We start from the raw sequence: 54,972 nt of genomic DNA, 5'->3' as shown, positions 1-54,972 counted from the left end.
GGCAACCCGTCCATTTGAGCCGCCGCCGCTGCCCCCCCCGCCCAGTTGGCGGGGGTTGAGCCGCCGCTACACCGGCCCCCCTACCCCAAATTCCCCGGGGGGCCCGGGTGCACCCGGGGGGCCCCCTTCGTGTATCGGAACGCCCAGTGTTTCGGGGCGCACCGAAACGCGTCACACGCACGATGACGAGGACCAGATGACGGTGAAGCCCCTCTACCGACGTGTCTTGCTGAAAGCATCGGGCGAAGCGTTGATGGGCGAGCAGCATTTCGGCATCGACGTATCGGTGGTCGACCGCATCGCCGCCGACATCGCCGAGGCCCGCGCACTGGGCATCGAAGTCGGTGTCGTCATCGGCGGCGGCAACATCTTCCGTGGCGTCGCGGTTGCCTCGAAGGGCGGCGACCGTGTTACCGGCGACCATATGGGCATGCTCGCCACCGTCATAAACTCGCTGGCGCTGCGCACCTCGCTCAACAAGATCGGCGTCGACGCCGTGGTGCTGTCGGCGATCGCTATGCCCGAGCTTTGCGAAAGTTTTTCGCAGCGTCAGGCGACCGCCTACATGAACCAGGGCAAGGTCGTTATCTTCGCCGGCGGCACCGGCAATCCGTTCTTCACCACCGATTCGGCTGCAGCCCTTCGCGCCGCCGAGATCGGCGCCGATGCTCTGTTCAAGGGCACCCAGGTCGACGGAGTCTATTCGGCTGATCCCAAGAAGGACCCGCACGCGACACGTTTCGAGCGGATCAGCCATGACGAAGTCATCAAACGCGGGCTTTCGATCATGGATACGGCGGCGATTGCACTTGCGCGCGAAAACAACATTCCGATAATCGTCTATTCGATCCACGAGAAGGGTGGTTTCGGCGATATCCTGAGGGGCGGCGGCCGTTGCACGGTTGTAGCAGACGATTGACCGGACCCATGAACCCGAAAGGGACCGGTTGCGGATGAGGCTCGAACAGGGCTTACCCTAAGCAGTGAACCCGGGTTAACGGGTCGAGGAGACGATGATGAGTGGCGAATACGACGATCTCAAACGGCGCATGGACGGGGCGATCGCCGCGTTCAAGCATGATCTGGCTTCGCTGCGCACGGGCCGCGCGTCGAGCAACCTGCTCGATGCCGTCCAGGTGCAGGCCTATGGCACCACCATGCCGATCAACCAGGTGGCAACAGTGTCGGTGCCGGAACCGCGCATGATTTCGGTTTCGATCTGGGACAAGTTTATGGTCAGCGCCGTCGACCGCGCCATCCGTGAAGCCAATCTCGGCTTCAATCCTATCGTCGACGGTACCAATCTCAGGATTCCGCTGCCCGAGCTCAACGAACAGCGCCGCAAGGAGCTGGTCAAGATCTCGCACGGTTATGCCGAGAATGCCCGCGTCGCCGTGCGTCACGTTCGCCGGGACGGGATGGACTTTCTGAAAAAGGCAGAAAAGGACGGCGACATCAGTGAGGACGACCATCGCAAACGGGCCGACCAGGTTCAGAAACTGACCGACGAGACAATCAGCACCATCGACCACCTGCTTTCCGATAAGGAAGCGGAAATCATGCAGGTCTAGGGTCTGGCCACGGCTGGCCCGGAAGCGAGAATATGGCAACGCCCGCGCATGTCGCGATCATCATGGACGGAAACGGACGCTGGGCCAAGGCGCGCGGCTTGCCGCGGCTGGCCGGTCACCGCGCCGGCGTCGAGGCGCTGCGCAAGACAGTGCGCGCCGCCCCCGGCCTCGGCATCTCCTTCCTGACGGTCTATGCTTTTTCATCGGAAAACTGGTCACGGCCGAAATCCGAAGTCAGCGACCTCATGGGCCTGCTGAAGCTTTTCATCCGACGTGACCTCGCCGAGCTGCACCAGAGTGGGGTGCGGATCAGGGTCATCGGTGACAGGGCAGGGCTGCAGCCCGACATAAGGGGCCTGCTCGAGGAAGCCGAAACGCTCACTCTCAGCAACGAGGCGCTGACACTGGTCATTGCCTTCAATTACGGCGGGCGCGACGAGATCGTGCGCACTGCGCGCAAGCTCGCAGCGGCGGTGGCGCGCGGTGAGATCGAGAGCGAGGCGATCACGGCCGATTCCTTTGCCAGCTCGCTCGATACAGAGGGCATTCCGGATCCGGAACTGGTCATCCGCACCAGCGGCGAGCTTCGGCTGTCCAATTTCCTGTTGTGGCAGGCAGCCTATAGCGAGCTCGTTTTCCTGCCTTGCTACTGGCCCGACTTCAGTCGCGAGCACCTGTCCGATGCACTGCGCGATTTCGCCGGCCGCGAGCGCCGCTTCGGTGGACTTGCCGCCCAAGATGTCGCCTCAGGCTGAGGAATGAGCAACCTTCAGCTCCGGGTCATTTCGGCCGTCGTGCTTGCCATCGTCACGCTTGGCCTGACCTGGCTCGGCGGACTGCCCTTCCGGTTGCTTTGCGCTGCCATGGCGGCGGGGATCTTCTACGAGTGGACGCGGATGAGCCGCCCCGTTGCCCCGGCAGGTGCTAATGCTACGGCAGGTCTCGGCTTTCTGCCCGAGGCGCTGATCGTGGTCTTTATTGGTGCCCTCGTCGCCAGCCTGCCTGCGTCTTTGCTGCTGCCGCTCGTCGCGGCTCTGGTTGCTGTCGCTGCCGTCGCGGCTTTCATGCGCAGGGCAGGACCGTGGGAAGCATCCGGCCTGGCCTATGCGGCCGCGTCCGGCCTGTCGCTGGCTTTGCTGCGCGACGGCGACCTTTCCGGGCTGCTAGCCATTCTGTTCCTATTCGCCGTGGTTTGGGCGACCGATATTTTTGCCTATTTCGTCGGCCGCTCCGTCGGCGGCCCAAGGCTGGCGCCGTCGATCTCGCCGGGCAAGACGCGGAGCGGGGCGCTCGGTGGGGTGGTCGGCGGCGTAGTGGCCGGGCTGCTTCTGGCCGCCGTAGCCGGAACGGGCAACCTCGTCGTGCTTGGCGTGGTCGCACTGGTACTTTCGATCGTCGCGCAGGCCGGCGATCTGTTCGAATCATGGGTCAAGCGACGCCACGGCCGTAAAGATTCCGGCACGCTGATACCCGGCCACGGCGGCATCATGGACCGGGTCGATGGGCTTGTCGCGGCGGCTTTCGCCCTATACGTCATCGGCTGGATTGCCGCGACCGCCGATCATCCGGCACAGGGGCTGTTTCCGGTTTGAGCGGCATCGTCGGTGGGCCGGGCGCGGGGCTGCGTCATGGATTCGCCTGGATTGATGTCACAGTCGCGGCGTGATCTGTGCCGTGGATGAATTTGAGGGCATGAATTGAACGAGATTCTTCACGCGGTTTTCAGCACAGAGGGCTTTGTCCTCGGCACGCTGGTGCCTTTCCTGTTCGTGCTGACCGTGGTCGTTTTTGTCCACGAAATGGGCCATTACCTCGTCGGGCGTTGGTGCGGTATCGGCGCAAAAGCTTTCTCGATCGGTTTCGGCCCTGAGATCATAGGCTTCAACGATAGCCGCGGCACGCGCTGGAAGCTTTGCGCCATACCGCTCGGCGGCTACGTCAAGTTCGTCGGCGACATGAACGCGACATCGAGCCAGCCCAGCTCGGAGGAGATCGAGGCGCTGAGCGATGAAGAACGCAAGGTTGCCTTCCACACGCAGCCGATCTGGAAGCGGGCGGCGACCGTCGTGGCGGGGCCGCTGTTCAACTTCCTGCTGACGATCGCCGTCTTTGCCGTGCTATTTTCCGTCCATGGCCGGCCCGTGCTGGAGCCGATGGTGGCTGAGGTCACCGTCGGCAGTCCGGCCGCCGCGGCCGGCATCATGCCCGGCGACCGATTCGTCAGCGTCGACGGCAGCAAGGTCGAGACCTTTGCCGACGTCCAGCGTCTGGTTTCCGGCCGCGCCGGCGACAGCATCACCTTCGTCATGCTACGCGGCGGCAAGGAAATCACCGTCACGGCGACGCCGCGCTTGATGGAACAACAAGACGCACTGGGCAACAAGGTCCAGGTGGCCGTGATCGGCGTCGTCAACAACAAGGAACTCGGCCAGCCACGGCTGATCACCTATAGTCCGGCCGGGGCGGTCGGGGCAGCGGTCCAGGAAACCGGACACGTCATCCAGCGTACCGGCCAGTTCCTGCAACGTTTCGTTGTCGGTCGCGAGGACAAGTGCCAGCTGGGCGGCCCCATCAAGATCGCCAAGATGTCGGGTCAGGCGGCAAAGCTTGGCTTTGAATGGCTCGTGCAGCTTGTTGCATTCCTGTCAGTCGGGATAGGGATTCTCAACCTTTTGCCGATTCCCCCCCTCGACGGAGGGCATCTTCTGTTCTACGGCGTGGAGGCTGTCATCCGGCGGCCGGTGTCCGAACGCATGATGGAAATGGCTTACCGAAGCGGCCTCATATTGGTGCTCGGGTTCATGGGCTTTGTTTTCTGGAACGATCTGTTTGGGTGCTGAAATCATGAAGGAATTTGGCTTCGGCACGAGCAATGTTGAGACGCCGTTTACCATGCGTGGGGATATGCGTGACGCGAAAGCCACGCCGCAGGGTTAAGTAAATACAAATTAACCAGAAGCCTTGCGTGTAGGGAAAATCCGGTTAATACGGTAGGGGAAATTACCGCACGTCCGGTTTTCTCGCCGTGGGGACTTCGAGAAAAGGTACAAAAGCCCGATGAAGGCAGCATCCAAGTTTCTGAGCGCCGCGTCCGCGGTGGCTATGTCCGCCGCTCTGGTTGTACCAGGCGCGCTCGCAGTGCAGTTCGTTGCCACATCGGCCGCCGAGGCGGCTGTCGTCTCCAGAGTCGAAGTCACCGGCAATCAGCGTGTCGACGCGGACACCATCCGCAATTACGTGACGATCAAGCCCGGCAAGGCGTTTTCCAGTTCGGACATTGACGATGCGGTCAAGGCGCTGTTCGGCACCGGGCTGTTTTCGGACGTGCAGATCAACCAGGTTGGATCGACGCTGGTCATCAAGGTGTCCGAATACCAGGTCGTCAACCAGGTGCTGTTCCAGGGCAACAAGAAGCTCAAGGACAACGCGCTTGAAGCCGCGGTGCAGTTGAAGCCGCGCGGCACCTTCTCGCAACAGCAGCTCGACGCCGATGTCGAGGCGGTCAAGGCCGCATACCGGCGTATCGGCCGCGACGACGCCGCCGTGACCACCCAGATCATGGATCTCGGCGACAACCGCGTAAACGTGGTCTTCAACATCAACGAAGGCGGCCGCACCCAGATCGCAGCGATCAATTTCGTCGGCAACAGCGCCTATTCGAGCCGCCGGCTGTCGGACATTATCTCCACCAAGCGCTCGTCCTTCCTTTCGTTCGTGCTGCGCGACGACGTTTATGACGAGGACAAGCTGCGCGCCGACCAGGAGCTGCTGCGCCGCTTCTATTACAATCACGGCTATGCGGACTTCCAGGTCGTCTCGGCCGTCGGCGAACTCGACGACACCACCAACAAATACACCGTCACCATCACGGTGCAGGAGGGCGAGCGTTATACGTTCGGGGATGTCAGCGTCGAAAGCACGATCCCCGAGGTCGACAGCAAGTCGCTTGAATCAGTAGTCGAGACCCACAAGGGCGATGTCTACAACGCCAAGAACGTCGAGGACACGATCATCGCGCTGACCGAGAAGGTGGCTGGGTCCGGCTATGCCTTCGCCCAGGTGACGCCGCGCGGCGACCGCAACTTCGAGAACCACACGATCTCGGTCGTCTATACGGTCGACCAGGGTACCAAGGCCTATATCGAGCGCATCGAGATTCGCGGCAACGATCGGACTCGCGACTACGTCATTCGCCGCGAGTTCGATGTCAGCGAAGGTGACGCTTTCAATCAGGTCCTCATCCAGCGCGCGAAGAGGCGGCTGGAAGCGCTCGATTATTTTGAGAAAGTCGAAATCTCTACCGTTCCGGGTTCTGAGCCGGACCAGGTTGTGCTGGTGGTCGACGTGGTCGAGAAATCGACCGGTGAGTTCACCGTCGGCGCCGGTTATTCGAGCGGCGGTGAAACGTCAGGTCCGTCCGTCGAAGGCTCCATCAGTGAGCGCAACTTCCTCGGTCGCGGCCAATTCATCAAGGTGGCGGCGGGCGGTGGCAAGAACTCGCGCGACTACAGCTTCTCTTTCACCGAACCCTATTTCCTCGGACGCCGCATCGCGGCCGGCTTCGACATCTACAAGCAAAGCCGAAACTACGACCATTACGACAGCGACACGACAGGCGCGACCGTTCGCTTCGGCCTGCCGATCACCGACAATATCTCGACGCAGCTGGCGTATAACATCGCGCAAGAGAAGTACGAGTTCGACAAGGGCTGCGACCCATCGGCCGGTTGCGACGTGTCCCAGGCGATCCAAAACGGCGTCAACGAGAGCCCATGGCTCAAGTCTTCGGTCAGTCTCGGCCTGATCTACAATACGATCGATGACATGAAGAACCCGCATGACGGTATCTATGCCAATGTCGGCACGGAAGTGGCAGGCCTCGGCGGCGACGCCAAGTTCATCAAGGTTACGGCGCGCGGCAGCATCTATCAGACGCTGTCCGAACAATTGGATCTGGTGGGCCTCATTTCGGGCGGCGCCGGTCATGTCCAAGGGTATGGCAACGGCGATCTGCGCGTCTTCGACCATTTCCAGAGCAGCGACCGTATGATCCGCGGCTTCGAATACGGCGGCATCGGCCCGGTTGCTTCGGACAACAGCAATGACCATCTCGGCGGCACCACCTACTTCAATGCCTCGGCGGAAGCGCAGTTCCCGCTGCCGGTCATCCCCGAAAGCTTCGGTTTGCGTGGCGCTGTGTTCGCCGATGCGGCAACGCTCTACGGCAGCAAAATCGCAAGTGGCCTTGTCAATTCTTCGACAACCGGCATGGAATGGCGCGCTTCCGTCGGTGTCGGTTTGATGTGGGCATCGCCTTTCGGCCCGATCCGCATCGACTATGCGATCCCGGTCAAGAAGGAAAAGACCGACGACGTGCAGGAATTCAACTTCGGCATATCGACCCGCTTCTGATGCGTGGGTAACGATGCTTCCGGCTCGTTTGGATCCGGATGGCAGTGATCCGAAAGCACTTTGATTTGCGCATGATCCTTTCCGAGGATCGATTTCCGATTTCGGGGTCATGCGCTAGCTGGATATTGCTTCTGGAATGACCGATCCGGTGTTCTTCGCGCCATCACGCCGGTATACGGCCGGCGAAGTCGCGAATCTGACCGGCTCGATACTTGTCGATTCCGGTCTCTCCGATGTATCGATCGAGGCTCTGGCGCCCGCCAACGAAGGCGGCGAGAACGCGCTTGTCTTCGTCGATGGCAGGCGCAATTTCGCGCTGATGCAGTCACTGCGGGCGGCAGCGGTTCTCTGCCCTGCGGAATTTGCCGGCAAGGCGCCGGTGGGCATCGCGGTTCTGGTGCATCCGCGCCCGCAGCAGGCTTTCGCAATGGTAGGGCGCCTGCTTTTCCCCGCGGCTGCGACGCCTGGACCGATGACCGGCGAAACCGGTATCTCGCCGCACGCCCATATCGATGCGACCGCCCATGTCGAGGCCGGCGCGATCATCGAAGCGGGTGCGGTCATCGGACCGCGCGCTGCCATCGGCAGCGGAACCGTCATTGCTCCGCATGCGGTCATCGGTCCGTCCTCTCAGATCGGCCGCGACGGCTATGTCGGTCCAGGTGCCAGCGTGCAATATGCGTTGATCGGCAATCGCGTCATCATCCATGGCGGTGCCAGGATCGGCCAGGATGGCTTCGGTTTCGTAGCCGGCGCCAAGGGTCCGGAGCGGGTTCCGCAGATCGGCCGCGTCATCATCCAGGACGATGTCGAGATCGGCTCGAATACCACCGTCGATCGCGGCGCCATGTCCGACACGATCATCGGCCAGGGCACCAAGATCGACAATCTGGTGCAGATCGCGCACAACGTTCGCATCGGCCGCAATTGCATAATAGCCGGGCTTTCGGGTATTTCCGGTTCCGTGACGGTAGGCGACAACGTCACCATGGGTGGCGGCGTCGGCCTTGCGGATCATTTGACCATCGGGTCCGGGGCCAAGCTTGCGGCAAGAAGCGGGTTTATGAGCAATGTGCCTGCCGGTGAGATTTGGGGAGGATATCCGGCGCAGCCGATGGCGGAAGCCATGCGCGAGATAGCGGCCTTGCGCAGACTTGCACGGACGCGCAAACAGGGTGAGGGGGGAAATGGCTGACATCGCAGCGGCGACGCTCGAAGCGGTTGACATAATGCGGCTGATGAAGCTCCTGCCGCACCGCTATCCGTTCCTGATGATCGACCGTATTGTCGACATAGATGGCGACGAATCCGCCATCGGCATCAAGAACGTCACCATAAACGAGCCGCATTTCCAAGGTCATTTCCCCGACCAGCCGGTCATGCCCGGCGTGCTGATCATCGAGGCGATGGCGCAGACGGCCGGCGCCATCTGCATCCGCAGCCTCGGTACGGAAAAGCCGTCGCTGGTTTATTTCCTGACCATCGACAATGCCAAGTTCCGCAAGCCGGTCGTTCCAGGCGACCAGTTGAAAATTCATGTGAAGAAAATCAAGAAACGCGGCAATCTTCTCAAATTCGCTTGCGAGGCCCTCGTCGATGGCGCCAAGGCGGCGGAAGCCGAGATCTCGGCGATGATGGTCGCAAGCGGCTGACAAACGAATGCTAATGAAAATCCAGACAGTCATCCATCCATCGTCGGTCATCGAGGCAGGCGCCCAAATCGGCGAAGGCGCCCGCATCGGACCCTTCTGCCACGTCGGCCCCGACGCCGTGATCGGCGACCGTGTCGAACTGGTCAGCCATGTCTCGGTGATGGGCGCGACCACCATCGGTGCATCGACCAAGGTCTATCCGATGGCGATACTGGGCGGGCCGCCGCAGAACACCAAGCACAAGGGCGGCCGTACCATGCTGGTGATCGGCGAGAACTGCACGATCCGCGAAGGCGTCACCATGCATGTCGGCACCGATTCCAGCCGGGGCGAAACGACGATCGGCAACAACGGCAATTTCCTTGCCTATGCCCACATTGCCCATGACTGCGTGGTCGGCAAGAACGCCACCTTCGCCAATCAAGCGACGTTAGGCGGGCATTGCGAAGTCGGTGACAATGTCTACATCGGGGGCCTTACCGCGGTTCATCAGTTTGTACGCATCGGCGATAACGCCTTTCTCGGCGGCTGCTCGGCGATCGTCGGCGACGTCATTCCCTACGCCATCGCCGTTGGCAACCGTGCCAGCCTTCGCGGCCTCAATATCATTGGCCTGAAGCGCGCCGGCTTGCCGCGTTCGGAGATCCACTTGCTGCGCAAAGCCTATAAGACGATCTTCGATCGTTCTCGGACCGTCGGCGAAAACATCGAATTCGCCAAGGCGGAGTTCGCCTCGTCGCCGACTGCCATGAAGATCGTCGATTTCATCGCCGGTCGCGGCAAGCGGCACTATGCCGTGCCGTCGCTCAAGGGTGGCGACGGCGACGATACCGATGATGAAGACTGAGAGCAGATGACGAAGATTGAGGCTGCCGGAAAGGGCCTTGATCTCGCGCCAGATGCCAAGGTCGGCATCATCGCCGGCGGCGGCAGTCTCCCGGTCGAAATTGCCCGAGCGCTCGCCCGGCAAGGCAAATTGCCATTCGTCGTGATGGCGGCGGGCGAGGTCGACCGCATAGCCGATTTCGAGCCCTATGAGCAGGCAACCTTGAGGCTGGAAGACGTCGGCTCGCTGTTGCCGATGCTCAAGCGGCATCACGTTACGCATCTGGTGACCGCGGGTCATATCACGCGCCGCCCCAGGCTGAGCGCCATGCGCCTCAATTTGGGCCTGCTCGCCTGGCTGCCCAGCCTCTTCGTCGGTGTAACCCGGGGGGACGATACGGTGCTGAAACTGTTCGTGCGCAGGATCGAGCGCAGCGGCATCAAGGTCGTCGGCGCTCACGAGATCGTGCCGGAGCTGGTCGCCGCCGAAGGCCTGCTGACCAAGGCGGCGCCACGCAAATCCGACTGGCGCGACATCGAGGCGGCGCACGCTGCAGCAAAAGCAATTGGCGCGCTGGATATCGGCCAGGCGGCTGTTGCGGTCGGTGGCCGCGCCATTGCGTTGGAAGGCGTCGAAGGCACCGACGGGCTGCTCGAGCGGACAAAACAGTTACGCGGGCACGGCAGGCTGGCTGGCAGGAGCCGTGGTGTTTTGGTCAAATGCGCCAAGCCTGGTCAGGAACTGCGCGCCGATCTGCCCTCTATCGGTCCGCTGACCGTCGATGCGGCGCATGCCGCCGGACTGGCCGGCATTGCCGTCGAAGCCGGTCGCTCGCTGGTGCTCGAAGGTCCCGCCACCATCGGACGTGCCAACGCGCTCGGCCTTTTCGTGGTCGGCCTGCCTGCTGCGGAGCCGGCGCATGGCGAATGACCGGCCGTTGAAGATAGCCGTCGTCGCCGGCGAAGAGTCCGGCGACCTGCTTGGCGCCGACCTTGTGCAGGCGTTAAAGCGCATGACCGGGCGCGAAGTTCGGCTTGTCGGCATCGGCGGCCGCCATTTGCAGGCGCTCGGCCTGGCGCCATTGTTCGACGGCAGCGAGATCGCACTGATGGGGCTTAGCGCCATCCTGCGCGACTTGCCGCGCCTGATGCGGCGGATCGGCCAGACGGCAAACTCGATTGCCTGTGAAAAGCCCGATTGCCTTATCACCATCGACAGTCCGGATTTCTCGCTGCGCGTCGCCAAGAAGGTGCGTGCTGCCGACCCGACGATCCCGATCGTCCATTATGTCTGCCCGAGCGTTTGGGCTTGGCGGCCGGGCAGGGCGCCGGCGATGAGGCCATATGTAGATCACATCCTTTGCATCCTGCCGTTCGAGGTGAAGGAACTCGCCCGCCTGGGCGGGCCGCCCGGCACTTATGTCGGGCATCGCCTTGCACACGATCCGGGCATAATCAGTGCCGCCAGGGCGCAGGCGCAGCCGCGTGACCTGTCCGCAGATCACGTCAAAACGTTGCTTGTATTGCCCGGTTCGCGTCGTGGTGAGGTGCGGCGCCTGGTTGGGCCGTTCGGCGAAACGGTGTCGATCCTGCGGGCGCGCGGGCACCGCTTGCGCCTGCTGTTGCCGACGGTGCCGCACGTCGCCGACCTGGTCAGGTCCTCGGTCGCGAGCTGGGACGAGAAGCCGGAGATCATCCTTGATGCCGAACGCAAATGGCAGGCCTTCGGCAAGGCCGATGCGGCGCTGATCGCGTCGGGGACGGTATCGCTGGAACTGGCACTGGCGGGTGTGCCGATGATCTCCTGCTACCGGCTCGATCCGGTCATGCGCATGGTGCAGCCGCTGATCAAAGTATGGAGCGCAGCCTTGCCCAATCTCATCGCCGACCGGCCGGTTGTGCCGGAACACTACAATCAATATGTGCGGCCGCATTATCTGGCGCGGCAACTGGAGGCGCTGTTCTTCGACACCGCCTACCGCGCCTGGCAGCAGGACGGTTTTGCCGACATTGCCGGGCGTATGGCAACCGACAAGCCGTCAGGCGAGATGGCGGCGGGGGTGGTGATGGGGATGGTGAGGAAGTGAGTGAATAGTGAATAGTGAATAGTGAATAGTAGTTCTATAGACAGGGAGCGACGCTTTGCTACTCCCATTCACCATTCACCATTCACCATTCACCATTCACCATTCACCGCTTCGCGATCGGCACATAATCCCGTTCCGGCGCGCCGGTATAAAGCTGGCGCGGGCGACCGATCTTCTGGTGCGGGTCCTCGATCATCTCCTTCCACTGCGCGATCCAGCCGACGGTGCGGGCGACCGCGAACAGCACGGTGAACATGGTGGTGGGGAAGCCCAGCGCCTTCAGCGTGATGCCGGAATAGAAATCGACGTTGGGATAGAGCTTCTTCTCGATGAAATAGGAATCGGTCAGCGCAATCTTTTCCAGCTCCATGGCGATGTCGAGCAGCGGATCGTCCTTGATGCCGAGCTCGCCCAGGACTTCGTGCGCGGTCTTTTGCATGATCTTGGCGCGCGGATCGTAGTTCTTGTAAACGCGGTGGCCAAAGCCCATCAATCGGAACGGATCGTTCTTATCCTTGGCGCGCGCAATGAATTCCGGGATGTGATCGACATGGCCGATCTCGCCCAGCATGTTCAGGGCTGCCTCGTTGGCGCCGCCATGTGCGGGACCCCACAGGCAGGCGATACCGGCAGCGATACAGGCAAAGGGATTGGCGCCCGATGAGCCGGCCAGGCGGACGGTCGAAGTCGAGGCGTTCTGTTCGTGATCGGCGTGCAGGATGAAGATGCGCTCCATCGCGCGCGCCAGCACCGGATTGATCTTGTATTCCTCGCAAGGCACGGCGAAGCACATATGCAGGAAGTTGGCTGCGAAATTCAGCTCGTTCTTCGGATAAATGAACGGCTGGCCGATGTGGTATTTATAGGCCATCGCCGCGATCGTCGGCATCTTGGCGATCAGCCGCATTGAGGCGACCATGCGTTGATAAGGGTCCGAGATGTCGGTGGAATCGTGATAGAAGGCCGACAGCGCGCCGACCACGCCGCACATCACCGCCATCGGATGCGCATCACGGCGGAAGCCGGTGAAAAAGCGCGACATCTGCTCATGCACCATGGTGTGGCGCGTCACCCGGTAGTCGAAATCGTCCTTCTGCGCCTTGGTCGGTAGTTCACCATAGAGCAAGAGATAGCAGACTTCGAGGAAGTCGCCGTGCTCGGCCAATTGGTCGATCGGGTAGCCGCGGTGCAAGAGAATGCCGGCATCGCCATCGATGAAGGTGATTTCCGACTCGCAGCTCGCCGTCGACGTAAAGCCGGGATCGTAGGTAAAGACGCCGGTGGTGTTGTAGAGCGAACCGATGTCGATGACGTCAGGTCCTACCGAACCACTTCGTATCTTGAATTCATGGGTTTTGCCGCCGAGTTCCAGCTTTGCCGTCGATGCCTGGGTTTTGCCGCCAAATTCCATTTTTGTCGCAGGTTCGGTCATAGCAAACTCCTTTTTGTTTCCTCAGGCCGGCAAAGGCAAAATATCTGAACCCAACACGTCAAAAGCATCGGAACACGCACATTTGCGCCCGCAATTGAATCTGCGCGCCAGATTAGGCCAAGACCCAATGTTGCACTGCGAAACGCACCTTTCAATGCCAATCTTCTTGGGCCAGTTTGCTAATCGATTTGATCAGCGATCCGCCCCAGGCTTTCCTCGCGGCCCAGCACGGCAAGCACATCAAAGACACCTGGCGAGGTACTTTTGCCAGTGAGCGCGGCGCGCAAAGGTTGGGCCACGGAGCCGAGTTTATGGCCGCCGGCCTGCGCATAGTCGCGGATCGCGGCTTCCGCTGAGGCGGCAGACCAGTCCGAAACCGTCGCTAGTGCCGCATGAGCGCCCCGCAGGATCGCGCGCGCCTCACCGCTGAGCAGCGCCGCCGCCTTCTCGTCGACCGGAAGCGGCCGCTCGACGAACAGGAATGCAGCCCCTTCAACAAGTTCGACCAGCGTCTTGGCGCGCTCCTTCAGGCCCGGCAAAGCGGCAAGCAGTTGCGCCTTGCGTCTGTCGTCGAGGCGCGCGGCGATTGCCGGGCCGCCTTCTAGATAGGGCAGAGTGGCGATGAAGACGTCGAGCAGCGCTGCCTCGTTCATGCGGCGCATGTGCACGCCGTTGAGCGCTTCGAGCTTGGCGAAGTCGAAACGGGCGGCGCCCTTGTTGACGTCGCCAATGTCGAACCATGAGATCATGTCGGCGATCGACATGATCTCATCGTCGCCGTGGCTCCAGCCAAGCCTCGCCAGATAGTTGAGCAGCGCCTCCGGCAGGTAGCCCATGGCGCGATAGGCCTCGACGCCAAGCGCACCGTGCCGCTTCGACAGCTTGGCGCCGTCGGCACCGTGGATCAACGGGATATGCGACATCGACGGCACCTCCCAGCCCATGGCCTGGTAGATTACGGTCTGGCGTGCGGCGTTGGTCAAATGATCGTCGCCGCGGATGATGTGGGTGATGCCCATGTCGTGATCGTCGACGACGACGGCATGCATGTAGGTTGGATTGCCGTCCGAGCGCAGAATAATGAAATCGTCGAGATCCTTGTTGGGAAAGCGCACGTCGCCCTGGACGCGGTCATGCACCACCGTCTCGCCGCCTGTCGGCGCCTTGATGCGGATCGCCCCCTTGGCGCCGGCCGGCGCCTCCGACGGGTCGCGGTCGCGCCAGCGTCCATCATAGCGGGGAGGCAGCCCCTTGGCCCGTGCGCTCTCGCGCATTGCTTCCAGCTCGGCAGGCGTCGCATAACAATAATAGGCCTTGCCTATGCGAACGAGCTCCTCGGCCACCTCGCGATGGCGCGGCGCACGCTCGAACTGCGACACCGGCTCGCCGTCCCATGTCAGGCCAAGCCAGGAAAGCCCGTCGAGAATGGCCGCGGTTGCCGCATCGGTGGAGCGCTCGCGGTCGGTGTCCTCGATGCGCAGCAGCATCGTGCCGCCTGTGTGCTTGGCATACAGCCAGTTGAACAGCGCCGTGCGCGCGCCGCCAATGTGCAGATAGCCGGTGGGCGAGGGGGCAAAACGGGTGACGACCTTATCGGGCATGGTACTCTCAGGCGGGCGAAGGAAGTGGGTTTGCGGACTTTCGCGCATTGCGCGTTCATGTAGCATAGGAGGTCGAGGGCGCAAGGGGCAGACCCGATGGCTGTGCGAGGCCGTGGTGCGGGCGAGGGCGAGGACGCTGGTAGCGGCGTCAGCGAACGCTTGCTGTTTGCCGCTCCCCTGCCTGTCCTGCCGACACCGGCATTGCTGCCCGCTCCGCGCTTCGATGCTCCGTCGCTGCCGGCCAGCGACCCTGCAACGGTTCCCGTGCCCGCGGTCGAGTCCATCGTGCGCCTACGCCGGCGTTTCCGCCTTCCGTCACCGTCCCGTATCCGCAACAGCGTAACCTCGGCGGCCGGCCTGGAACTCGACCGCGGCGTCGCCTTCCTGCTGGTGCCGGTGTTCCTCGCATGCGGGGTGGTCGTGTATTTCGCGATGGCGGCCGAGCTGGCCTTCCCACAGCCGATAGCTATCGTCGCCTTGGCAGCCCTTTGTGCGGTCGTCTCGCGGTCATGGCCCAGGACGCGCCTGTGCTTCATGGTGGCGTTGCTCTGCGCGCTTGGCGTGCTTGCCGCCAAGTTCGAGACCTGGCGTGTCGGGACGCATATGCTCGGTTCCGAAATCTCGACGCGGCTGACCGGTCGCGTCGTATCGTACGAGCCCATGGCGAGCGGCCGCATCAGGCTGACGATCGATGTGATCTCAACCGCCAGGCCGACACTGCGCTACATGCCGGAACGGGTCCGCGTTTCGGCGATGAAGATACCGGCTGAGCTGACCGCCGGTTCCGAGATCGCCGGCTATGTGCGGCTGCTGCCGCCGACCGGGCCGGTGCGGCCCGACAGCTATGATTTCTCCTTCGACAGCTATTTCGCCGGTATCGGCGGCAGCGGCTTTTTTCTCGGCAATCCGAAAGTCGTGTCGTCGGGCAGCATGCCGCTTGCCGCGCGGCTTTCTTCCGCGATCGAAGACGCGCGCGAATCCATCGCCGACCATATCCGCAGCCGCATCGGCGGCGCCGAGGGCGAGATTGCTGCTGCGCTAATCGTCGGCGTGCGCGCCGGCATTCCCGAGGAGATCAACGAAGCGATGCGGCGCACAGGCATCTACCACATCATCTCCATCTCGGGGCTGCATATGGCGTTGGTCGCCGGCACCATCATGGCGCTGCTACGCGGCGCCTTTGCGCTGTTTCCCGATTTCTCATCGCGACGGCCGGTCAAGAAATATGCCGCGGCCGCCGCGCTTTTTTCGATTGCGGCCTACCTCGTCTTTTCCGGCATTGTGGTAGCGGCCGAACGCAGCTTCATCATGCTGGCGGTGATGCTTATCGCCGTGCTGTTCGACCGGACCGCGCTCACCATGCGCAACCTGGCGATCTCGGCCATCGCCGTCATTCTGGTGTCGCCGCACGAGGTGGTCGGTCCGAGCTTCCAGATGTCCTTCGCCGCGACGGCGGCCCTTGTCGGCGCCTATGCAGGCTGGTCTGATTACCGCGCCGGCAGGGCCACCACGCCGCCGCCCCGGCGGTCGCCGCTACGCTTTGCCACTCGAAAGGTCCTGCTGGGCATGGGCGGCCTGGCGATGACCTCGATCATTGCAGGGAGCGCCACGGCGCTTTTCGCCATATGGCATTTCCAGCGCGTGGCGCCGCTCAGCCTGTTCGCCAATCTGGCCATCATGCCTATCGTCTCACTGGTCGTCATGCCCTTCGCCGTCCTCAGTGCGCTGGCGATGCCGTTCGGCGCGGATGGGCCTTTCCTCTACGTGATGGGCAAGGGGCTGACGGCGATGATCGCCCTGTCCGGGTGGATCTCCGAGCGCTCGCCGATCGATGCGGTCGGGCTGATTTCGCTGAGATCCGTCCTTTTGGTGACGATCGCCCTCGTCATTGCCAGCATGGCGACGACCTGGTTGCGGCTCGCGGCACTTCCTTTTGCGCTCGCCGGCTTGCTAACGACAACGCAGACGCGCGTACCCGATGTATTGATCTCGGAGGACGCACGGCTGGTCGCGCTGCCGATCGGCAGCGGTGAACTCGCGGTCAACCGGGCACGCCCGAATGAGTTCACCATCGACAACTGGAAACGCGCGCTCACATCAGAGGCTATCGTCGCGCCGGAAACACCTGGAAAGAACGATCCGCAATTCGACATTGCCGATCCGGCCGACCTACCGCCGGGCATACCGTTCATTTGCACGGACGGCCTCTGCCTTGCCAGGCATCCATCCGGCGCGATCATCGCGCAAGCCAAGGACCGCGATACTGCACGGCCAGCCTGCGCCTTTGCCAGCTTGATCGTCATCGACGACGCCACCGCCCATAATCCCTGCTACTACGACCGGCTGGTCCTCGTCGTCACCAAACGGCAACTGGCGCGCGCGGGAAGTGCGGCCGTCTATTTCGATCCACAAGCGGCAACACGCGCCGAAATCCGCTTTGCCGTCGAAAAATCATACCGGCCCTGGCACGTGCAGCGGAAATTTTCACGCGCGGCGCGGGGCCTGCCGCCATACCGCAGGGCCGACAAACCCAAAGCCGGCGCCAAGGGCGGAGCTCAGTAGCGGCGGATCAGTCCGACGAGCTTGCCTTGCACCTTGACCCTGTCTGGTCCGAAGATGCGCGTCTCGTAGGCCGGATTGGCGGCTTCCAGGGCGATCGAGGCGCCCTTGCGGCGGAACCGCTTCAGCGTCGCTTCCTCCTCGTCGACCAGTGCCACCACGATCTCACCGGGGCTCGCCGTATCGGCATTGCGGATGATCACCGTGTCGCCGTCGAAAATGCCAGCCTCGATCATCGAATCGCCTTTGACCTCGAGCGCATAATGCTCGCCGCCCATGATCATATCCGGCGGCACCGAAATCGAATGCGTCTGGTGCTGGATGGCGTCGATCGGCACACCGGCGGCGATGCGGCCCATCACCGGGATCGAAACGGCGGCGACGACATCGTCGTCATTGCCGGCTGCAGGGACGCGCGACGATGTCGGCTTGCCCTGCCGAGGGGCACCTTGCCCAAGACTGCCCTGGATGACACTCGGCGAGAACTTGCGTGCCGCATTGAGGCCGGGGGCGATCGAGTCAGGCAGGCGCAGCACCTCCAGCGCACGGGCCCGGTTGGGCAAACGGCGAATGAAGCCGCGCTCCTCCAGCGCCGTTATCAGCCGATGGATTCCCGATTTGGAAGCCAGGTCGAGCGCTTCCTTCATCTCGTCGAAGGAGGGCGGAATACCGCTTTCCTTCAACCTTTCGTGGATGAACATAAGCAGTTCGTGTTGTTTGCGTGTCAGCATAGCGACCCCCAACAGAATCAGAAAAACAAACCCAGAACAAACACTATCTGTTCCAGTTGTGTTCCGCAACTGTTTAAAGTTTAATGAATGCGTTAAGGCTCGGGAAACAAACCACGCCCCTACCGGAATGCCGCATTTTCACCCGCCGCGAGCCTCATCGCCTTGATTCTGCTGTCGTTTGCGCCCTTCTGGCTTCCTAGAAGGCGCCACTGGCATCGGCCGTCGGTCGGCAAAAGGGCACGGAATTGAACCCGTATCGACTGTGCGGTTTGGTCAATGCACCGTGAACGAAACGAACTCAAAACGCCAACCTCGGGTTAACTCCGGGTTTCCACCGCCTGGTCAGGCTGCTTCTCGCTGGTGGAGCCTTGCTGCGCGCTACCCGGTAATGGAAGAACAGTCGATGCGTGTCCGGCGTTGCGTTGAATCTTTGGGGGAGCAGGCAAATCATGACAGGAATTCCCGATCTCGCGGCCATAAAGGCGATGGATGCCGCAGATCCGCTGCGCGCGATGCGCGACCGTTTTGTGTTGCCGCAAGGAGTGATCTATCTCGACGGCAATTCGCTAGGAGCTGCTTCACGTGCCGCTTTCGATGAACTGTACAAGGCCGCGACCGAGGAATGGTCGCATGATCTCATCCGCGCATGGAACACGGCCGGCTGGTTCAACATGCCGCTTGAACTTGGCGACCAGCTCGGGCGCCTGATCGGTGCCGCGACCGGCCAGACGGTGGTCTGCGACACGACGTCGGTCAACATCTACAAGCTGCTGCACGCCGCCATGGCCATGCGTCCGCAGCGGCGGGTCATCGTCGCCGAGGGCGATAGCTTTCCGACAGACCTTTACATGGCTGAAGGTGTGGTTTCGACGCGAAAAGATACGCTGCTGCGCCTCTCGGGGGTCGACGCGCCGACCATCGAAGAGCTGATCGACGAACGCACTGCCGTGGTGCTGGTCAACCACGTCAACTACAAGTCGGGCGAACTGCGCGACATGCCGGGGCTGACGCGCAGGGCCCAGGAGGCCGGGGCGATGATCGTCTGGGATCTCTGCCACACCGCCGGCGCGATGCCAGTCGAGCTCGACAAGGCAAACGCCGATTTTGCCGTTGGCTGCACCTACAAATATCTGAATGGCGGACCGGGCGCGCCTGCCTTCATCTATGCGGCTGAGCGGCATCTTGCCGACATCCAGCAGCCGCTCACCGGCTGGTGGGGCCATGCACGGCCCTTCGCCTTCGAGCCAGGCTATGCGGCCGGCACCGGCATCCGCCGGTTTCTGTGCGGCACGCAGCCGGTCCTGTCGATGCGCACGCTGAAGGGCGCGCTCGACATCTGGAACGATGTCGACATGACGGCGGTGCGCAAGAAGAGCATCGCGCTGGCCGATCTGTTCATCGAGCTTGTCGAGGCAAGGTGCGGCGCTTACGGGCTAACGCTCGAAAGCACGCGCGACGGGGAAAAACGCGGCAGCCAGATTTCATTCATGCACGAGCATGGCTACCAGATCATGCGCGCGCTGATTGAACGTGGCGTGATCGGCGATTTTCGCGCGCCATCCACCATGCGGTTCGGCTTCACCCCGCTCTATGTCGGCTATGCCGATGTCTGACAGGCCGTCGAAGTGCTTGAGGACATTCTGCGCACCGGTGCGTGGAAGGATGCGCGCTTCGCCATCAAGGCGGCTGTCACTTGAGATTGATGCGAGAGCTGGAATCGTGAGGCTGGCGACGACGCGCCGAGCGATGCTTACGGCTACGTTGCAAGGCCATATTGCCAGGGGAGGGCGCAGGGTGTTCGAACGTCACATTGCCGATTGGGACAACGCCTATACCAACGGCGCCAACATAGCCGGCAGCGATCGCTGGCCGGCGGCCTGGATCGAGCCCGCGCGGGTTTTCCGCAACGTGCTTTCGACCGAGGGCAGGGCGCGGCTCGACATGGCCTATGGCGATAACCCACGCAACCGGCTCGATCTTTTCCTGCCGGCCATCAAGCCCAAGGGACTCGTGGTGTTCGTTCATGGCGGCTATTGGATGGCATTCGACAAGAGTTTCTGGTCGCATCTTGCCACTGGCCCTGTTGATCGCGGCTATGCGGTGGCGATGCCGTCCTACACTCTCTGTCCGCAGATACGCATTGGCGGCATCGTCAAAGAAGTCGGCGCGGCGATCGGCAAGGCGGCGGCGATGGTCGCAGGGCCGCTGATGCTGACCGGACACTCGGCCGGCGGCCATCTTGTTAGCCGGATGGTTACGGCGACGACGCCGCTGGCGCCCGAAGTGGTCCGGCGCGTTCGTCATGTGCTGTCGATCTCGGGGGTGCATGATTTGCGCCCGATCATGCGCACCGGCATGAACGAGACGCTGGCGATCGATGAGGCCGAGGCGCAGGCCGAAAGTCCGGTGCTGCTGCGCCCGATGGACAAGGCCCGCCTGACCTGCTGGGCCGGCGGCGGCGAGCGCGCCGAATTCCTGCGCCAGAGCGCGTTGCTGGCCAACATCTGGATCGGCCTGGGTGCCGCGACCAGCTCGGTGGTCGAGCCTGACCGGCATCATTTCAACATCATCGACGGTTTGGCCGATCCAGACCATCCGCTGACCCGGACCTTGATCTCGGAGTGAGGCAGGTTCAGCGTAGCATCAGCACGTCGCAGAGGGAGCCCGCCGCCGCGGCGGGCGCGAACGGCGCGCGGACGATCAGCCCGTTGGCATCGGCCAGCATTTTCAGCATCGAGGAGTCCTGGATGCCGAATGGCGTCGCCACGAGCGTACCGGCGTCGTCTGTGACAACAGCCCGCACATAATCTTGCCTGAGATCGTTGGCCGGCATGGCAGCACCGAGCCGTGCCCGACGTATATCCTGCTGAAAGGCGCGGCCGCCGAGCCGCGCCAGCAGCGGCTTCAGGAAGAGCTGAGTGCAGACCAGACTCGCCACCGGATTGCCGGGCAGGCCGATGCAGCGAATGTCGCCCAGCCGCCCGAACATCAGCGGCTTGCCCGGCCGCATGGCGATCTTCCAGAAATCGAGCGTCATGCCTTGCCCGGTCAGCACGTCATGGACGAAGTCGTGGTCACCGACCGAGGCACCGCCCAGCGTGACGATGACATTCGCGCCAACCTTCACGGCCTTTTCCACCAGCGCAGCGATCGCCTCCCTGCGGTCCGGCGCGATGCCAAGGTCGAGCGCGCGCGCACCGACCGACTGTGCGGCAGCGGCGACACCATAGGCGTTGGAGGAGATGATCTGGTCGGGGCCAAGCTCGCTGCCCGGCGGCAGCAATTCGTCGCCGGTGGCGATAATGGCGACCACCGGCCGCTTGACCACGCCGACCTCGGGGTGGTTGGCCGATGCCGCCAGCGACAAGGCCGCCGGATCGAGCAGGCGGCCGTTGGGCAGTAGGACATCGCCCTTGGCGAAATCGAGCCCGAGGCGGCGGATGTTTCGCCCCTGCACCGTCGGCTCCGTCACTTCGACGCTGCCGCCGCCGAGATCGCGGACGTTCTCCTGGATGACGACGGTGTCGGCGCCTTCGGGAAGCGGCGCGCCGGTAAAGATGCGCACGGCCTGCCGCTGCTGCACCGATCCGGTAAAGCCGCGTCCGGCCGGCGCCACGCCGACCACCGAAAGCCTTGCTGGTACGGACGCGATATCGGCCGCCCGCACGGCATAGCCGTCCATGGCGGAGGCGTTGAACGGCGGCTGGGTGCGGAGCGCCACAACAGGCTCCGCCAGCACGCGGTCGGCGGCATCCAGCAGCGCGACGCGTTCGCCCGGCAGCGCTGCTGCGCCGTCCAGCAGGCGCTCGAGCGCCTCGGCAACTGGGACCAGCGCCATTAGCGGCCTGCCTCGGTGGCCCCATCTCCGGTGATCTTGTAGTCGCCGGATTTGCCGCCGGTCTTTTCAACCAGCCTGATGCCGGAGATGACCATGGCGCGGTCGACCGCCTTGGCCATGTCGTAGATGGTCAGGCAAGCGACCGAGACGGCGCTCAGGGCCTCCATTTCAACGCCGGTCTTGCCGGTGACGCGGGTCAATGCTGTCACCTTCAGGCCGGGCAAAGCTGCGTCCGGCTCGATATCGACAGATATCCTGGTCAGCAGCAGCGGATGGCAAAGCGGGATCAGTTCATGCGTTTTCTTGGCCGCCATGATGCCGGCAATGCGCGCGGTGCCGAGCACGTCGCCCTTCTTGGCATCGCCGGCGAGGATCATGTCCAGCGTCTCGGACCGCATCGACACGAAGCCCTCGGCGACTGCCGTGCGCACCGTCTCAGCCTTGTCGCCGACATCGACCATGTTGGCTTCGCCCTGCGCGCCAAGATGGGTGAGGGCGGCCGCCATCGTCAGATCGCCTCTGCCGGGGCCTTGCCCGTCAAAAGCAGGCGCGTTGCAGCGGCCACGTCCTGCTGACGCATCAGGCTCTCACCAACCAGGAAAGTAGCGATGCCGCTCCGCTCCAGCCGGCGGCAATCGTCATGCGAAAAGATCCCGCTCTCACTGACCAGAAGGCGGCCGGCCGGCACCATCGCTACCAGCCGTTCCGAGGTCTCGAGGCTGGTTTCGAAGGTCCGGAGATTGCGGTTGTTGATGCCGATCAGCCGCGATGACAGCCGCAGCGCACGTTCCATTTCCGCCTCGTCATGCACTTCGACCAGCGCGTCCATGCCCAGCTCGAAAGCTGTCGCTTCGAGTTCTCTTGCCAGCGCGTCGTCGACGCTGGCCATGATGATCAGGATGGCATCGGCGCCCCAGGCCCTGGCCTCGTGGACCTGATAGGGGTCGAACAGGAAATCCTTGCGCAAGGCAGGCAGCTCGACGGCAGCGCGCGCAGTGGTGAGGAATTCGGGCGCCCCCTGGAAGGAGGGTGCGTCGGTCAGCACCGAAAGACAGGCGGCACCGCCTTCCGCATAGGCCCTGGCCAGCGCCGGCGGATCGAAATCGGCGCGGATCAGGCCTTTGGACGGGCTAGCCTTCTTGATTTCGGCAATCAGCGCGAACCTGCCGGATTTGCGCTTTGCCTCAAGGGCGGAAAGAAAGCCGCGCGGCGCGTCGGCATTCATCGCCCGTGCCTTGATCTCGGCAAACGGCACTTGCGCTTTGGCCGCCGCGATCTCGTCGCGCTTGTAAGCCTCGATCTTGCGCAGGATGTCGGACATAGTTTTAACCGTTCGAAAACTCGACCAGCCTGTCGAGCACTTTTAGCGCGCGGCCGCTGTCGATGGCCTGCGTTGCCGTCACCATGCCGTCGGCAAGTGTCGTCGCCTTGCCGGCCACCACCAGCCCGGCGCCGGCATTCATCAGCACCGTATCGCGAAAGGCGCCGGCGGCGCCGCCCAGCATGTCGCGCATTGCCTGGGCATTGTGGGCGGCGTCGCCGCCGCGCAACTCGTCCTTGGTGTGACGCGTCAGCCCGACTGCTTCAGGGGTCAGCGTAAAGCTGCGTATCTCGCCGCCGGCCAATTCGGCGACCTGCGTCTCGCCGGTGGTGGTGATCTCGTCATAGCCGTCGCCATGCACGACCCAGGCATGGTCAGCACCAAGCTCCTTCAACGTTTCTGCCACCGGCATGATCCATTCCGGCAGGAACACACCGACCATCTGCCGTCTGACACTGGCCGGATTGGAAAGCGGGCCCAGCAGGTTGAAGATGGTGCGGGTGCCGAGCTCGACCCGGGTCGGGCCGACATGCTTCATCGCCGGGTGATGCGCCGGTGCGAACATGAAGCCAACTCCGGCCTCGTGAATACAGCGGCCGATCGTCTCCGGAGGGATGTCGATCTTGACGCCCAATGCGACCAGCACATCGGCGGCGCCGGTCAGCGAGGACAGTCCGCGATTGCCGTGCTTGGCGACGGGCACGCCGCTGCCGGCGATGACGAAGGCGGATGCAGTCGAAATGTTGACGCTGTGCGAATTGTCGCCGCCGGTGCCGACAATGTCGATGGCGCCTTCGGGGGCTTCGACGCGCAGCATCTTGGCGCGCATGGTGGCGACGGCGCCGGCGATCTCGCTGACGGTCTCACCGCGCACGCGCAATGCCATCAGAAAGCCGCCGATCTGGCCGGGGGTGGCATCGCCGGACATGATGATGTCGAAGGCCTCGCGCGCCTCCTCGAACGAAAGAGCGCTGCCGGCGGCGACCTTGGCGATGTGGATCTTCAGCGCGCTCATCTGGCCAGGGCTTGGGTTACGGCCGTTTGATCGATGCGGACGTCATATTGCGTCTGCAACTGCGCCACCAACTGGTCGAGCAGGTCGTCGGACAAACCGGAGGTGAAGGATTTCTGCGCGTCCTGGGGTACTGAGCTGGCATCGGCCCCGGCAGGCTCGAACACCTCGGCAACCTTGAACAGGATCTGTCCGTCGCCCGTAGGCGAGGGGATCAGCCCGGTGCCGCCTTCGCCGACGCCGAACATCGCGGCGGCCCCTTCCTTGCCGAAATCGACGTCGTCAGCATCGCGCTTGACGCCGCGCTTGGTCTGCTTTTCGAGCTTGAGCTCACCGGCGATCACCTCGAGCGTGGCGCCGGCCTTGAGACGCTTCTCGAGCTCTTGTGCCTTTGCGGTAAGCCGTTTGGTGGTCTCCGCCGCGGTCCAGTCGGCCACGACCTTCTGGCGGACTTCGTCCAGCGTGCGGTCGCGGGCCGGCGTGATCGCGCTCACGTCGTAGAAGACGAAGCCGTTATCGGCGGTGGTGAGGCCTTCATTGTCGGTTCCGGGTTCGGATTCGAACACCGCCTTGATGAGTGCCGGCGATTCCGGCAGGTCTTTGACGATGCTTCCATCCGGCCGTTGGCCGGTGCGGTCGATGGCGTCGATGGTGACGACCTTCAGCTTCAATTTGGCAGCTGCCTCGGCGAGCGAACTGCCGGAGGCGCGCGTATCCTCGTAATTGTCGTGCACGTCCAGCAAGATGCGGCTTGCCTCGCCCAGTGCCAGATCCTTGCGGATCTGCTCGGATACTTCGGCCAGCGGCTTCACCACTTCCGGCTTGATCTCGGTGACGCGCAGCAGAACGGGGCCAAAGGCGCCTTGCACGACCGGGCTGACTTCATTGACGTTGAGCTTGAAGGCAGCATCGGCAACCGCCTTGTCGGCGATCTTGTCCTTGGCCAGCGTGCCGAGCAGCGTGTCGGCCGGCGTCTTGCCTTCGGCGGCGACGATCTTGTCGAAGGTCGCGCCGGTCCTGAGCGAATCGAGCGCCGCCTTTGCGGCATCAGGCGTCTTGAATACAAGCTGCTCGATGGTGCGCATCTCCGGCGTGGTGTAGCGCGCCTTGTTCTTGTTGTAGTCGTCGCTGACCTGTTGGTCGGTCACCGCGCTCAAATCCATGATGTCTTCCGGTTCGAGCCTGACATAGGAGAACTTACGGTATTCGGGCGCGGCGTAGGTCTTTTTGTTTTCCCCGAAATAGGCCGAAAGCACGCTGTCGGACGGCGCTTCTATCGGCTCGACAAGCGATTTCGGCAAGGTCAGGTAATCGATGGTGCGATCTTCGCCGCGATAGAGCGCGACCGCCTTGAAGAACGTATCCGGAGCCTTGAGGCCATCCGAAACCGCCTCGACGATCTGCTGGCGGACCGCGACCTGGGCGCGGTTCTTCAAATAGTCTTCCGGCCGCATGCCGATCTGCCGAAGCAGGTACTCGAAGGTTCTCCTGTCGAAGGTTCCGGCAGGCCCTTTGAACGCCGGGTCTTCACGCGTCAGTTCGGCGAGCCGGTCCTTGGACAGGCCGAGGCCGAGCTTGCGGGCCTGCTCGTCGAGGACGGCGCCCGACACGAGTTGCCCCAGCACCTGGTTGTCGATGCCGAGCGCCGTCGCCTGCTCACGGCTGATGCGCTGGCCGAATTGCTGCGACATGACGCTGAGCTGGCGATCGTGGGCGAGGCGGTATTCGTTGATCGAGACCTTGGTGCCTCCGGCCGTAATCACGGCGTCATGGCCGGCAAGACCGCCCATCAGCCGCCCCGAGATGCCCCAGATGGCGAAGCTCAACACCAACAATGACAGCAGCAGTTTCGCGACCCAGGTCCCCGCCGCACTTCTCAACATACCAAGCATGAGTACTTCCGATTTTTGCGCATTTCGCATGCGCCGAGTCTGAAACAAGCGCAATAGCGCCCTTCCTGCCCACTGTCGATTGCTTTGTGGCCTGATTTTGATAGTGAGGGCCAGCTGGAAATTGCCCGGAGAACAAATCCCATGACGCCTGGAATCCGCCCGCTCGTCGCTGGCAACTGGAAAATGAACGGCACCAGCGCCTCGCTCAACGAGCTCAGGATGATCGGCAACGGCTTCATGAGCGGGCTCGACGCAGAGACCGAAGCGGTGGTCTGCGTGCCGGCGACCTTGCTTGCGCACGCCGCCGAGATTCTGTCGCGCACGCCGGTGCGGGCCGGCGGAGAGGATTGCCACACCGAGGAAAGCGGCGCCTATACCGGCTGCATTTCGGCCGAGATGCTGAAGGATGCAGGTGCCAGCCATGTCATCGTCGGCCATTCCGAATGCCGCGCCGATCGCAAGGAAGACGATGCCATTGTGCAGGCCAAGGCCTCCGCTGCATGGCGCGCCGGGCTGGTGGCCATCATCTGCATTGGTGAGACAAGAGCCGAACGCGAAGCAGGAGCCACGCTCGACGTGCTGTCGCGCCAGGTCTCTGGCTCGGTCCCGCCAAACGCCACGGCGTCCAACACTGTAATTGCCTATGAGCCAATATGGGCGATCGGCACCGGCTTGACGCCGACTGCCGCCGACGTCGCCGAGGCACATGCCCATATCCGCGAAGAACTGGTGCGGAAGCTTGGCAATACGGCGGCCAAGATGCGCATTCTCTACGGCGGCTCGGTCAAGCCGTCCAACGCCGTCGAGCTGCTCGGCGTCAGGAATGTCGACGGCGCGCTGGTCGGCGGCGCCAGCCTGAAGGCAGCGGACTTCCTCGGCATCGCGGAAGCCTATCGAAACATCGCTTGATACCGGGACAGCTTGTTGGATTTGAGCGACGGCCGGCGCCGAAATCGTTGCAAAGGACGCATTGCTCCCCATATTCCGGCCACGGGCTTGGAAATGCCGTCAAAGCATTGTATTGAGCCGCCTCCAAATCAGCGGCCGCGCAAGGCCTTGCCAGGATAAATTATGGAAACCGTACTGATCGTCGTCCACCTCATGGTCGTGCTCGCGCTTGTCGGCGTGGTGCTGCTGCAGCGCTCCGAAGGCGGCGGCCTCGGCATCGGCGGCGGATCGGGCTTCATGACTGCGCGAGGCGCCGCCAATGCGCTGACGCGGGCGACGGCGATCCTGGCCGCGGCTTTCTTCGTCACTTCGCTGACACTGTCGATTGTCGCGCGCTATGGCGAGAAGCCGATCGACATTCTCGATCGCGTGCCGGCAACCTCGGACGGCAAGGGCGTACTCAACCAATTGCCCGGAACCACGACGCCGACGCCGCCTTCGGGCACCACGGCGCCGACCCCGCCGTCCGGCAATGGTGCGGCAACGACGCCGCCGGCAACCGCTCCGGCGACGCCGCCAGCGACAAACGGCGCCACAGCGCCGGCCACGCCGCAGGTCCCCAACCAGTAATCGGGCAACTTATGCCGCGATCTGTTGTCGTTTGAACACAGTCGCGGCAAATGCCGCACGATCAAGAAGATTCGACCGCGCCTCACGCTTGAGGCGCTTCCGGCTAATCGATTATACGTTGCACGCGGCATTCTCGGCGTCCTTGGGGGGCGCCGGGCGACGCCGTGGGCAACAAGCATTGAACGATCGGATCTTCCCCATGCAGCTTCGCAGCTTCATTTTTGCCGGCCTTTGTGCCGTGCTCAGCCTAGGTGCGCCCGCTTACGCGGCCATGCCGACGGCAAATTCGGCCCATAAAGCCGCAACAACAACCGACCTCGTCAACGTCGCTGCCAAAAGCGATGCGGCGCAATTGAAGCTTCTCAAAAAGAAGAAAGATCCGACGCCGGACGACCTTGCGCAGATTCGCAAGATCGAAGCCAAGATCGCAGCCGACAAGGAAGCCGCTCGCGCCAAGGCACTCGAAGCCAGGAAGCTGGCGATGCGCGAGGCGGCGAAAGCCAAAGCCGATGCGGAACGGCAGGCATTCCTTGCCAAGAAGAGCCAGCCGCTCGCGACGGCCAAGGTGGCTGACGCCACGCCGGCCAAGAAGAAGACCGTCAACATCATCGAACCGATTACGCCCATTGCGCCGATCCAGTCGGCCGAGCCGATCCCGGCCGAGGCCATGAACGTTGCGCTGACCGGCAACAATGGCGAGTTGCGCAGCGAACCGGTCGGGCAGAAGCCGCAGAGCGTCGGGCTGTTCGCGGGACTGTTCGGCGGCACATCCTCTTCGTCGATGTCGCTGCTTCCGGAAACACGCGCGCTCGACGCCGCGCTCGAAAGGAAACAGGCCAAGCGGCAGTTCAAGGTCAAGCCGGAATTCGTGCCGCAGGAGGTCGAATTCACCGGCTACAACCCCGGCACCATCGTAATCGATACCAGCGCCCGTCGTCTCTACCTCGTCGAATCATCGTCAACCGCCCGCCGTTATGCCATCGCGGTCGGCCGGGAAGGCCTGCAGTTCAAGGGTACGGTTGCCGTCGGCGACAAGCAGGAATGGCCGCGCTGGATTCCGACGCTGGATATGCAAAAGCGCGAACCCAAGCACTATGGGCAATACAAGGACGGCATGCCCGGCGGCGGCGACAATCCGCTCGGTGCGCGCGCCATCTATCTCTACGACGGCAAGAAAGATACTCACCTGCGCATTCACGGCACCATTGCGCCGCAGTCGATCGGAACCAGCGCCTCCAATGGCTGCTTCCGCATGATCAACGAGCACGTCATGGACCTTTACCGCCGGGTGAAAGTAGGCACCAAAGTCGTCATCATCTGACGCTTTGACAGATCGTGCCAAAATGGCCGGCCTCGCCGGCCCTTTTGTTTTGATACGCCAACGACCAGAGCGCCTTCTTGGGAAAAAGCCTTCGCGGCGGTTTTTTCTCTGGCGGAATCAATTCAGCCGCGTTAAGCGATGACTCCCATGGCGCGATATGTATTCATCACAGGCGGCGTGGTTTCCTCACTTGGAAAAGGCATTGCTGCAGCGGCCCTTGGGGCTCTCTTGCAGGCGCGGGGCTATCGCGCACGCATCAAAAAGCTCGATCCCTATCTCAACGTCGATCCCGGCACGATGTCGCCCTACCAGCACGGCGAAGTCTTCGTGACCGATGATGGGGCCGAGACCGATCTCGATCTTGGCCATTATGAGCGCTTCACAGGCCGCTCGGCCAACCAGCAGGACAACATCACCACCGGCCGCATCTATAAGAACATCATCGAGCGCGAGCGGCGCGGCGACTATCTCGGCGCCACCGTGCAGGTCATTCCGCACGTCACCGACGAGATCAAGAACTTCGTTCTCAACGGCAATGACGACTACGATTTCGTGCTGTGCGAGATCGGCGGCACCGTCGGCGACATCGAAGCGATGCCGTTCCTGGAGGCGATCCGCCAGCTCGGCAACGACCTGCCGCGCAACAACGCCGTCTACGTCCACCTGACCTTGATGCCTTACATTCCGACAGCGGGCGAACTGAAGACCAAGCCGACGCAGCATTCGGTCAAGGAGTTGCGCGGCATCGGCATTGCACCCGACATACTGCTGGTCCGCGCCGACCGGCCGATCCCCAAGGAAGAGCGCAGAAAGCTGTCGCTGTTCTGCAATGTCCGCGAAAGCGCCGTCATCCAGGCGCTCGACGTGCCGCATATCTACGACGTGCCGATGGCCTATCACAACGAAGGGCTCGACTCGGAAGTTCTGGCCGCCTTCGGCATCGATCCGGCGCCGAAGCCGCGCATGGAACGGTGGCAAGCGGTATCCAACCGCATCCACAATCCGGAAGGCGAAGTGACCATTGCCGTCGTCGGCAAATATACCGGCCTCAAGGACGCCTACAAATCGCTGATCGAGGCGCTGTCGCATGGCGGCCTCGCCAACCGGGTCAAGGTCAAGCTCGATTGGATCGAAAGCGAGATATTCGAGAAGGAAGACCCGGCGCCGTGGCTGGAGAAGGTCCATGGCATTCTCGTCCCCGGCGGTTTTGGCGAGCGCGGCTCGGAGGGCAAGATCCTGGCGGCGAAGTTCGCGCGCGAGCGCAAGGTGCCGTATTTCGGCATCTGCTTCGGCATGCAGATGGCCTGCATCGAGGCAGCGCGTTCGCTGGCCGGCGTCGAGCACGCATCATCGACCGAGTTCGGTCCAACCGAGGAGCCGGTCGTCGGCTTGATGACCGAATGGCTGAAGGGCAACATGCTGGAAAAGCGCAGGGAAACCGGCGACCTCGGCGGTACCATGCGGCTCGGTGCCTACCAGGCCGACCTCGCCAAGGGATCGAAGATCGCCGAGATCTATGGCGATACGCAGATTTCCGAACGCCATCGCCACCGCTACGAGGTCAATGTCGACTACAAGGAGCGGCTCGAGGATTGCGGCCTGGTGTTTGCCGGCATGTCGCCGGACGGCGTGCTACCGGAAACGGTCGAATATCCCGACCACCCCTGGTTCATCGGCGTGCAGTACCATCCCGAGTTGAAAAGCCGGCCGCTCGATCCGCACCCGCTGTTTGCCAGCTTCATCGAAGCGGCGGTAGAGCAGTCGCGGCTGGTCTAGACTAGCCGCCCATGCAAACTTACGTCGCGCTGCTCTACAGCATTGTCCTGGGCGAGGGGCGGCGGGTCGTCATGTCCGATCTCAAGGCGATGGCCGAAGGCCTGGGGCTGAACAACCCGCGCACGCTGGTAGCGAGCGGCAATCTGGTTTTTGAGGCGCAAGAAACAGGACTCGCGGCGTTGGAGCAGCGGCTGGAGGCGGCGTTCGCAAAGACTTTCGGCCGCCACGTCGACATCATCGTGCGCCGCGCCGACGGCTGGCTGAGGCTGGCGGCAGGCAATCCATTCCCAGCCGAATCGGCCGAGGCCGCGGACCAGGTGGCGGTGCGCGTGATGCGGGCGCCCGTTCCCGCCGGCGCCGCTACGGCGCTTGAGGCCTATGTCGGCAAGGGCGAGAAGCTGCGGATTGTCGGCGGCGACATCTGGATCGTCTTTTCCCGCGAGATGCCGAGTTCGCGGCTGCTTGCGGCGGTGAGCCACAAACGTCTCGGCATCGGCACCTCACGCAACTGGAATACAGTGCTCCGCCTTGCCGAGATAGTCGCAGAATAAACGGGGTGGCTCGCGCCGCCCCGAGTCCGTTCAGGCCTTGGCTATCCTGGCTCCGGCACCGAGTGCCATCGTGCGCAGCACGTAATAGATGACGCCGGCAATTGCCACTCCGAAGAACCAGCCATAGACGCCCCACCATGACGGCAGCAGGCTGGTGAAGTTGGGCAGGATCGAGGAGAAGACCGCGCCGATACCGGCGGCGATGAAGGCATTGACATGCCAGCCGCCCTGAAAGCGGAATTCGCCATTCTCCCTGTAGAGCGCCTCGACGTCGACCTCGCCCTTCCGGATCAGGTAGTAGTCGACCATCATCACGCCGAAGATCGGCCCCATCGTCGCGCCAATGATGTTGACGAAGGAGGCAGCACTGCCTTCCCAGGGCGCGAAAGGATAAAGCACAAGCGCGATCAGCGCCGCGATGTAGCCGCCCTTCTTGAAGTCGATCTGGCGTGGAAAGACATTGGAGAAGTCGAAAGCCGGCGACACGAAGTTCGCCACCACATTGATGCCGAGCGTCGCCACCGCAAACGTCAGGGCTGCGAGTGCCGCCAGGAACCAGCTGTCGAACTTCGCCGAGATCTGGTCGGGATGCAGCAGCACCTCGCCATAGACGTCGAAGGCGGCGATCGTGGTGACGCCGGCGACCAGCGAGAACAGAATGAGGTTGACCGGCAGGCCCCAGATGTTGCCCTTGCGCAGCGATGCCTTGTCCGGGGCGTAGCGCGCGAAATCGCAGAAGTTGAGATAGAGCGCGGAGAAATAGGTCACCCAGATCGCCGCCACCGCAAACAGCGAGGTCCAGGAGCCCGGCGTGCCCGGCACCCCCGCGTCCTTTGTCTTTTCCAGCAGCACATCCATCGGGATGTCGCTGGTGAAGGCGAAGGTGCCTGCCTTGATGCAAAGATAGATCGCCAGGATCAGCATCATCACCCACACCGCCGGTCCGGCCCAATCCTGGAAGCGGCGCACCGTTTCCATGCCCTTCTGGATGATCAGGAGCTGCAGCGCCCAAATGACGACGAAGCAGATCACCTCGAGCCCGGAGTGGCCAAGGAAATGTGTGCTCTGGTTGAAGTCGGCGAACCATTGCGAGCGGATCAGCAGGGCTACGATCGCGCCGGAGGCCGCCGCCGTCTGCGCGCCGTACCAAAAGCAGGCGACGATGGCGCGCACCAGCGCCGGTATGTTGGCGCCCCAGATGCCGAAGGAAGCACGCGCCAGGACAGGGTAGGGCACCCCGGTCTTCACGCCGGCATAGCGACCATGTTCATCAACGCATAGATGATCAGCGAACCGATACCGATGGCGATGATGAAGTTGACGAAGCCGCCGCAAAACAGGAACAGGCTGGCCGCGAGGTAGTAGCCCCACAGGCTGTGGACGTCCGACGTCCAGACGTTGAAGATCGAGAACGGTCCCCAGTTTCGAACCTTCGCCGGAGCGAGATCCTCATTGTACAGGTCCGGTGATGCGCCTTGTATGGTCATTGCAATGTCCTCCCCTTGTTACGACCCCGCGCCTCCACGCATTGCACGCAGGTTAAGCCTGACGCTGGGGAACCGGCAAGCAGACGATTTGCCGGCTTTGGGCTTAAAGACATTCAATGAGAAACGCGCTTATCGGCGACGCCATGTTCATCGCCGAGTTTTGCCGCGATGGCGATTCGGATGGTGATATTGATCGCTTGTCAGCGGCTCAGGGGATCTGCTTCGAGGAAAGCGCGGGCAAATCCGGGTTGCGCCGCTTCTATTGTTCCATCGGGCAATTTCAAAAGCCTCGACATGGCCGCACGAATGGATCGCCGCATTCACATGGTGGACGGGAAGATCAGCTGAACCGGACCAAGGCGCGATCAGGACACCGCCGACGTCTCGAAACTGGCCTCGAGCCAGGCTACTGCGCCGGTCACGTCGTCGAGGGCATAGGTTGCGGCCGTCGGTCCGTTCGGCTTCACGCGGATGGAGATGCCGCCAATTTCGTTGATCGCCTCGAAACCGTGTTCGTCCGATGTATCGTCTCCGAGGAATATCGGCCGCCGGCCGATAAAGGGCGGAATGTCCATAAAACGCCGGATGGCAGCACCTTTGACGGCTTCCAAAGGCATGAGCTCGACGCCGGCGTTTCCCGGAAGCACCCGATAACCCTTCGGAAGCCGGGCCAATGCCTGTTCGACCAGCTGGATTGCGGGCGCAAGCAATTGCGGTGCTGCTCTTGTATGAACGGCAAGGACCGGCCCCTTGCGCTCGACATAGACCTTGCCGCTGCCCAGTTCGGCCTCGATCTCGTCGGCAAGGGCGGCGATGTCGGCCGGCGCGTCGGCGGCATCGATCGGACCGGTCGGCGTCAGCCGGTGCTCCAGCCCATACAGTCCGGCGATCCGCAGCTTCAGCGGATGGAACAGCTTGTCCACGGCGGGGATCGATCGGCCGGTGATGAAGGCGACCGCACCATCCAGCCTCCGCTCGATGTGTCCAAGCAGGTTGCGCAATTCCTCGCCGACGAACACCGCGTCGGGATGGGCAGCGTGTTCCAGCAGGGTTCCGTCGATGTCGAGGAAGAGCGCCCATTGCCCTGCCGGCAGGTTCAACGCCGGCGGTTGTTCAAAGCTTTTCACGATGCTGCCTTCCGTGCCCGCTCGAACATCGAGATGACGTTGTTGGTGTTCGATGGCGGGCGCTCGCCGGTTCCGGTCACCCTGTCGAGATCGCCGCGTTTGCGCAGGCGCGCGGCATCCAGCAGCATGCTGCCGGCCCAGCGGTAGACGTTGTTGTCGCGGACCATCTCGCGCATCGGCCGCAAACGCTCGCGCTGCTCATCCGGCGTCATCGTCAGCGCCTGCAACAGCGCCTCGCTCATCATGGCCGCATCGTAGGGGTTGACGATCAGTGCTTCCAGCAATTCGCGCGAGGCGCCGGCAAAGGTGCTGAGCAAAAGCACGCCCTGTTCGTCGTCGCGCGCCGCGACGAATTCCTTGGCGACAAGGTTCATGCCGTCATGCAGGCTGGTGACCATGCAGATGTCGGCGGCGCGATAGACCTCGTAGACCTGCTCCTGCCGATGATGTTCGGCGACCATCAGGATAGGGCTGTATGTCTCGCTGCCATATCGCCGGTTGAGCTCCTCGGCACAGCGACGGCATTCGTCATGGAGTTGCTGGTAGGCGGGCAATGTCCCTCGGCTCGGCGCGGCGATCTGCAGGAAAACCACCTTACCTATCCATTCGGGATATCTCGTGAACAATTCGTCCAAGGCATGAAAGCGATCGAGAATGCCTTTCGTGTAGTCGAGGCGCTCGACGCCAACGCAAAGTTTGGTATCCGCAGACAGGCCGAATCTGTCGCGTACGCTGGCGCGGCACTCCTCCACAGACGGCAGTTTTGCCAGCAATTGGGCCGGCCATTCTATGGAAATGGGATAGGCGTGGACCAATGTGGTCTGCCCACCATAGGAGATTGCCGCGTCTGCCCGTTCGATCCGGCTCTCCAGAAAGCGGTCGACACTTTCGGTGAAGTTGTTGGCATGGAATTGGGTATGAAAGCCGATGATCGAACTGCCGAGCAGTCCTTCCAGGATCCGCTCACGCCACGGACAGATGCTGAACACTTCCGAATTGGGCCACGGGATATGCCAGAAGGTGATGACTATCGCGTCCGGCAGGCGCTGGCGAATCATGCGCGGCAGCAGCGCAAAATGGTAGTCCTGCACCAGCACGATCGGCCGTTCGTTGCGGGCTTCGGCAACCACCGTATCGGCGAATTTGCGGTTGACGGCCTCGTAGGCGTCCCAGTCCGAGGCGCGAAACACGGGGCGGGTGAAGGCGATATGGCAAAGCGGCCATAGGCCCTCATTGGCGAAGCCCAGATAGTAGCCCTGATATTCCTCCTCCGTCAGCCAGACCCTGCGCAGCGTGTAGGACGGATTGCCTGGCGGCACCTGCACCCGGTCGTCCTTGTCGACGGTGAGGCGGTCTGCCGTGCCGCCGCCATAGGCGATCCAGGTGCCGGCACAGGCGCGGGTGATGGGCTCGAGTGCCGAAACCAGCCCGCTGGCCGGCACCAAAAGTTGCACCCCGTCATCCTTGATGTTGTGGATGTAGGGTTCGCGGTTGGACACCACGATGACCTGTGCGTCCGGCAGGTCGTCGGCCAGGATCTTGCGCAAAGTGTCGGGCGACCACGTGACCAGTGCCGCGTCGGCCGACTGGCCGTTCTTTTCGAACTCGCGCAGCACCTTGCGTGCCGCTTCCGACGCGACATCCTCGCTCGGCGTGTATGCGGCCGCCGTTGCGCGGCCGCGACGCTGGCGGGATATCGATAGGAGAATGGCAAAAGCGGAAAAGCCAAAACTTGCGATCAGCAAAACCCAGAGCAGGTTTACAGTATAATCTGACATGGAATGTGATCTCGCCTCCGGCCAGCTGATAGCCGTTTTTTATTTGTTTTTCTGGTTCGCGGCCGTGTGACAACGACAGCGTTCCCCAGCTGCCCATTTTTGCAACGCACAAAGAGGCTATCGGTTCCGGACGATTGCAATGCCGCGCGTCATTTTCGATGCGCCGCAGCGCGGCGGCATCAAGTGCGCACGATGAGCGGCACCATCCCCTCATACCGATCGGCGAGAAAGGCGACGACCCGGTCGCCGACACGCTGGAATGTGAGGTCGACCACTGTCGAGCCGACACCCAGATGCCGCAATGTCAGCGTGTCGATGCCGATCGGCAGCCTTGGGCGGGTGACCCGGATTTCGCTGTTCCAGCCGTCGATTTCGAGCCCAAGGCAGGCCTGCATCAGCATGAAGGCCGATCCCGCTGACCAGGCTTGCGGCAGGCACGCGACGGGATAGGCGATCGGCGCTTCGCCCGGCGACCGGGTAAAGCCGCAGAACAGTTCCGGCAGCCGCATGTTGAAATGGACAGCCGATTCGAACGTGCCGCTCATCAGCCGGACCACGCTGTCGCGCACGCCATAACGTGCCAAGCCGGCACCGCACATGGCGGTGTCGTGCGGCCAGATCGAACCATTGTGGTAGGACATCGGGTTGAAGAATATCGCATCGTCGGCCAGCGTCCTCACTCCCCAACCAGAGTGGAACGACGCGGAGAGCAGCTGATCGGCGACCATTTGCGCCCGTTCCGGCTCGGGCAGCCCGACGAAGAGAAGATGGCCGGCATTCGACGTCCGTACCTTGCAGAGCTCGCCTGCACCATCGATCGCCAGTGCATAGAAATTGAGATCGTCCATCCAGAAATGGCGTTCCACCGCGGCGCGCATGGTTTCGGCGCGTTCCTCCCAATGATCGGCCTTGTCGTCCTCGCCGCGGCGGCGGGCGAGCGCTGCCAGCCCACGGAACGCGGCAAAGACGTAGCCTTGCACCTCGACCAGGGCGATCGGCCCCTTGGGCATGCGGCCATCGGCATGGAAGACGGAATCGAAACTGTCCTTCCAGCCCTGGTTGGCGAGGCCGGTCTCGGCGCCGCGCTGGTAGGTAACGAAGCCGGTCGCGCGGCTTGTCTCCTCCGTCCATTCGGCCGCTGCACAGAGCGATGGCCACAGACTGTCGACGAATGCCATGTCGCCGGTACGATCCGCATAGGCGCAAGCGAGATGAATGTAGAGCGGCGTGGTATCGACGCCGCCGTAATAGCGGCCGAACGGGAGCTCCCGCAGCGCCGCCATCTCGCCCTTGCGGGTCTCGTGCATGATCTTGCCCGGCTGCGAATCGCTGAACGGCGACGTTTCGGTTGCCTGATGCTGGGCGAGAAAGGCGAGTACGCCGCGCGCCAGCCCAGGATTCAACCACAGCATCTGCAGTGCGGAAATCACCCCGTCACGGCCAAACGCCGTCGAGAACCAGGGTATGCCGGCATAGGGGTAAGGTCCGGTTGCAAGCTCGGTGGTCAGCAACGCCACGTCCGCGCGCGCGCGTTCGATCCAGTCGTTGAAGACGCGGCCGGAGCTGTGCACCGTCGCGCCGTGGCGGCGTTTGGCGCGCATGCCGAAGCGAGCGCGGGCGGCGGCAGCCCGAAAACGGTCGCGGTCGGGTGTCTCCGCCACTTCCGGGCCGACCTCGATATAGAGGACCTCGCTGCTGCGCTTCGTCACCGCAACCAGGAAATCCGCACGGCTGGCGGTCAAATTGTCCGGCGCCCGCGAGAACGAGATTGCCGACAGGCGCACGAGCTGGTCTAGCCCGTCATATCGAAGCACCACGGATGTCGGACTGGTCTCGGCGGCGTGGGCTATTCCGCGCTTGAGCCGGGTCGAACCGCGCACCTCGAACATGTCACGGAAATCTGCTGCGAAATGCAACGAAACCCGAATGGCCGACGATTCCTGGCTGTAGTTGGAAAGGGTGATGCGCTCGAACAGCCGGTCCTGCCAAAGCAGCCTGACGCGTTCTATGTGGATCGCGCCTTGCGGAATGTCGCGACCACCGACACTCTGGATCGGCAGATTGGTCAAGTTCGAGGTGAAAAGCACATTGTCCTGGCTGAGCGATGCGCCCAGCAGCGACATTTGCCGGCCACCGACCGTCAGCCGGAATTCCGAAAGCACACGCGTGTCGTCTCGGAAAAAGCCGTCGCCGGCGCCGCGGATGTCGCCATAGGCGTCGGCCACCGCGAAGCAGTCGCCTTGCTTGAGGGCGAACAGCCGGTGCGGCTCCCGGGGCGCAACCTCGTCGAGGGAGGCAAGGGCTACGGCGGGATCAAGCTTACGCTCGTCGAGTTGATTCATACGTCACAAGCTCTGTCGTTTCGTTCCAATGTCCACAATGACGCCGATCAGGATGCTCTCGCTTCACCGGGAGCGCCGATCAGGCGCGTATAGGCAGCCACATAGTCGTGGGCCATTCTCGTGGCAGAAAAACGGTTTTCGAATACGGCTCTCACCTGTCGCCTGTCGAGGCGCAGCAATTCCGGTATCGAGGCGACCGCAGCATCGACTGAATCGACAAGGAAACCGGTCACGCCGTGGTCGATGATCTCCGGCAGGGCACCGCATTTCCAGGCGATTACCGGCGTGCCGCAGGCCATAGCCTCTATCGCGGCAAGACCGAACGGCTCCGGCCAATCGATTGGAAACAGCAGGCCGGCCGCCTTGCCGAGGAATTCCGCTTTTCTGTCCTCTTCGATCTCGCCGACATAGTCGACACGGTCGCCGTCGATCAGCGGCTCGACCGTGTCGTGGAAAAAGGCGCGGTCGTCATCGCCGATCTTTGCCGCAAGCTTCAGTTTCAGCCCGGAGCGCAAGGCGATCTCGATGGCACGGTCCGGGCGCTTGTCGCGCGACAGCCGGCCCAGAAAGGCCAGATACGGCTCGTCCGCATCCGTCTCGAAAGTCGACTCGTACATATTGATCGGCAGCCCGTGATGGATGGTCGCCAGCCAATTGGCCTTGGCCAGCCCGGTTCTCTGGCTGCGGGAAATCGAGATCATCGGAAAACGCGGAAAATGTTCGTAGGCCGGGGCCAGGTCGACATAGTCGAGCCTGCCATGCGGTGTCGTCACCGTCCGGTCGGGCATGTGTTCGAAGAAAGGAAAATGCAGGAAGTGGCTGAGATGGAAATGGATGATGTCGAACTGTTGCGCTCGGTTCCTCACCTCTGCGAGCATCGAGAGATGCGCTGCGGTTTCGGATTTGTGCGGGCGCGGATCGAGACGGAGCGCGCGCTCGCGACACGCCACCAATTTCGCCGATGTCTTGGTATCGCCGCTGGCGAACAGGGTCACGTCATGGCCAAGCTCGACCAATCCCTCGGTCAGATAGGAGACGATGCGCTCCGTCCCTCCATAGAACCGGGGTGGCACGGATTCATGGAGCGGCGCCACATGGGCTATTCTCATGTTTTGGCATTTCCCTCAAAAAGACTGCTCGTGGCATCGAAATGCATCAGCCGCGCTAACGTTCCCGTACAATGGCGAGATGTCACCCAATTAGGGCAAGATGTCAGGCAATTGGGGCTGCCTGGCGCTTCCACCGCTGCTCGTCTGGTCCGGCCAACATTTTTCAGGCCAAGCCCTCCTTGGCCGGGAACCAAAGCCCGGTTCGCGAGTTTAGTGGGGTTCGATCGCACGCATCCGGTCGACGGGGAGGAAATGATGGACCGCTTGCAATTCTTTTCGCCCGTGCGGATTTTGCGCGGACAGGGACAGCCTGTGGAGGAGATCGACAGCGTTGCCGAAGCAATGGCATTCTTGCGAAAATGGCCGGCTGGGCGGCGCGGGCCGGTTTACCAATGTGCGGTGAATTGCTGCGCAGCGGCCATGGCCGGCCGGATGTCGGCCGAGGAAGCGCGAAAGGCTTTTGCCGGCTTCGCCCGGATCACCCGCCTGCTCGAGGGCGATAGGCCGTTGCCGATGAGCGGCGAGGATCGGCATCGCGATCACGCGTTGAGGCGATAGGCGCCAACTGCTGCAGATCGTCAGATGAAGGATGGCATTCAGCCGGAGCGCCCGATCGGCGACCGACGCGCTTTCGCTTACATTTTCGCAGGTGCATTTGCGCTGATATTTGGTGCCGAAGGCACTGCGTTCATTGCTCGCCTTCTGGCAGACCAACCTATGGCAAATCAAAGTCGCTTCGGTTGCCTCGGGGGTCAGGCCCGTGATGACTATTGCGGTTGTCGTGGCCGCCATGCCCATGATCGTGAACCGGAGTAAATTCCGAAAATTTTGCATAGATACCTCGCTTTCTGACGCCTCGCTTCTCGGGCTCGCGCCCAAGCTTCCTCGTTGTCGAGTGGGTGTTTGCGACAAGGCCGCATACGGATCGCTTACGCCTCAGCGGTCGGGGCTCAGGGGCGGCATAAAAAGTTGGACGAAGCGCAGACAATGGTGCCGCATTGCGGTATTTCGATCAGAAAAAGGCAAAAGCTGCACTTTTGCGGGAATGGATATTGTCGAAACGGCTTAGACTGGTGCTGGGAACGGCCGGCGCAATTGCCGTCGCCATTGTCTGGGGGATCGTCGCCACGTCGATGGGGGTGCCATCGATTCTGATCACCGTAGGAGCGGTCGCGATCGGCGCGGGCATCTACAGCTATCTCGATCGAAGCCGAAGCTGATCCGGTATCAGGCTAGGGGCATAGCGCAAAAATCCCACGGTCGCAGACTGTCTGCGGCAATGCTCAGTGTACGAAAATTACCAACGACAGCGTTCTATGGAACGAGTGCCCTGCCGAAGCTATTGTGGTGGCGGTCCGAGACACCCCCGCCTCGGGCCATTGGCTCACCCATACGAGTGGTCCGCTGCTACCCAATGGCACCGGGCCTTCACCCGGAGGACGGACCCCGGAAGACGGACATTGTGCCGAATCGAGGGAGAACGATGGTCGTTGACGAGATTGCAGCGCGGCGCCTGAAAATTCTCATCGAGCAATATATGGAGACCAGGAAGAGGCGCCACGATGTGGTTTCTACCGCAGCGGCTGAGATCGCGATCAGGGCTGTCATGCCGAATTGCCCGGTCTCCGGAAAAGCCCTGGACGACATGATTGCGGTATGTGCGTTTGAACATGGGCTGGGGGTGCTGTTCGATCGACCTGACGCATGAAGGCCTAAACGCCATGAATCCCAACGCCAAAATCGCACGGTGCTGTCGTGCACAAATCCGACGCTGTTCCTGAGGCGCTCGCGACTAAAGCGCGTCGCGTCGATCAGCCTCGTGCGACGCGCCTTAGGTTCTTGTTTTTATGCATGTCGTTGTCGCAAAACCGCTGCACACTTTTTGCGCGACATGCATTAGAGAAACCGACCAAAGAGAAACCGACCAACCGGAGCAGCCATGCCGAGATATTTTTTCCATTTCCGAAACAATGAGGGCCGCTTGACGGAAGATTTCGAGGGTCAGGAGTTGGACGGTTTGTCCGCGGCACAGGATAACGCCATGGCTTCGGCCAAGGAAATCCTGGCCGAGGGCCTGCTCAGCGGCAACCCGGTCCTGACAGGCCTTTCATTCGAAATCTGCGACGAGAACCGGAAACTGCTTTTCCGATTTCCCTTCTCGGAAGCTGCCGAAAAGGCTGGCGCTCGACCGTGATTCGCCAAAAGCCCGGCAATGCGGGCGAGCTTTGATCGAGCCTGGCTGAAAAACCGCATGTCGCGGCAAGACGGTCGTTGGTGCAAATCAGCACCATAGGCAAATTAGTAGCATAGCTGCCGGCACAAAGCAAGAACAAACATGGCTTGCTTTACCGAAAAGGCGTGCGTTTCAGGAACTCGAGGGCAGGCCCGGGTAGGGGGCGCCAAGCGACATTGCGATTTCCAACCGATGTGTCGATTTGTCGGGCCGGGTGTTCGTCACCTTCCCGAAACGTCTTCGCAGGATGCTGTGATCAGGAGTTCCTTTCTCCCGCGGTTACGTTTACAGGACGTTCTGGACAGTGTCGTTTGCGCGCCAGCAACTGGACCGGGCTAGGCCCGGCGCACAGTCCTCATCCGTCAAGGAAACCAGTCCGGCGCCGTTTTTGGAGAACAATGATTTGTGGTGGTCAAATAAGCAAAAGAGATTCAAGGGAACGTGGGAAGACCGACTGGACGGGCTATTCTCCGCAGAGGTCGACTACGCCGGGAAATCCATTCTCGATGTTGGCTGCAACATGGGTGTTGTCGCCTATGAGATATCCAAGCTAGGACCGAGTTCGATCCATGGGATCGACATTCTCAAGCCGCATATCGAGACGGCCAGGATGATCTTCCTGGGTTGTCCAGTCCAAAGCCGGTTCGATTGTCTCGATCTTGGCAGCCGAAAGCTGCAAAATGTTCTCCAACCGCAGTACGACATCGTCATGCTGCTGGCGGTCTACCATCACATGCAATGGAGCCTGGGCGCGGACAAGGCGCGAAGCGTGCTGTCCGATATCGCCGGGCGTGCTCAAACGATCGTTGCCCGCGTCCCCCCTGGCAAGGATAAGGAGATGATCGCGGTGCTTTCGGATGTGGGCTTTTCGATCAAAAGCAATCACACATCGCCTCTTGGAAGCCATCTCATGGTCCTCGCAAAACACTGACCAGGCATAGCGCGGCCGACGACGAATGGCGCAAGAGCCGCATAGCTTGGCATGCGAGGAACCGACGGTCATAAGCGATGACGTGCAAGGATCCGGTTCGGCATTGACTGCGGTCGGGAACGAAGCCACAGACAGTGATCGAAACCGTCTCGCGCTTTCAAGACAACGCGAAGACCGGACGGGATCGCAACGGGCGGCGACGAGATGATTACAAAGAAACGAGTATCAACGGTCCCGGCATATCCGCTGATCAAGCGTCTGATCGGCGAAAATCTGCCGCCGCACAAGATGCTGTATGTGACAGGTTTGCTGTGCTCGATCGCCGCCGCTGCGGCGACCGGCGCAGCGGCCTGGATTATGAAAGTCATGATCAACACCATCTATGTCGAGCGAGACGCTGCCGCTGTATCGGGTATCAGCGTCGTCATCATCGGCATTTTCCTGGTCAAGGGCATAGCTGCCTACTGCCAGACCATCACGACGGGAAAGATTCGCCGGGCTATCGTTTCGGACCTTCAAAACCGTCAATTTTCCCGAATGGTGTATTTCGACATCAGCCGTTTCGCCAACCAGCATCCGGCAAAATTCATCTCCAAAATCATGTTCAACGCGCGCGCCGGGGCGACCGTTATTCTCACCCTCACGAGCAGCGCCGTCTCTGATCTGCTGACCCTGATTGCCTTGGCCAGCGTCATGGTCAAGCAGGACCCGGTAATGTCGCTGATATCCGTGGCGGTTCTGCCGATGCTGTTCCTGTCAGTCGGGGCGATAACCAGGAAGCTCAAGGCGCTGGCGAGGGGCGAGACGGAATTGGCCGCACAAGTCCAGTCGATCGGCACGGAAGCCGTCGAAGGCATCCGCACCATCAAATCCTTCCAGCTCGAGGACAAGGCAGTTGCCAGCTTTGCAAAGGCCGTCCGCAAGATGGAAAGACGTGGCATCCAGATCAACCGGACATCAGCATTGATGAGCCCATTGATGGAGACCGGCGGCGGCGTGATCATCGGGCTTTTCGTTATGTATGCCAGCTGGCAGACCCTCGGCAACGGCAAGACGCCTGGCGAATTCATGGCCTTCATTACCGCGTTCCTGCTTGCCTATGAGCCTGCCAAGCGGTTGGCCCGGGTCAACGTCGACATCCAGAAGCAAATGGTTGCCGTCGAGCAGATGTATGATTTGATCGACACGCCCGAGCAGCGGCGACTCGCAATCGCAGGCGAGCGCCTGACCGACGTCGATGGTGGTATCCGCTTTGAAGATGTGGCCTTCTCCTATGACGGCAACAGCCCGGCGCTCGAGGGTGTTTCCTTCGACGTGCGACCTCGTGAGAAGCTGGCGATCGTCGGCCGCTCCGGCGCCGGCAAGACCACCATCGTCAATCTGATCCTGCGCCTGATGGAGCCGGACAAGGGCAGGATCCTGATCGACGGAAAGGACATTTCGAAGATCAGCCTGGCCGACGTTCGCGACAATATCGCACTTGTGTCACAGGACGTCTTCCTGTTCGAAGGCTCGATCCGCGACAACATTCGTGATGGCCGCCCGAACGCTACGGATCAGGAAATCGAGTCTGCTGCGAACCTCGCCCGGGTCACCAGCTTTGCTTCGGCGCTCGAAAACGGGCTCGACACGCTTGTCGGGCCGAGCGGCACCAATCTGTCGGGCGGGCAGAAACAACGCGTCGCCATCGCACGCGCCTTGCTCAAGAATGCTGCGGTAATCGTCTATGATGAAGCGACATCGGCGCTTGACGGTGAAAACGAACGGGCAGTCATGGAGGCAGCCTTCGACAACACATTTCAGCGCACGGTGATCTGCATTGCGCACAGGCTGTCTACAATCAAGGCGGCCGATCGTACTCTCGTGTTTGACGCCGGACAGCTTGTCGATGATGGAACGCATGACCAGCTTGCCAAACACAGCGAGATATATCGTTCGATATTCCACCTGGAGACGCCCGATCCGATGGCCGAAAGCGGCAAAAAGCTGCGGCAAAGCGTATTGCGCTGAAGGCCGATGACCAGCTTTTATCACGGTTCCTATGTCCGGTATGTGATTGGTGGACTGGGCCTTCAGCTGCGCCGGTACAAAAAGGCGGTGCGCAGGTTGTTTTCCGGTCCCAAGCAGCCGCGTTCCATTCTTGAGCTGCAGGCCAAGGTTGAGGCGCTGATCGTGCGCAGGGACTGGAAAGGCCTTGAAGCCGGTACCAATGAGATGGCTGTCACGGCCGATCACAATCGCGACCCGGAGCTGATGCAGAAGGCGGGCCAGGCATTCGAACGGCTTGGCAACTTTGCGCGGGCAGCTGAGCTTCGGCTTTCCGCTCGCAGGCTGCGGAAAGGGAAAAGCGCCAACGATTGGACCGGCGAGAATCTCGGATCGGATACACTGCTGATCGATCTTGTGGAGGATGACCCGCGCAGCCTTGGCCGGGTTATCCGCCACGCGCGACTGGCCGGCGCTGCCGCTGCCTATGCGCAAAGCGCAACAATTCGGGTCGAGCCGCGCCTGGTATCAATTCTGCAGCGAACGTTCCCGAAGGCGACCGTGATCCCGGCGCAGCAGGATGTGGTCGGCGACAAACGTGCGACTTTCGAAGATCTCGCCTGGGTGTTCGGACGCGATGCCGAAAAGCTTGCTGCCGACTTCGTGCCGCTGCGGGCAGATCCTGAACTCGTCGAGACATTCCGCAGGCGCTATCGCTCGATGACGGATCTGCCGCTGGTGGGTCTCTCCTGGGGCAGTAAATCCCACACCAAGGACGTGCCTGACTTCCCGGAATGGGCAAGGTTCATCGCCCAGACGCCAGCGACATTCGTTTCGCTCCAGTACGGACAGATCAAGCCGGCGTTGCGGCGCCTTCGCAACGGCAATGACGCGCGTCTGATCTTTGACGACAGCGTCGACCAGATGGTCGACATGGACCGTTTCGCCGCACAGGTCGCCGCACTTGATGCTGTCGTGACGATCAGCAATACGGCGGCCCATCTTGCCGGAGCCCTTGGCGTGCCGACTGTTTTCCTCATCGACGACAATTTTCAGACGGCATGGCCAGTGACCGGCGACCGGACACCCTGGTATCCGAAGGGCATTATCATTCGCAAGGAGGGGCGCCCTTGGTCGCTGGTGCTCGACGGGGCCGGCCGGCGGCTCTCGTCGATCCTGACGACGCTTTCCGACGCTCCCCGAGGACGATAGAACATCGCCGTGCAGAACAGACGAACCATCCTTCAGAAAGCAAAAACCGCCGATCTGCGCCCGCAGAGCGCCGTCGGCAAGCGGCTGCAGAAGGTTCTCGAGCGGGCAAAGGAACTTCTTAGACGTCCCTCGCGCCACGCCGACGAAAATGCCGAAAGGCATACGAGGCTGATGGAGGAAAGCGTGCAGCGTGGTGACTGGCAAACTGCTCGCGACCATGCACTGGCGCTTGGCGTGCTTGGTGAGCAGCTTGGCGATCTCGGGCTGATCAAGAAAGCGGGGCGTGGACTGAGGCGTCTCGACGGAGGAAATCGCATCTGGCAGTTGATGGCGGCGAGCAAGCAGCTGCGCGGCAGGCCCGATTGGGATGGCAGTGATCTTGCGGGTCGCACGCTTCTCGTCGATCGTCGCGAAGGCGACCTGGCGATCTTTTTCCAGTTCGCGTCGCTGCTTGGTCCAGTCGTCGCGGCTGCCGGTCGATGCATCGTCTTCGTCGAGCCGCGACTGGCACCGCTTTATCGCAGAACATATCCTGCGCTCGATGTCAGGATTGAAGGGGAAGAGGACATGGCGGCGGTGGACGCCGACGTCGTTGCCGGTTTCGAGACACTCGCAAAGCATTTCTGGCCGGACGACCCGGCGGCACGCGCGCCCTTCGTTCCGCTGGAGCCGGACCGCCGACTGGTTGCCGAGCTGCGCGGCACCTATCTCGATGGCGGCCCAGGTCCCCTGATCGGATTTGCCTGGGGAAGCCTGAACAAGAGCAAGGATCTGCCGGCTCTGGACGATTGGCGGACGCTGTTCGGCAGCCTGCCGGGGCGCCTCGTCAGCTTGCAATATGGCGATGTCGGGCCGGCCCTCTCCGAGTTCGAGCGCCACGCGCCGGGGCGCATCATCCATGACGCTTCCGTCGACCAGTTGACGGACATGGACCGCTTTGCCGCCCAAATCGCGGCGCTCGACGCGGTGGTGACGATCAGCAATACCGGCGCCAACCTCGCCGGAGCGCTGGGCGTGCCGACGATTGTCATGCTCGACGACGGGTTTCGCCTGTCCTGGCCTGCTTTCGGCGAGACCGTCGCCGCATATCCGACCGTTCGACTGGTCCGAAAAGGCGGCCGAGCCTGGGCGTCGGCAGTGCAGGAAGCAGGCGGACGGGTCATGCAAATCATCGGCGGAGCTGGCGATGGAGGGTAACCAACTTGTCGGCCGGTTGCGCCGCGCTGTCGCGCTTGCAGGCTACAAATACAAGGTCTGGTTCCGACGTCACCGCCGGCAGCTTTTCCTTCGCTGGCGCGACGGCGACATTGCCGATCAGATGGCGGATTATCGGCGAAGCGTCGAGTCGCGCGATTGGCCGGCGGCACTGCCGAAAGCCCTGGCTCTTGGATCCATTGCGAAGTCGAGGGGCGAGGTCCACCTGATCGACGAGCTCAGCAAGGCGCTGATGCGGATGGGCGCCTATGGCGCAGCCGCCGAACTCAGGATCGCACGACGCCACATCGTCAACGGCCGCGTCGATGGGGAGTGGCTGGGCCAGGATATTTCGGGCCAGACACTGCTGGTCGATCTGATGGAAACCGAAAAGCAGGGTCTGGCCACCGCGATCCATCATGCGAGTTCCGTGGGCTGTGCCCTGGCGCGCGCCGCCCGCTCGATCGTGCTGGTCGAGCGCCGCCTGGTACCGCTCTTTCAGCGCACTTTTCCGACCGCCGATGTGCGGCCGGTCGGCGCTGATGGCAAGGCTGCCTATGGCGAGGCGCAGGCCTTCGCCGGCGTCCAGCATCTGACTGCCGTTTTCGAGACCGACGAGGCGACGATCCGCGAGCATTTCGTGTCCCTTAAGCCGGATCCGGCCCGGGTCGCTGAACTTCGCGCCCGCTACCGGAAGGAAGGGCGGCCGTTGGTCGGTATCGCATGGGGCAGCTCCAATCCCGGCAAAGACCTGCCGCCGCTTGCCGCCTGGCGAAACCTGATCGGCCGCCCGGACCTTCGGTTCGTCTCGCTGCAGTATGGCCAGATCGAGACCGATCTGAAGATCCTGACCGACGGTGAGCCGGAGCGCATTCTTCATGACAGATCGGTCGATCAGCTCGTCGACATGGACCTTTTCGCCGCGCAGGTTGCCGCGATGGACGCCGTGGTGACCATCAGCAATACCGGAGCGCATCTGGCCGGCGCGCTCGGCATCCCCTCGGTTTTCATTCTGGGCGACGGCTTCAAGCGCTCCTGGCCGGTCGAGGGCGACCGCACGCCCTACTATCCATCGGCCGTGCTGGTCTCGAAACGGGAACGCCCCTGGTCCGTGGTGATGGGCGAGGCCGAGTCCATTCTGGCGCCATGGGTCACAAAAGTGAGTGGCTAATGCATGTCGTCCAAAAGCGCGTCACTGAATACGCTTCGACGCGATGCGCATTAAGGGGTTCGGCCGACGGACCGCGCAATGGAGCGCCCGTGTCGAACAGTCGTCGCAACAGGCCAAAAAACATAAGGCATTCCGAACCGGGATATAGTAAAGGCCCAATTCGCCCCGCAGAGGATCGCAATTCTTGCCGGCATTTCTGCCTTGTGTTCGAACCAGCCGTAGGCTTAGGCGCCCAGTAATAGGGTTGGTCTGGCCGGCAGCGGTTCGGGCGCCAGCTCTGATAATCTAAAGGAGGTCTCTCCCATGTCCTTTCTAAAATTTTTCCAGGCCAAAGCGCCGCCTCTTCCTCTTATCGTATCCTTTCCAAAATCGGGGCGCACCTGGCTGCGTGTCATGCTGGACGATCTAGGAGTTGAAGTTCAATACATTCACGACGGAACCGACCACAAGTTACTTCGACCGAAATCGAGCCTCAAGGAGAATAAATCTCGATACAAGAAGAGAAGAACAATAATGCTTGTTCGTGATCCAAGAGATACGGTGGTCTCAGGGTACTTTCAGGTTCAGAAGCGCCACATGCTTCCAGCGGGATCGTTCAGCGATTTTATCAGAAGCGACAATCATGGGATCGAAAAGATCATTAGATTTAACCTGCATTGGTTTGCGGCAATGCCCCGGATGTGCGAAATCCGGTATCTTCAATATGAAGACATGCATCGGGATACAGCTGGTGTCCTTCGCGCGATCCTTGGATTCCTGAACCTGCAGGCTGACGATCGGACGCTTGTCGAGGTGGCGAACAACCGAACATTCGACAAGATGAAAGTGAGTGAATCGACCGGTGATCTGTCCGATCGATACGGCAAGATATTACAGCCCCGCGATGCGAATGATCCCGAAAGCTTCAAGGTGCGCAAGGGCAAGATAGGCGGTTACGGCGAATATCTTTCCGAGGACGACGTGGCCTATTGTGACGAGCAGTTGGCTAAGTTCGAATATTGGGAGAAGCTGGACAAGGTCTTTAGCACCAACGGCTTGTGCTACGCTCGCGTCGATAACCGCGCCCGGGTCGCCTTGGGTTAGGGAGCATTGCCGACATGGTGATGCGGACCGGATTCATTTGCGGCTGCGGCCATAGCGGGACGACGTTGATTGCGACGATCCTTGCGTCGCATCCTGACGTCTACCTGCCGCTCCAGGAAACCAACATTTTCTTCAAGTGGACGCCACTGGCCATGTTCCGCTTCTGGAAACTGAAACGGGCGGCGCTCGAGGCTGGAAAGAACGTGCTGCTTGAAAAGACACCGCGGCATATCCGCCGTGTCGCCCGCATTCGCCGGCTCGTGCCCGGCGCGCGTTTCGTCATGCCGGTGCGAGATGGGCGCGACGTCGTAGCGTCCCTGATCAAACGACTTGGCAACCCAAAGGAGGCTCTCGACCGCTGGATCAACGACAATGCGCTGGTTTTTGCGGAACGAGGAAAGCCGGATGTGCTGATCTATCGCTATGAGGACCTGGTCGAGAATCCGGCCAAAGTCGTCGAGCAGATCTGCGGCTTTCTCGATGTGACCTTCAGCCCGGATCTCCTCGACTACCACAAGAACCCGCAGCAATGGTTCAAGCCGACCGACGCCAGCGTCGAGACCCAACATGAGGTGCTCCGGAACCAACAGGTCAATCAGCCGATCTACGACGGAAGCGGGAGATGGCGCTCCGAACTTGGAAACGCCGAGTTACAGGACCTGGTACAAGGACGAGGTGCCCAGCTTATGAAAGCATTCGGTTATGCATGATGTCGGTTCGGCATCTGCTGGAAATGCCGTCTACCAATCAATCTTGTCGATCAAACCCGTTTTGAACAGGCTGTGAGCTCCTTCGTACAGCATTGACTGTTCGCTCATCGCGCTGAGAGCAGCTTTACCGCTCGATACCTCATGATACTGGCGATATTTGGAAGCGCCGTTCCAATACTGACCTTCCGCCACCGCGACCTGCGCCTTGTCGTTGAAATCGGCGAAGAACTTGAAATGAAGCAGGCCGCCCAATCCCTTTATATAGTTTCGCCAGTAAGGCAGCGGTGAGTGAATCGACGTAAAAATCGTCTGGCGATCAACATATATCAGAGGAAACTTGGTCAACTTGTGCTGCCTGGCGAAAAGCCGGGTCCTCGGGCCGCCTGTGATCTTGAGATGCCGGGGGCTCCTCGTCACCTCATAGCCGCTGACGTCGAAATGGTCCGCAACTTGCCATGGCGGCACGATGGGATCGAAGGGTACGTCCCAGATGTTTCCGCTCGGATACATGTCGATCATCGGCGCCAGCAGGCGTGTCATTCCGCGCCGCTTGAGCCAGTCAGCCATCGCACCGAGCGGATGCTGATCCATGCCGTCATAGACAAGATATTCGTCCGCATCGACGGTCAGATACCAGCGAGGCTGACCATAAATCTGCACAATACGCTGCCGCCAAAGGTTTCCCAGGTCCGACTGCGAATAGGTGATCGGCGAACTGAATAGATCGACATCTGGCTGCTCGGCCAGAAGCTCAGCTGTTCCGTCGGTCGAGCGATCATCGAGGACGGCGAATCTGGTGACGCCGAGTTCGCGATAGTGCTTCAGGAACGGGCGCAGCCTGTCCGCCTCGTTGCGGATGACGAGGATCAAAGGCAGGTCATTCGCTTTAAGAGGCGTTATCGGCCGCAGCGATGACACTTCTGCCCGTCTTCCGAAGGTGTGTCTCAGCCGATATATGGCGGTGTCGGTAATCGTCCGGCGGACAATGGCGGGCCAGGTTGCTTTGCTCAAGCCGTCGATTCCCTCATGGCGGTCACCGCCCGGCTGGAGCTGGCGCTGATCCGCTGTTTGCAGTTAATTTCTACATGCAGCACCGTTAGGCAAATCGCAAGCAGTCGCGGACAATGGACACAGGCCTGTTCTGAGTTCCGGCGGGTGAGCTTCCAACTGTTGCCGATGCGCGCTGGCCTCTATAGACATCGTCAGATGGCAACAAGGCCGGAGCCCAGACCCCATGCACGCCGGCATTCGTGGCACCGAAATTCAATTCGACAGGCCGATCCTGTTCGTGCGCCAGCGTTATGCGCCTTTTGGTGGAGGCGAGATCATGCTGGAAAACATCATGGCCGCATTCGCCGCGCGTCAGCGGCCGGTGGCCGTGCTCTCCGGCGACTGGCCGCGATATGAAGGCGTAGAATTCATCCATTGTGCCGGCCGCCGCTTTCCGCGTTCGCTGCGGGCGACGTCCTTTGCTCAAGCGGCCTGCCGCAAGATCGCCGAGATGCCGCCGGCGCTGGTGCAGAGCAACGATCGCCTGCCGTGCTGCGATGTCTTCCGGGCCGGGGAGGGCGTTCATGCCGCCTATCTTGCCGAGCGGCGGCGTTTCGAGACGCGGCTTGGCAGGGCGGCAATGGCGCTGAGCCCTTTTCACCGCCAGACGCTGCGCCTCGAGCGCGCAACCTATGCCAGCCCACGGCTCAAAGCTGTCATTGCGATTTCGAAGATGGTGGCAGACGACATTGTCCGTCACTACGATTATCCGGCGGAAAATGTGCACCATATCCCCAACGGTGTGGACCTCGACCGCTTCAATCCGCAGCTGCGCCAACTGCATCGGGCGACAATCCGCGCGCGGCTCGACGTCGACGAAAACAGGACGGTCGTCCTGTTTGTCGGCTCGGGCTTTGCGCGAAAGGGACTGCTTGCACTGATGAAGGCGGTCGCCAGGCTCGATGGCGAGCCTGAATTGTGGGTCATCGGCCATGATTCGCGCGCCAACGCCTTCAGGCAGGCCGGTGACAGGCTCGGTCTCGGCGCACGGCTCAAGATGCTGGGGCCGCAGAAAGACATGCTGCCGTGGTACGGCGCGGCCGATATTGCCGTGCTGCCTTCCATCTATGATCCTTTCGGCACAGTGGTCATCGAAGCCATGGCCAGCGGCTTGCCGGCTGTGGTAAGCACCGGCTGTGGAGCGCGCGAGCTTGTCGAGCGGTTCGAGCCGACGCTCGTTTGCGATGCGGCCAGCGAAAGCGACCTCGCAGCAGCGCTCGCGCACGCGCTGCAGTTGTCGTCACGACCTGAGACCGCAACCCGGGTGAGAGCGGCGGCCGAACACTATGATTTCAATGTCATGATCAAGCGAATGATGGCGCTGTATGAAAGCCTTGATCTGAAATGATTTTCGACTTTGTTAGATCAGGTTAGTACCCTCAGTGTGCCAACAGGCCGGGAGCCGATGCTGCAGATGCATTCGAATGACAGTGGCAGCTTTGATGCCGGAACCTTCTGACCGTGCCGGCGCTCTCGGTCATTATCATCACCCGCAACGAGGAGGCGTCCATCGCGCAATGCCTTCGGTCGGTCCATTTTGCCGATGAGATCGTCGTTCTCGACAACAACAGCAGCGACAGGACCAGGGAGATTGCGGGTGATCTGGGGGCAAAGGTTCTGATGACCGTTGATTGGCCCGGTTTCGGCGCGCAAAAAAACCGTGCGCTGGCCGCGGCAACGGGGGATTGGATCCTCTCGCTGGATGCCGATGAGTGGGTGGAGGCGCCGCTCGGCGCGGAAATCAGGGCCGCAATCGCCGACCCAAAAGCCTATGACGGCTTCGAAATACCGAGAAGATCGCGCTTTTGCGGGCACATTGTCCGCCATAGCGGCTGGTCGCCCGATCTGGTGCTCAGGCTCTTCCGTCGCCGGTCCGGGCGCTTCAGCGACGACACCGTGCACGAGAAGGTATTGGTGAATGGGAAGGTCAGCCGATTGTCCCAGCCGATCGAGCACGATTCCATTACCGACTTGGCAGATGCCCACGACAAGATCGGCCGGTACGCAGAAGCGTCCGCCGCGCAGCTGCTTGCCGAGGGCAAAAAAAGCTCGATAAGCAAGGCGGTTTTGCGCTCCGTCTGGGCTTATGTGCGCAGCTATATTTTCCGGCTGGGATTTCTGGACGGTTCCATTGGTGCGATGGTGGCCGCGTATTCGGCCAGCTACACCTATCAGAAATGGGCGCGTGTCGCAGTGGGAATGCGAGGCCAGGTCCACCAAAAAAAGCAAGGCTGAGGCCAGGACAAATCTGTGAGAAACCGGCTTGGTTGACCGCAATTGTTGCCGAGCCATCGCCAACTAGTTAGTGTACGACCGTTAAAATCGAAAGCCAGGGTAGTGAATATGACTGATGCGTTTAGGGTATTTATCGGATGGGACAGCCGTGAGCCGATCGCGTACGACGTCGCGCGACACTCGCTGCTCAAACATGCGTCGGCGCCTGTTTCCGTCATTCCGATCAAGCAGGACGAGATGCGTGCCCGCGGGCTGTATTGGCGGGAAAAAGATCCGCTCGCCTCAACGGAGTTCACCTACACGCGCTTCCTCACGCCCTTTCTCGCCGACTACACGGGTTGGGCCCTGTTTTGCGATTGCGATTTCCTGTGGCTTGGTGACGTCGCGGGCCTGCTGAAATACACGGACTCGGACAAGGCGGTCTATTGCGTCCAGCATGACTATACGCCGAAGGCCACGACCAAGATGGATGGCGTGGTCCAGACGTCCTATCCTCGGAAAAACTGGTCGTCGCTGATGCTGTTCAATTGCGCGCATCCTTCGGTCAAATCGCTCACGCCAGAGGTCGTGAATCAGGAAAGTGGCGCCTATCTTCACCGAATGCAGTGGGTTGCCGACAAAGACCTGGGCTCATTGCCCGTAGAGTGGAATTGGCTCGAAGGTTGGAACGAAAAGCCTGCGATCGGCACACCTAAGGCGGTCCACTATACCAGCGGCGGCCCGTGGTTTGCCGAGTGGCAGAATGTCGACTACGCCGATTTGTGGATAGCAGAACGCGACGAGTTCCTGGCTTCCGATCAAGCAGAATCTTCTCAGAGCGCAGTTCGATAAGAGCATCGTGTTTGGCAGGTGACCTGAGCGCTTCCGAAGTGGCATCGATTTTCGTGTCGCCAAGGGCGCAGCAGCAACCAGCCGTCAGGCGCTGGGCGCCGGCAACAATGCGTGGTGCGCCTTTGGGCGGGACCGGGGGCAGATTGCGCCTAGGAATCTGGCAGTTTCGGCCGGGTAAGCATGCCGCACCCAGTTAAGGATCAGCTCGCGGCAATATGATCGGTTTGGGGTCCGTCAACTCTTTCATCGGCCTAGCCGGCACGCGAAAGTCGACCATGCCGTCACTGCGAAGACGCTTCGATCGATTCCTGGAAAACCACGGGCCTAAAATACCGCGGCTGCAGCTGAACCATGTCGAGCGCCTGGCGCTGGTTCGTCGCCATGGTGATTTTTCCCTTGCCTATTCGACCGCCGTGCAGAAGGGGCTTCATTACTTCGGCGATGCCCACGGCTACATCGCTTATGGCAGCAAAACGCGACATCATTTCGCGCTCGGTGATCCAGTGGCTGATCCGGCCGATCGGCGCGACTATATCAGACGTTTCATCGAGGTTGCCGGCAGCCCGTGGTTCGTGCAGATCGGCGAACAGACGGCGCGCGTGCTTGACGGGCTTGGCTATCAGGTCAACCGCCTCGGCGTCGACACCAGGCTTGTCCTGCCCGGACACGACTTTTCCGGAAAGCGCAATGAGACAGTGCGCTATTCCGAACGCTGGCTCTTGAGGAAAGGGTTTTCCTTCGCGGAGGACAACGGGACCGTCTTCCTCGACGAGATTGCCAGGCTCTCCCATAATTGGCGGGCCGACCGCATCGTCAAGCGCTGGGAGATGAGATTTCTCAACAGGCCCTTTGCCGATCACCTTGGCGTCGATATGCGCCGTTTCGTCCTGCACGGTCCGGATGGGGAGCTCGTGGCCTTGCTGGATTTCGATCCGCTGTTCAGCGACGGCAAGATCATCGGCTACACCACCTCGTTCAAGCGCAAGCACATCGATGCCTCGGCGCATGCCGAGATCGGCCTGACCAAATTTGCGGTCGACCGTTTTCGCGACGAAGGTGTTTCCGCCGTCACCCTCGGCCTGTCGCCGCTTGTCGAAATCGGACCTAGCGGGTTTGCCGAAAGCGATTTCTGGCGGCGCGCCTTCCAGCGTGCCTATGACTCGCCCTGGGTCAATCGCACCCGTTTCAACCTGCAGGGGCAGGCGGCCTTCAAGCGCCGGTTCCACGGTGTCGAAGAGCCGACCTATCTTGCCTTTCGCAAGGGGAGCTTTTTCGAAGCGCTTTCTCTGCTCCGGCTGATCAGGGCCGTCTAGGCCGTAGACTCATAAGCGCGAAGCCACAGTCGCATTGAGGCGAGTTGGATCATGGCGAGGAAGTTGGCTGCCAGTTTGTCG

At 61.7% G+C, this 54,972-nt stretch carries 46 protein-coding genes and 3 pseudogenes; 34 read left to right on the top strand and 15 right to left on the bottom strand.

Annotated features, from left to right (window positions below; translation table 11 throughout):
• Positions 1-196: 196 nt before the first annotated feature.
• The 11 genes from pyrH to lpxB all read left to right on the top strand — a co-directional run bounded on the left by pyrH (position 197) and on the right by lpxB (position 11,547).
• Positions 197-919, top strand: a complete 723-nt coding sequence (gene pyrH, locus NKI95_RS30415; protein ID WP_023674934.1) for a UMP kinase — start codon at positions 197-199, stop codon at positions 917-919.
• 97 nt (positions 920-1,016) lie between these two features.
• Positions 1,017-1,571 carry a ribosome recycling factor gene (gene frr / locus NKI95_RS30410; RefSeq protein ID WP_352721492.1) on the top strand — a complete coding sequence of 185 codons (555 nt, stop codon included), beginning with the start codon at positions 1,017-1,019 and terminating at the stop codon, positions 1,569-1,571.
• A gap of 32 nt (positions 1,572-1,603) precedes the next feature.
• Positions 1,604-2,326, top strand: coding sequence for an isoprenyl transferase (locus tag NKI95_RS30405; protein ID WP_023674936.1), 723 nt, complete (start codon positions 1,604-1,606; stop codon positions 2,324-2,326).
• Positions 2,327-2,329: 3 nt separating this feature from the next.
• The gene (locus NKI95_RS30400) at positions 2,330-3,163 is read left to right on the top strand and encodes a phosphatidate cytidylyltransferase (RefSeq protein WP_352721490.1); all 834 of its coding nucleotides are present in this window, start codon (positions 2,330-2,332) and stop codon (positions 3,161-3,163) included.
• A gap of 105 nt (positions 3,164-3,268) precedes the next feature.
• Entirely contained in the window at positions 3,269-4,411 is a 1,143-nt protein-coding gene (gene rseP / locus NKI95_RS30395) for an RIP metalloprotease RseP (RefSeq protein WP_352492015.1), read from the top strand.
• Positions 4,412-4,628: 217 nt separating this feature from the next.
• Positions 4,629-6,983: an outer membrane protein assembly factor BamA gene (gene bamA / locus NKI95_RS30390; RefSeq protein WP_352721488.1), complete on the top strand. Its 2,355-nt coding sequence runs from the start codon at positions 4,629-4,631 to the stop codon at positions 6,981-6,983.
• Positions 6,984-7,119: 136 nt separating this feature from the next.
• Positions 7,120-8,178 (top strand): UDP-3-O-(3-hydroxymyristoyl)glucosamine N-acyltransferase, encoded by a 1,059-nt coding sequence (lpxD, locus tag NKI95_RS30385; protein ID WP_352721486.1) that lies wholly within the window; start codon positions 7,120-7,122, stop codon positions 8,176-8,178.
• Positions 8,171-8,635, top strand: coding sequence for a 3-hydroxyacyl-ACP dehydratase FabZ (gene fabZ, locus NKI95_RS30380; protein ID WP_023674942.1), 465 nt, complete (start codon positions 8,171-8,173; stop codon positions 8,633-8,635). The genes lpxD and fabZ overlap by 8 nt, the downstream gene beginning before the upstream one ends.
• A 13-nt stretch (positions 8,636-8,648) precedes the next feature.
• A complete protein-coding gene (gene lpxA, locus NKI95_RS30375) occupies positions 8,649-9,482 on the top strand; it encodes an acyl-ACP--UDP-N-acetylglucosamine O-acyltransferase (protein ID WP_352721484.1) in 834 nt (277 codons plus the stop codon).
• Between the two features lie 6 nt (positions 9,483-9,488).
• On the top strand, positions 9,489-10,391 hold the full coding sequence (locus NKI95_RS30370) for an LpxI family protein (protein WP_502908353.1): 903 nt from the start codon (positions 9,489-9,491) through the stop codon (positions 10,389-10,391).
• Positions 10,381-11,547, top strand: a complete 1,167-nt coding sequence (gene lpxB / locus NKI95_RS30365) for a lipid-A-disaccharide synthase (protein ID WP_352721482.1) — start codon at positions 10,381-10,383, stop codon at positions 11,545-11,547. Before NKI95_RS30370 ends, lpxB begins: the two co-directional genes overlap by 11 nt.
• A gap of 103 nt (positions 11,548-11,650) precedes the next feature.
• Here lpxB and gltA read toward each other — a convergent pair whose 3' ends face one another.
• Positions 11,651-12,979 carry a citrate synthase gene (gene gltA / locus NKI95_RS30360; RefSeq protein ID WP_292653520.1) on the bottom strand — a complete coding sequence of 443 codons (1,329 nt, stop codon included), beginning with the start codon at positions 12,977-12,979 and terminating at the stop codon, positions 11,651-11,653.
• Positions 12,980-13,158: 179 nt separating this feature from the next.
• The gene (gene gltX / locus NKI95_RS30355; RefSeq protein ID WP_352721480.1) at positions 13,159-14,580 is read right to left on the bottom strand and encodes a glutamate--tRNA ligase; all 1,422 of its coding nucleotides are present in this window, start codon (positions 14,578-14,580) and stop codon (positions 13,159-13,161) included.
• Between the two features lie 96 nt (positions 14,581-14,676).
• Here gltX and NKI95_RS30350 point away from each other — a divergent pair, with 96 nt between their 5' ends.
• Entirely contained in the window at positions 14,677-17,142 is a 2,466-nt protein-coding gene (locus NKI95_RS30350) for a ComEC/Rec2 family competence protein (protein ID WP_352721478.1), read from the top strand.
• Here NKI95_RS30350 and lexA read toward each other — a convergent pair.
• Positions 17,136-17,870: a transcriptional repressor LexA gene (lexA, locus tag NKI95_RS30345; protein ID WP_023674949.1), complete on the bottom strand. Its 735-nt coding sequence runs from the start codon at positions 17,868-17,870 to the stop codon at positions 17,136-17,138. The two genes, NKI95_RS30350 and lexA, sit on opposite strands and share 7 nt — an antisense overlap.
• Positions 17,871-18,319: 449 nt before the next feature.
• On the opposite strand from lexA, the pseudogene kynU reads away from it, so the two are divergent.
• Positions 18,320-19,567, top strand: a pseudogene (kynU, locus tag NKI95_RS30340) (kynureninase).
• 97 nt (positions 19,568-19,664) lie between these two features.
• A complete protein-coding gene (locus tag NKI95_RS30335; RefSeq protein ID WP_352721477.1) occupies positions 19,665-20,495 on the top strand; it encodes a hormone-sensitive lipase in 831 nt (276 codons plus the stop codon).
• 7 nt (positions 20,496-20,502) lie between these two features.
• Here NKI95_RS30335 and NKI95_RS30330 read toward each other — a convergent pair whose 3' ends face one another.
• Genes NKI95_RS30330 through NKI95_RS30310 form a run of 5 tightly spaced genes read right to left on the bottom strand, consistent with a single transcriptional unit; the run spans position 20,503 to position 25,933 of the window.
• Positions 20,503-21,708, bottom strand: a complete 1,206-nt coding sequence (locus NKI95_RS30330; protein WP_352721476.1) for a molybdopterin molybdotransferase MoeA — start codon at positions 21,706-21,708, stop codon at positions 20,503-20,505.
• Entirely contained in the window at positions 21,708-22,214 is a 507-nt protein-coding gene (gene moaC, locus NKI95_RS30325) for a cyclic pyranopterin monophosphate synthase MoaC (RefSeq protein ID WP_352721474.1), read from the bottom strand. The genes NKI95_RS30330 and moaC overlap by 1 nt, the downstream gene beginning before the upstream one ends.
• 2 nt (positions 22,215-22,216) lie before the next feature.
• Entirely contained in the window at positions 22,217-23,029 is an 813-nt protein-coding gene (trpC, locus tag NKI95_RS30320) for an indole-3-glycerol phosphate synthase TrpC (RefSeq protein WP_352721472.1), read from the bottom strand.
• Positions 23,030-23,033: 4 nt separating this feature from the next.
• Positions 23,034-24,044, bottom strand: coding sequence for an anthranilate phosphoribosyltransferase (gene trpD / locus NKI95_RS30315; RefSeq protein WP_352721470.1), 1,011 nt, complete (start codon positions 24,042-24,044; stop codon positions 23,034-23,036).
• Entirely contained in the window at positions 24,041-25,933 is a 1,893-nt protein-coding gene (locus NKI95_RS30310) for a SurA N-terminal domain-containing protein (protein ID WP_352721468.1), read from the bottom strand. Before NKI95_RS30310 ends, trpD begins: the two co-directional genes overlap by 4 nt.
• A gap of 141 nt (positions 25,934-26,074) precedes the next feature.
• Between NKI95_RS30310 and tpiA the strand changes: the two genes are divergently transcribed.
• From tpiA to NKI95_RS30285, 5 genes are all read left to right on the top strand, one after another.
• Positions 26,075-26,842 carry a triose-phosphate isomerase gene (gene tpiA / locus NKI95_RS30305; RefSeq protein ID WP_352721466.1) on the top strand — a complete coding sequence of 256 codons (768 nt, stop codon included), beginning with the start codon at positions 26,075-26,077 and terminating at the stop codon, positions 26,840-26,842.
• Between the two features lie 162 nt (positions 26,843-27,004).
• Positions 27,005-27,451: a preprotein translocase subunit SecG gene (gene secG / locus NKI95_RS30300; RefSeq protein WP_352466256.1), complete on the top strand. Its 447-nt coding sequence runs from the start codon at positions 27,005-27,007 to the stop codon at positions 27,449-27,451.
• A 199-nt stretch (positions 27,452-27,650) separates the two neighbouring features.
• The gene (locus NKI95_RS30295) at positions 27,651-28,772 is read left to right on the top strand and encodes a L,D-transpeptidase (RefSeq protein WP_352721464.1); all 1,122 of its coding nucleotides are present in this window, start codon (positions 27,651-27,653) and stop codon (positions 28,770-28,772) included.
• Between the two features lie 147 nt (positions 28,773-28,919).
• Positions 28,920-30,548: a CTP synthase gene (gene pyrG, locus NKI95_RS30290; RefSeq protein ID WP_352448839.1), complete on the top strand. Its 1,629-nt coding sequence runs from the start codon at positions 28,920-28,922 to the stop codon at positions 30,546-30,548.
• An 11-nt stretch (positions 30,549-30,559) separates the two neighbouring features.
• Entirely contained in the window at positions 30,560-31,099 is a 540-nt protein-coding gene (locus NKI95_RS30285) for a DUF1697 domain-containing protein (protein WP_352721462.1), read from the top strand.
• A 30-nt stretch (positions 31,100-31,129) separates the two neighbouring features.
• Here NKI95_RS30285 and NKI95_RS30280 read toward each other — a convergent pair.
• The 5 genes and pseudogenes from NKI95_RS30280 to NKI95_RS30260 all read right to left on the bottom strand — a co-directional run bounded on the left by NKI95_RS30280 (position 31,130) and on the right by NKI95_RS30260 (position 38,942).
• Positions 31,130-32,586, bottom strand: a pseudogene (locus NKI95_RS30280) (NCS1 family nucleobase:cation symporter-1).
• Between the two features lie 365 nt (positions 32,587-32,951).
• Positions 32,952-33,713: a trehalose-phosphatase gene (otsB, locus tag NKI95_RS30275; RefSeq protein WP_352721460.1), complete on the bottom strand. Its 762-nt coding sequence runs from the start codon at positions 33,711-33,713 to the stop codon at positions 32,952-32,954.
• Positions 33,710-35,491, bottom strand: coding sequence for an alpha,alpha-trehalose-phosphate synthase (UDP-forming) (locus NKI95_RS30270; protein ID WP_352466252.1), 1,782 nt, complete (start codon positions 35,489-35,491; stop codon positions 33,710-33,712). The genes otsB and NKI95_RS30270 overlap by 4 nt, the downstream gene beginning before the upstream one ends.
• 179 nt (positions 35,492-35,670) lie before the next feature.
• The gene (locus NKI95_RS30265) at positions 35,671-37,833 is read right to left on the bottom strand and encodes an amylo-alpha-1,6-glucosidase (RefSeq protein WP_352721458.1); all 2,163 of its coding nucleotides are present in this window, start codon (positions 37,831-37,833) and stop codon (positions 35,671-35,673) included.
• Positions 37,834-37,880: 47 nt separating this feature from the next.
• Positions 37,881-38,942, bottom strand: a complete 1,062-nt coding sequence (locus NKI95_RS30260; protein ID WP_352721457.1) for a glycosyltransferase family 4 protein — start codon at positions 38,940-38,942, stop codon at positions 37,881-37,883.
• Between NKI95_RS30260 and NKI95_RS34560 the strand changes: the two genes are divergently transcribed.
• From NKI95_RS34560 to NKI95_RS30205, 11 genes are all read left to right on the top strand, one after another.
• Positions 38,832-39,500 (top strand): DUF982 domain-containing protein, encoded by a 669-nt coding sequence (locus tag NKI95_RS34560; RefSeq protein ID WP_502908352.1) that lies wholly within the window; start codon positions 38,832-38,834, stop codon positions 39,498-39,500. The genes NKI95_RS30260 and NKI95_RS34560 overlap by 111 nt on opposite strands.
• Positions 39,501-39,994: 494 nt before the next feature.
• Complete coding sequence (locus NKI95_RS30250) at positions 39,995-40,162, top strand: hypothetical protein (RefSeq protein ID WP_352721455.1); 168 nt, start codon at positions 39,995-39,997, stop codon at positions 40,160-40,162.
• Between the two features lie 263 nt (positions 40,163-40,425).
• Complete coding sequence (locus NKI95_RS30245) at positions 40,426-40,650, top strand: hypothetical protein (protein WP_352721453.1); 225 nt, start codon at positions 40,426-40,428, stop codon at positions 40,648-40,650.
• A gap of 231 nt (positions 40,651-40,881) precedes the next feature.
• Positions 40,882-41,136: a DUF6894 family protein gene (locus NKI95_RS30240; RefSeq protein ID WP_352721451.1), complete on the top strand. Its 255-nt coding sequence runs from the start codon at positions 40,882-40,884 to the stop codon at positions 41,134-41,136.
• A 343-nt stretch (positions 41,137-41,479) separates the two neighbouring features.
• The gene (locus tag NKI95_RS30235) at positions 41,480-42,106 is read left to right on the top strand and encodes a class I SAM-dependent methyltransferase (RefSeq protein WP_352721450.1); all 627 of its coding nucleotides are present in this window, start codon (positions 41,480-41,482) and stop codon (positions 42,104-42,106) included.
• A gap of 204 nt (positions 42,107-42,310) precedes the next feature.
• On the top strand, positions 42,311-44,116 hold the full coding sequence (locus NKI95_RS30230; RefSeq protein WP_352721448.1) for an ABC transporter ATP-binding protein: 1,806 nt from the start codon (positions 42,311-42,313) through the stop codon (positions 44,114-44,116).
• Positions 44,117-44,122: 6 nt separating this feature from the next.
• Positions 44,123-45,304 (top strand): glycosyltransferase family 9 protein, encoded by a 1,182-nt coding sequence (locus tag NKI95_RS30225; RefSeq protein WP_352721446.1) that lies wholly within the window; start codon positions 44,123-44,125, stop codon positions 45,302-45,304.
• A gap of 9 nt (positions 45,305-45,313) precedes the next feature.
• The gene (locus NKI95_RS30220; protein WP_352721444.1) at positions 45,314-46,501 is read left to right on the top strand and encodes a glycosyltransferase family 9 protein; all 1,188 of its coding nucleotides are present in this window, start codon (positions 45,314-45,316) and stop codon (positions 46,499-46,501) included.
• Complete coding sequence (locus NKI95_RS30215) at positions 46,491-47,669, top strand: glycosyltransferase family 9 protein (protein ID WP_352721442.1); 1,179 nt, start codon at positions 46,491-46,493, stop codon at positions 47,667-47,669. The genes NKI95_RS30220 and NKI95_RS30215 overlap by 11 nt, the downstream gene beginning before the upstream one ends.
• Positions 47,670-47,972: 303 nt before the next feature.
• Positions 47,973-48,752 (top strand): sulfotransferase domain-containing protein, encoded by a 780-nt coding sequence (locus NKI95_RS30210; RefSeq protein WP_352721441.1) that lies wholly within the window; start codon positions 47,973-47,975, stop codon positions 48,750-48,752.
• Positions 48,753-48,766: 14 nt separating this feature from the next.
• Positions 48,767-49,462: a sulfotransferase family protein gene (locus NKI95_RS30205; protein WP_352721439.1), complete on the top strand. Its 696-nt coding sequence runs from the start codon at positions 48,767-48,769 to the stop codon at positions 49,460-49,462.
• Positions 49,463-49,492: 30 nt separating this feature from the next.
• On the opposite strand, the gene NKI95_RS30200 is transcribed toward NKI95_RS30205, so the two are convergent.
• Positions 49,493-50,473, bottom strand: a complete 981-nt coding sequence (locus tag NKI95_RS30200) for a glycosyltransferase family 2 protein (RefSeq protein WP_352721438.1) — start codon at positions 50,471-50,473, stop codon at positions 49,493-49,495.
• A 223-nt stretch (positions 50,474-50,696) separates the two neighbouring features.
• Here NKI95_RS30200 and NKI95_RS30195 point away from each other — a divergent pair, with 223 nt between their 5' ends.
• From NKI95_RS30195 to NKI95_RS30180, 4 genes are all read left to right on the top strand, one after another.
• Positions 50,697-51,860, top strand: coding sequence for a glycosyltransferase family 4 protein (locus NKI95_RS30195; RefSeq protein WP_352721436.1), 1,164 nt, complete (start codon positions 50,697-50,699; stop codon positions 51,858-51,860).
• A gap of 113 nt (positions 51,861-51,973) precedes the next feature.
• Complete coding sequence (locus NKI95_RS30190; protein WP_352721434.1) at positions 51,974-52,747, top strand: glycosyltransferase family 2 protein; 774 nt, start codon at positions 51,974-51,976, stop codon at positions 52,745-52,747.
• 108 nt (positions 52,748-52,855) lie between these two features.
• The gene (locus NKI95_RS30185) at positions 52,856-53,578 is read left to right on the top strand and encodes a glycosyltransferase (protein ID WP_352721433.1); all 723 of its coding nucleotides are present in this window, start codon (positions 52,856-52,858) and stop codon (positions 53,576-53,578) included.
• 275 nt (positions 53,579-53,853) lie between these two features.
• A complete protein-coding gene (locus NKI95_RS30180; RefSeq protein WP_352721432.1) occupies positions 53,854-54,891 on the top strand; it encodes a phosphatidylglycerol lysyltransferase domain-containing protein in 1,038 nt (345 codons plus the stop codon).
• Here the strand turns inward: NKI95_RS30180 and NKI95_RS30175 are convergent.
• A pseudogene (locus NKI95_RS30175) lies at positions 54,888-54,972 on the bottom strand (IS5/IS1182 family transposase); the annotation flags it as partial. The gene NKI95_RS30180 and the pseudogene NKI95_RS30175 sit on opposite strands and share 4 nt — an antisense overlap.

This window comes from Mesorhizobium sp. M0306, assembly GCF_040321655.1.
Lineage (GTDB): Bacteria > Pseudomonadota > Alphaproteobacteria > Rhizobiales > Rhizobiaceae > Mesorhizobium.
The sequence above is the reverse complement of the archived record's forward strand: the minus strand, read 5'-3'. Positions and strand labels throughout refer to the sequence as shown.

Bases quoted from the DNA above. Each gene is read 5' to 3' on its own strand.
- lexA (WP_023674949.1), bottom strand. From the start codon at position 17,870: ATGCTGACACGCAAACAACACGAACTGCTTATGTTCATCCACGAAAGG.
- trpD (WP_352721470.1), bottom strand. From the start codon at position 24,044: ATGAGCGCGCTGAAGATCCACATCGCCAAGGTCGCCGCCGGCAGCGCT.
- trpC (WP_352721472.1), bottom strand. From the start codon at position 23,029: ATGTCCGACATCCTGCGCAAGATCGAGGCTTACAAGCGCGACGAGATC.
- lpxB (WP_352721482.1), top strand. From the start codon at position 10,381: ATGGCGAATGACCGGCCGTTGAAGATAGCCGTCGTCGCCGGCGAAGAG.
- gltA (WP_292653520.1), bottom strand. From the start codon at position 12,979: ATGACCGAACCTGCGACAAAAATGGAATTTGGCGGCAAAACCCAGGCA.
- NKI95_RS30270 (WP_352466252.1), bottom strand. From the start codon at position 35,491: ATGTCAGATTATACTGTAAACCTGCTCTGGGTTTTGCTGATCGCAAGT.
- NKI95_RS30240 (WP_352721451.1), top strand. From the start codon at position 40,882: ATGCCGAGATATTTTTTCCATTTCCGAAACAATGAGGGCCGCTTGACG.
- NKI95_RS30260 (WP_352721457.1), bottom strand. From the start codon at position 38,942: ATGAGAATAGCCCATGTGGCGCCGCTCCATGAATCCGTGCCACCCCGG.
- NKI95_RS30180 (WP_352721432.1), top strand. From the start codon at position 53,854: ATGCCGTCACTGCGAAGACGCTTCGATCGATTCCTGGAAAACCACGGG.
- NKI95_RS30400 (WP_352721490.1), top strand. From the start codon at position 2,330: ATGAGCAACCTTCAGCTCCGGGTCATTTCGGCCGTCGTGCTTGCCATC.
- NKI95_RS30210 (WP_352721441.1), top strand. From the start codon at position 47,973: ATGTCCTTTCTAAAATTTTTCCAGGCCAAAGCGCCGCCTCTTCCTCTT.
- NKI95_RS34560 (WP_502908352.1), top strand. From the start codon at position 38,832: ATGGCCAAGCTCGACCAATCCCTCGGTCAGATAGGAGACGATGCGCTC.
- NKI95_RS30245 (WP_352721453.1), top strand. From the start codon at position 40,426: ATGGTCGTTGACGAGATTGCAGCGCGGCGCCTGAAAATTCTCATCGAG.
- NKI95_RS30370 (WP_502908353.1), top strand. From the start codon at position 9,489: ATGACGAAGATTGAGGCTGCCGGAAAGGGCCTTGATCTCGCGCCAGAT.
- lpxA (WP_352721484.1), top strand. From the start codon at position 8,649: ATGAAAATCCAGACAGTCATCCATCCATCGTCGGTCATCGAGGCAGGC.
- NKI95_RS30330 (WP_352721476.1), bottom strand. From the start codon at position 21,708: ATGGCGCTGGTCCCAGTTGCCGAGGCGCTCGAGCGCCTGCTGGACGGC.
- tpiA (WP_352721466.1), top strand. From the start codon at position 26,075: ATGACGCCTGGAATCCGCCCGCTCGTCGCTGGCAACTGGAAAATGAAC.
- NKI95_RS30225 (WP_352721446.1), top strand. From the start codon at position 44,123: ATGACCAGCTTTTATCACGGTTCCTATGTCCGGTATGTGATTGGTGGA.
- NKI95_RS30405 (WP_023674936.1), top strand. From the start codon at position 1,604: ATGGCAACGCCCGCGCATGTCGCGATCATCATGGACGGAAACGGACGC.
- NKI95_RS30265 (WP_352721458.1), bottom strand. From the start codon at position 37,833: ATGAATCAACTCGACGAGCGTAAGCTTGATCCCGCCGTAGCCCTTGCC.
- NKI95_RS30285 (WP_352721462.1), top strand. From the start codon at position 30,560: ATGCAAACTTACGTCGCGCTGCTCTACAGCATTGTCCTGGGCGAGGGG.
- NKI95_RS30185 (WP_352721433.1), top strand. From the start codon at position 52,856: ATGACTGATGCGTTTAGGGTATTTATCGGATGGGACAGCCGTGAGCCG.
- pyrG (WP_352448839.1), top strand. From the start codon at position 28,920: ATGGCGCGATATGTATTCATCACAGGCGGCGTGGTTTCCTCACTTGGA.
- NKI95_RS30230 (WP_352721448.1), top strand. From the start codon at position 42,311: ATGATTACAAAGAAACGAGTATCAACGGTCCCGGCATATCCGCTGATC.
- NKI95_RS30350 (WP_352721478.1), top strand. From the start codon at position 14,677: ATGGCTGTGCGAGGCCGTGGTGCGGGCGAGGGCGAGGACGCTGGTAGC.
- fabZ (WP_023674942.1), top strand. From the start codon at position 8,171: ATGGCTGACATCGCAGCGGCGACGCTCGAAGCGGTTGACATAATGCGG.
- moaC (WP_352721474.1), bottom strand. From the start codon at position 22,214: ATGGCGGCCGCCCTCACCCATCTTGGCGCGCAGGGCGAAGCCAACATG.
- pyrH (WP_023674934.1), top strand. From the start codon at position 197: ATGACGGTGAAGCCCCTCTACCGACGTGTCTTGCTGAAAGCATCGGGC.
- NKI95_RS30195 (WP_352721436.1), top strand. From the start codon at position 50,697: ATGCACGCCGGCATTCGTGGCACCGAAATTCAATTCGACAGGCCGATC.
- NKI95_RS30295 (WP_352721464.1), top strand. From the start codon at position 27,651: ATGCAGCTTCGCAGCTTCATTTTTGCCGGCCTTTGTGCCGTGCTCAGC.
- NKI95_RS30310 (WP_352721468.1), bottom strand. From the start codon at position 25,933: ATGCTTGGTATGTTGAGAAGTGCGGCGGGGACCTGGGTCGCGAAACTG.
- secG (WP_352466256.1), top strand. From the start codon at position 27,005: ATGGAAACCGTACTGATCGTCGTCCACCTCATGGTCGTGCTCGCGCTT.
- bamA (WP_352721488.1), top strand. From the start codon at position 4,629: ATGAAGGCAGCATCCAAGTTTCTGAGCGCCGCGTCCGCGGTGGCTATG.
- frr (WP_352721492.1), top strand. From the start codon at position 1,017: ATGAGTGGCGAATACGACGATCTCAAACGGCGCATGGACGGGGCGATC.
- lpxD (WP_352721486.1), top strand. From the start codon at position 7,120: ATGACCGATCCGGTGTTCTTCGCGCCATCACGCCGGTATACGGCCGGC.
- NKI95_RS30215 (WP_352721442.1), top strand. From the start codon at position 46,491: ATGGAGGGTAACCAACTTGTCGGCCGGTTGCGCCGCGCTGTCGCGCTT.
- gltX (WP_352721480.1), bottom strand. From the start codon at position 14,580: ATGCCCGATAAGGTCGTCACCCGTTTTGCCCCCTCGCCCACCGGCTAT.
- NKI95_RS30205 (WP_352721439.1), top strand. From the start codon at position 48,767: ATGGTGATGCGGACCGGATTCATTTGCGGCTGCGGCCATAGCGGGACG.